The sequence below is a fragment of the Marinobacter sp. EhC06 genome (assembly GCF_001650915.1).
GTDB lineage: Bacteria > Pseudomonadota > Gammaproteobacteria > Pseudomonadales > Oleiphilaceae > Marinobacter.
Map to the genome: position 1 here is coordinate 343,857 of NZ_LXYO01000012.1, position 56,052 is coordinate 399,908.

General features: G+C 57.6%; 59 protein-coding genes (2 of these 59 running past the window's edge). 18 read left to right on the plus strand and 41 right to left on the minus strand.

The window, feature by feature from the left end; genetic code table 11:
* On the minus strand, positions 1-148 hold the 5' end (the start) of the coding sequence (locus tag A8B84_RS07960) for a LysR family transcriptional regulator (protein ID WP_064227248.1). 743 nt of this gene lie to the left of the window's left edge; only the first 148 of its 891 coding nucleotides appear in the window; its start codon is at positions 146-148; its stop codon lies beyond the left edge, outside the window.
* Positions 149-252: 104 nt separating this feature from the next.
* Here A8B84_RS07960 and A8B84_RS07965 point away from each other — a divergent pair, with 104 nt between their 5' ends.
* Positions 253-693 carry a DoxX family protein gene (locus A8B84_RS07965; protein WP_064227247.1) on the plus strand — a complete coding sequence of 147 codons (441 nt, stop codon included), beginning with the start codon at positions 253-255 and terminating at the stop codon, positions 691-693.
* A 25-nt stretch (positions 694-718) separates the two neighbouring features.
* Positions 719-1,492 carry a DODA-type extradiol aromatic ring-opening family dioxygenase gene (locus A8B84_RS07970; protein WP_064227246.1) on the plus strand — a complete coding sequence of 258 codons (774 nt, stop codon included), beginning with the start codon at positions 719-721 and terminating at the stop codon, positions 1,490-1,492.
* 12 nt (positions 1,493-1,504) lie between these two features.
* On the opposite strand, the gene A8B84_RS07975 is transcribed toward A8B84_RS07970, so the two are convergent.
* Positions 1,505-4,609 carry an efflux RND transporter permease subunit gene (locus A8B84_RS07975; protein WP_064227245.1) on the minus strand — a complete coding sequence of 1,035 codons (3,105 nt, stop codon included), beginning with the start codon at positions 4,607-4,609 and terminating at the stop codon, positions 1,505-1,507.
* Positions 4,606-5,766: an efflux RND transporter periplasmic adaptor subunit gene (locus tag A8B84_RS07980; RefSeq protein ID WP_064227506.1), complete on the minus strand. Its 1,161-nt coding sequence runs from the start codon at positions 5,764-5,766 to the stop codon at positions 4,606-4,608. Before A8B84_RS07980 ends, A8B84_RS07975 begins: the two co-directional genes overlap by 4 nt.
* A gap of 263 nt (positions 5,767-6,029) precedes the next feature.
* Between A8B84_RS07980 and A8B84_RS07985 the strand changes: the two genes are divergently transcribed.
* Positions 6,030-6,671: a hypothetical protein gene (locus A8B84_RS07985; RefSeq protein WP_064232333.1), complete on the plus strand. Its 642-nt coding sequence runs from the start codon at positions 6,030-6,032 to the stop codon at positions 6,669-6,671.
* A gap of 8 nt (positions 6,672-6,679) precedes the next feature.
* Complete coding sequence (locus A8B84_RS07990; protein ID WP_064227243.1) at positions 6,680-7,207, plus strand: hypothetical protein; 528 nt, start codon at positions 6,680-6,682, stop codon at positions 7,205-7,207.
* An 81-nt stretch (positions 7,208-7,288) separates the two neighbouring features.
* On the opposite strand, the gene A8B84_RS07995 is transcribed toward A8B84_RS07990, so the two are convergent.
* The 21 genes from A8B84_RS07995 to A8B84_RS08095 form a co-directional block, all read right to left on the minus strand.
* Complete coding sequence (locus tag A8B84_RS07995) at positions 7,289-8,284, minus strand: branched-chain amino acid ABC transporter permease (RefSeq protein ID WP_064227242.1); 996 nt, start codon at positions 8,282-8,284, stop codon at positions 7,289-7,291.
* Between the two features lie 2 nt (positions 8,285-8,286).
* The gene (locus tag A8B84_RS08000) at positions 8,287-9,174 is read right to left on the minus strand and encodes a branched-chain amino acid ABC transporter permease (RefSeq protein ID WP_064227241.1); all 888 of its coding nucleotides are present in this window, start codon (positions 9,172-9,174) and stop codon (positions 8,287-8,289) included.
* Between the two features lie 106 nt (positions 9,175-9,280).
* Positions 9,281-10,492, minus strand: a complete 1,212-nt coding sequence (locus A8B84_RS08005) for an ABC transporter substrate-binding protein (RefSeq protein ID WP_064227240.1) — start codon at positions 10,490-10,492, stop codon at positions 9,281-9,283.
* Between the two features lie 72 nt (positions 10,493-10,564).
* Positions 10,565-11,287 (minus strand): ABC transporter ATP-binding protein, encoded by a 723-nt coding sequence (locus tag A8B84_RS08010; protein ID WP_064227239.1) that lies wholly within the window; start codon positions 11,285-11,287, stop codon positions 10,565-10,567.
* Positions 11,284-12,087: an ABC transporter ATP-binding protein gene (locus tag A8B84_RS08015; RefSeq protein WP_064227238.1), complete on the minus strand. Its 804-nt coding sequence runs from the start codon at positions 12,085-12,087 to the stop codon at positions 11,284-11,286. The genes A8B84_RS08010 and A8B84_RS08015 overlap by 4 nt, the downstream gene beginning before the upstream one ends.
* 78 nt (positions 12,088-12,165) lie before the next feature.
* Complete coding sequence (locus A8B84_RS08020) at positions 12,166-12,969, minus strand: alpha/beta fold hydrolase (RefSeq protein ID WP_064227237.1); 804 nt, start codon at positions 12,967-12,969, stop codon at positions 12,166-12,168.
* A 4-nt stretch (positions 12,970-12,973) separates the two neighbouring features.
* Positions 12,974-13,390 carry a PaaI family thioesterase gene (locus A8B84_RS08025; protein WP_008175922.1) on the minus strand — a complete coding sequence of 139 codons (417 nt, stop codon included), beginning with the start codon at positions 13,388-13,390 and terminating at the stop codon, positions 12,974-12,976.
* Positions 13,387-15,036, minus strand: a complete 1,650-nt coding sequence (locus tag A8B84_RS08030) for an AMP-binding protein (RefSeq protein ID WP_064227236.1) — start codon at positions 15,034-15,036, stop codon at positions 13,387-13,389. Before A8B84_RS08030 ends, A8B84_RS08025 begins: the two co-directional genes overlap by 4 nt.
* Before the next feature lie 173 nt (positions 15,037-15,209).
* On the minus strand, positions 15,210-16,271 hold the full coding sequence (locus A8B84_RS08035) for a proline racemase family protein (protein WP_064227235.1): 1,062 nt from the start codon (positions 16,269-16,271) through the stop codon (positions 15,210-15,212).
* Positions 16,268-17,413, minus strand: coding sequence for a zinc-binding dehydrogenase (locus A8B84_RS08040; RefSeq protein WP_064227234.1), 1,146 nt, complete (start codon positions 17,411-17,413; stop codon positions 16,268-16,270). Before A8B84_RS08040 ends, A8B84_RS08035 begins: the two co-directional genes overlap by 4 nt.
* 113 nt (positions 17,414-17,526) lie before the next feature.
* Entirely contained in the window at positions 17,527-18,630 is a 1,104-nt protein-coding gene (locus tag A8B84_RS08045) for an AI-2E family transporter (RefSeq protein ID WP_064227233.1), read from the minus strand.
* 156 nt (positions 18,631-18,786) lie between these two features.
* Complete coding sequence (locus tag A8B84_RS08050) at positions 18,787-19,107, minus strand: TM2 domain-containing protein (protein ID WP_082905118.1); 321 nt, start codon at positions 19,105-19,107, stop codon at positions 18,787-18,789.
* A 107-nt stretch (positions 19,108-19,214) separates the two neighbouring features.
* The gene (locus tag A8B84_RS08055; protein ID WP_064227232.1) at positions 19,215-20,171 is read right to left on the minus strand and encodes a formylglycine-generating enzyme family protein; all 957 of its coding nucleotides are present in this window, start codon (positions 20,169-20,171) and stop codon (positions 19,215-19,217) included.
* Positions 20,172-20,184: 13 nt separating this feature from the next.
* Positions 20,185-22,302, minus strand: coding sequence for a LysM peptidoglycan-binding domain-containing protein (locus A8B84_RS08060; RefSeq protein ID WP_064227231.1), 2,118 nt, complete (start codon positions 22,300-22,302; stop codon positions 20,185-20,187).
* The gene (locus A8B84_RS08065; protein ID WP_064227230.1) at positions 22,302-23,096 is read right to left on the minus strand and encodes a DUF4123 domain-containing protein; all 795 of its coding nucleotides are present in this window, start codon (positions 23,094-23,096) and stop codon (positions 22,302-22,304) included. The genes A8B84_RS08060 and A8B84_RS08065 overlap by 1 nt, the downstream gene beginning before the upstream one ends.
* A complete protein-coding gene (locus A8B84_RS08070) occupies positions 23,093-25,213 on the minus strand; it encodes a type VI secretion system Vgr family protein (RefSeq protein WP_064227229.1) in 2,121 nt (706 codons plus the stop codon). The genes A8B84_RS08065 and A8B84_RS08070 overlap by 4 nt, the downstream gene beginning before the upstream one ends.
* A 192-nt stretch (positions 25,214-25,405) precedes the next feature.
* A complete protein-coding gene (mmsB, locus tag A8B84_RS08075) occupies positions 25,406-26,293 on the minus strand; it encodes a 3-hydroxyisobutyrate dehydrogenase (RefSeq protein ID WP_064227228.1) in 888 nt (295 codons plus the stop codon).
* 125 nt (positions 26,294-26,418) lie between these two features.
* The gene (locus A8B84_RS08080) at positions 26,419-27,489 is read right to left on the minus strand and encodes an enoyl-CoA hydratase/isomerase family protein (protein WP_064227227.1); all 1,071 of its coding nucleotides are present in this window, start codon (positions 27,487-27,489) and stop codon (positions 26,419-26,421) included.
* Between the two features lie 35 nt (positions 27,490-27,524).
* On the minus strand, positions 27,525-28,304 hold the full coding sequence (locus A8B84_RS08085) for an enoyl-CoA hydratase (RefSeq protein WP_064227226.1): 780 nt from the start codon (positions 28,302-28,304) through the stop codon (positions 27,525-27,527).
* Between the two features lie 10 nt (positions 28,305-28,314).
* Positions 28,315-29,481 carry an acyl-CoA dehydrogenase family protein gene (locus A8B84_RS08090; protein ID WP_064227225.1) on the minus strand — a complete coding sequence of 389 codons (1,167 nt, stop codon included), beginning with the start codon at positions 29,479-29,481 and terminating at the stop codon, positions 28,315-28,317.
* 93 nt (positions 29,482-29,574) lie between these two features.
* A complete protein-coding gene (locus tag A8B84_RS08095) occupies positions 29,575-31,068 on the minus strand; it encodes a CoA-acylating methylmalonate-semialdehyde dehydrogenase (RefSeq protein ID WP_064227224.1) in 1,494 nt (497 codons plus the stop codon).
* 161 nt (positions 31,069-31,229) lie between these two features.
* Between A8B84_RS08095 and A8B84_RS08100 the strand changes: the two genes are divergently transcribed.
* The 3 genes from A8B84_RS08100 (at position 31,230) to A8B84_RS08110 (ending at position 33,585) form a co-directional block, all read left to right on the plus strand.
* A complete protein-coding gene (locus A8B84_RS08100; protein ID WP_064227223.1) occupies positions 31,230-32,105 on the plus strand; it encodes an AraC family transcriptional regulator in 876 nt (291 codons plus the stop codon).
* 103 nt (positions 32,106-32,208) lie between these two features.
* Positions 32,209-32,637 carry an SRPBCC family protein gene (locus A8B84_RS08105; RefSeq protein ID WP_064227222.1) on the plus strand — a complete coding sequence of 143 codons (429 nt, stop codon included), beginning with the start codon at positions 32,209-32,211 and terminating at the stop codon, positions 32,635-32,637.
* Between the two features lie 147 nt (positions 32,638-32,784).
* Positions 32,785-33,585 (plus strand): MBL fold metallo-hydrolase, encoded by an 801-nt coding sequence (locus tag A8B84_RS08110; protein WP_064227221.1) that lies wholly within the window; start codon positions 32,785-32,787, stop codon positions 33,583-33,585.
* A 93-nt stretch (positions 33,586-33,678) separates the two neighbouring features.
* Here the strand turns inward: A8B84_RS08110 and A8B84_RS08115 are convergent, their stop codons facing one another.
* Complete coding sequence (locus tag A8B84_RS08115) at positions 33,679-34,128, minus strand: hypothetical protein (RefSeq protein WP_064227504.1); 450 nt, start codon at positions 34,126-34,128, stop codon at positions 33,679-33,681.
* A gap of 176 nt (positions 34,129-34,304) precedes the next feature.
* The gene (locus A8B84_RS08120; RefSeq protein WP_227512642.1) at positions 34,305-34,922 is read right to left on the minus strand and encodes a tetratricopeptide repeat protein; all 618 of its coding nucleotides are present in this window, start codon (positions 34,920-34,922) and stop codon (positions 34,305-34,307) included.
* Positions 34,923-35,126: 204 nt separating this feature from the next.
* On the opposite strand from A8B84_RS08120, the gene A8B84_RS08125 reads away from it, so the two are divergent.
* Positions 35,127-35,852, plus strand: coding sequence for a YebC/PmpR family DNA-binding transcriptional regulator (locus A8B84_RS08125; RefSeq protein ID WP_008175958.1), 726 nt, complete (start codon positions 35,127-35,129; stop codon positions 35,850-35,852).
* 37 nt (positions 35,853-35,889) lie between these two features.
* The gene (locus tag A8B84_RS08130) at positions 35,890-36,636 is read left to right on the plus strand and encodes a glutamine amidotransferase (RefSeq protein ID WP_064227219.1); all 747 of its coding nucleotides are present in this window, start codon (positions 35,890-35,892) and stop codon (positions 36,634-36,636) included.
* A gap of 21 nt (positions 36,637-36,657) precedes the next feature.
* On the opposite strand, the gene A8B84_RS08135 is transcribed toward A8B84_RS08130, so the two are convergent.
* From A8B84_RS08135 to A8B84_RS08145, 3 genes are read right to left on the minus strand one after another with little or no spacing between them, the layout of a single operon-like run.
* Positions 36,658-37,008, minus strand: a complete 351-nt coding sequence (locus A8B84_RS08135) for an FHA domain-containing protein (protein ID WP_064227218.1) — start codon at positions 37,006-37,008, stop codon at positions 36,658-36,660.
* A 10-nt stretch (positions 37,009-37,018) separates the two neighbouring features.
* Positions 37,019-37,774, minus strand: coding sequence for a protein phosphatase 2C domain-containing protein (locus A8B84_RS08140; protein WP_064227217.1), 756 nt, complete (start codon positions 37,772-37,774; stop codon positions 37,019-37,021).
* Positions 37,774-39,423, minus strand: a complete 1,650-nt coding sequence (locus tag A8B84_RS08145; protein ID WP_064227216.1) for a serine/threonine-protein kinase — start codon at positions 39,421-39,423, stop codon at positions 37,774-37,776. Before A8B84_RS08145 ends, A8B84_RS08140 begins: the two co-directional genes overlap by 1 nt.
* A 159-nt stretch (positions 39,424-39,582) precedes the next feature.
* Between A8B84_RS08145 and A8B84_RS08150 the strand changes: the two genes are divergently transcribed.
* The 4 genes from A8B84_RS08150 to A8B84_RS08165 all read left to right on the plus strand — a co-directional run bounded on the left by A8B84_RS08150 (position 39,583) and on the right by A8B84_RS08165 (position 43,634).
* A complete protein-coding gene (locus tag A8B84_RS08150; protein WP_064227215.1) occupies positions 39,583-41,031 on the plus strand; it encodes a phospholipase D family protein in 1,449 nt (482 codons plus the stop codon).
* An 18-nt stretch (positions 41,032-41,049) separates the two neighbouring features.
* Positions 41,050-42,114 (plus strand): carboxysome shell carbonic anhydrase domain-containg protein, encoded by a 1,065-nt coding sequence (locus tag A8B84_RS08155; RefSeq protein WP_064227214.1) that lies wholly within the window; start codon positions 41,050-41,052, stop codon positions 42,112-42,114.
* Between the two features lie 107 nt (positions 42,115-42,221).
* A complete protein-coding gene (locus A8B84_RS08160; RefSeq protein WP_064227213.1) occupies positions 42,222-42,623 on the plus strand; it encodes a PA2779 family protein in 402 nt (133 codons plus the stop codon).
* Positions 42,624-42,632: 9 nt separating this feature from the next.
* A complete protein-coding gene (locus tag A8B84_RS08165) occupies positions 42,633-43,634 on the plus strand; it encodes a PA2778 family cysteine peptidase (RefSeq protein WP_227512641.1) in 1,002 nt (333 codons plus the stop codon).
* On the opposite strand, the gene A8B84_RS08170 is transcribed toward A8B84_RS08165, so the two are convergent.
* The 3 genes from A8B84_RS08170 to A8B84_RS08180 form a co-directional block, all read right to left on the minus strand.
* A complete protein-coding gene (locus A8B84_RS08170; RefSeq protein ID WP_264753891.1) occupies positions 43,631-44,170 on the minus strand; it encodes a class I SAM-dependent methyltransferase in 540 nt (179 codons plus the stop codon). The genes A8B84_RS08165 and A8B84_RS08170 overlap by 4 nt on opposite strands.
* 103 nt (positions 44,171-44,273) lie before the next feature.
* A complete protein-coding gene (locus A8B84_RS08175; RefSeq protein WP_064227211.1) occupies positions 44,274-45,260 on the minus strand; it encodes a CobW family GTP-binding protein in 987 nt (328 codons plus the stop codon).
* A 48-nt stretch (positions 45,261-45,308) separates the two neighbouring features.
* Complete coding sequence (locus A8B84_RS08180) at positions 45,309-45,704, minus strand: hypothetical protein (protein WP_064227210.1); 396 nt, start codon at positions 45,702-45,704, stop codon at positions 45,309-45,311.
* Positions 45,705-45,838: 134 nt separating this feature from the next.
* Here A8B84_RS08180 and rluF point away from each other — a divergent pair, with 134 nt between their 5' ends.
* Positions 45,839-46,777, plus strand: a complete 939-nt coding sequence (gene rluF, locus A8B84_RS08185; RefSeq protein WP_064227209.1) for a 23S rRNA pseudouridine(2604) synthase RluF — start codon at positions 45,839-45,841, stop codon at positions 46,775-46,777.
* A 27-nt stretch (positions 46,778-46,804) separates the two neighbouring features.
* Here the strand turns inward: rluF and A8B84_RS08190 are convergent, their stop codons facing one another.
* The 7 genes from A8B84_RS08190 to A8B84_RS08220 all read right to left on the minus strand — a co-directional run bounded on the left by A8B84_RS08190 (position 46,805) and on the right by A8B84_RS08220 (position 52,219).
* The gene (locus A8B84_RS08190; RefSeq protein ID WP_064227208.1) at positions 46,805-47,149 is read right to left on the minus strand and encodes a YdbL family protein; all 345 of its coding nucleotides are present in this window, start codon (positions 47,147-47,149) and stop codon (positions 46,805-46,807) included.
* A 29-nt stretch (positions 47,150-47,178) separates the two neighbouring features.
* Positions 47,179-47,403: a YnbE family lipoprotein gene (locus A8B84_RS08195; protein ID WP_192875816.1), complete on the minus strand. Its 225-nt coding sequence runs from the start codon at positions 47,401-47,403 to the stop codon at positions 47,179-47,181.
* Complete coding sequence (locus A8B84_RS08200) at positions 47,400-48,920, minus strand: YdbH domain-containing protein (RefSeq protein ID WP_227512639.1); 1,521 nt, start codon at positions 48,918-48,920, stop codon at positions 47,400-47,402. The genes A8B84_RS08195 and A8B84_RS08200 overlap by 4 nt, the downstream gene beginning before the upstream one ends.
* Positions 48,921-48,943: 23 nt before the next feature.
* Complete coding sequence (locus A8B84_RS08205) at positions 48,944-50,512, minus strand: bifunctional GNAT family N-acetyltransferase/carbon-nitrogen hydrolase family protein (RefSeq protein ID WP_064227206.1); 1,569 nt, start codon at positions 50,510-50,512, stop codon at positions 48,944-48,946.
* 84 nt (positions 50,513-50,596) lie between these two features.
* Entirely contained in the window at positions 50,597-51,127 is a 531-nt protein-coding gene (thpR, locus tag A8B84_RS08210) for an RNA 2',3'-cyclic phosphodiesterase (RefSeq protein WP_064227205.1), read from the minus strand.
* Positions 51,128-51,133: 6 nt separating this feature from the next.
* Positions 51,134-51,826: an SDR family oxidoreductase gene (locus tag A8B84_RS08215; RefSeq protein ID WP_064227204.1), complete on the minus strand. Its 693-nt coding sequence runs from the start codon at positions 51,824-51,826 to the stop codon at positions 51,134-51,136.
* Between the two features lie 66 nt (positions 51,827-51,892).
* Positions 51,893-52,219, minus strand: a complete 327-nt coding sequence (locus tag A8B84_RS08220) for a DUF2007 domain-containing protein (RefSeq protein WP_230707683.1) — start codon at positions 52,217-52,219, stop codon at positions 51,893-51,895.
* A 106-nt stretch (positions 52,220-52,325) separates the two neighbouring features.
* Here A8B84_RS08220 and A8B84_RS08225 point away from each other — a divergent pair, with 106 nt between their 5' ends.
* On the plus strand, positions 52,326-53,402 hold the full coding sequence (locus tag A8B84_RS08225) for an alpha/beta hydrolase (protein WP_064227202.1): 1,077 nt from the start codon (positions 52,326-52,328) through the stop codon (positions 53,400-53,402).
* Here A8B84_RS08225 and arfB read toward each other — a convergent pair.
* The gene (gene arfB, locus A8B84_RS08230) at positions 53,399-53,812 is read right to left on the minus strand and encodes an alternative ribosome rescue aminoacyl-tRNA hydrolase ArfB (RefSeq protein WP_064227201.1); all 414 of its coding nucleotides are present in this window, start codon (positions 53,810-53,812) and stop codon (positions 53,399-53,401) included. The two genes, A8B84_RS08225 and arfB, sit on opposite strands and share 4 nt — an antisense overlap.
* A gap of 72 nt (positions 53,813-53,884) precedes the next feature.
* Here arfB and A8B84_RS08235 point away from each other — a divergent pair, with 72 nt between their 5' ends.
* The 3 genes from A8B84_RS08235 to A8B84_RS08245 all read left to right on the plus strand — a co-directional run bounded on the left by A8B84_RS08235 (position 53,885) and on the right by A8B84_RS08245 (position 55,658).
* Positions 53,885-54,553, plus strand: a complete 669-nt coding sequence (locus tag A8B84_RS08235; RefSeq protein WP_064227200.1) for an SOS response-associated peptidase — start codon at positions 53,885-53,887, stop codon at positions 54,551-54,553.
* Positions 54,554-54,657: 104 nt separating this feature from the next.
* Positions 54,658-55,227, plus strand: coding sequence for a DJ-1/PfpI family protein (locus A8B84_RS08240; RefSeq protein WP_064227501.1), 570 nt, complete (start codon positions 54,658-54,660; stop codon positions 55,225-55,227).
* A 50-nt stretch (positions 55,228-55,277) separates the two neighbouring features.
* Positions 55,278-55,658, plus strand: coding sequence for a ribbon-helix-helix domain-containing protein (locus A8B84_RS08245; protein WP_064227500.1), 381 nt, complete (start codon positions 55,278-55,280; stop codon positions 55,656-55,658).
* A gap of 14 nt (positions 55,659-55,672) precedes the next feature.
* Here the strand turns inward: A8B84_RS08245 and A8B84_RS08250 are convergent, their stop codons facing one another.
* Positions 55,673-56,052, minus strand: partial view of an Acg family FMN-binding oxidoreductase gene (locus tag A8B84_RS08250; protein ID WP_064227199.1) — the 3' portion only. The gene runs 640 nt beyond the window's last position; the window shows 380 of its 1,020 coding nt (coding positions 641-1,020); its start codon lies off the right edge, out of view; its stop codon occupies positions 55,673-55,675.

Here is a 56,052-nt window from a genome sequence, read left to right on the forward strand (position 1 = left end):
GCAGCAGCCGAACCCCGAGACGGGTTTCCAGCTCGCTGACGTAGCGCGAGACAGCGGCCTTGGACATTCCCAGATTCTCTGATGCAGCGACGAAGCTGCCGGCCTCAACCACGTTGCAGAACGTCTGCATCTCCAACAATCGATCCATTGTTTCTTTTTCCGGAACAGTTAATTCAATAAAGCTACGTTTATCCCGTTTATTGATATTTGTAAAGTACTCCCATGTTCACAACACACCCGAGGAGATTCATCATGAACAACGCATTCCTGAACAAACTGATTGCCACTGACGCTGGCTGGGGCACTCTGGCCCTTCGGATTCCGGTCGGTATCATTTTCGCCGCTCATGGCGCACAGAAACTGTTTGGCTGGTTTGGCGGCTACGGCCTGGAAGGTACAGGACAATGGATGGATTCCATCGGACTGAGCCCCGGCTACCTGATGGCCCTGTTGGCCGGCGGTGCGGAATTCTTTGGCGGCCTGGCTCTGATCATCGGCCTGCTGGTTCGGCCCGCCAGCGCGGTACTGGCATTCGCCATGCTGATCGCCATTTTCAGCGTTCATATCGGCAACGGCCTGTTCATGAGTAACAATGGTTACGAGTTTGGCCTGGCTTTGCTGGCCGTATCCGTAACCCTGGTGTTCAGCGGCGCAGGCCGAGCGTCCATTGACCGCGCGATTGCAACCCGATAACCACCGCAACCCGGAGGAGCAAATCATGAGTCTGTTTGTTTCCCACGGCGCTCCGACATTCGCACTGGAGCCGGGCCTCGCTGGCCCGGCCCTGACAGAGCTGGGCAAACGCCTCGCCAGGCCCGAGGCGGTTCTGGTGGTTTCACCACACTGGATGACGGAGGGAATCCGGGTAGGTTTCTCGGAAACACCTGAGACAATTCACGATTTTCGGGGCTTTCCAGCTGAACTCTATGACCTCGACTATCCGGCGGCCGGCCACCCGGAACTGGCCCGAACCGCTCTGGCGTTTCTGGAGGCAGGGGGCTGGAAGGCCAGTGCTGACAAGGCCCGCGGGCTGGATCACGGGGCCTGGGTCCCAATGATGCACCTTTTCCCCGATTACTCGGTTCCGGTGTTCCAGGTTTCGATGCCAACGGATCTTGATCCCGAGTCTGCCTGGCAGCTGGGCCAGACCCTGCAGCCACTTGAGCATGAGGGTGTGCTCATCGTCGGATCAGGCAGCCTCACCCACAACCTGTACGAAGTTCGCTGGGGAGACGAGAACGCATCCGGGTATGCGCGGGAATTCACCGACTGGGTTCGTGCACAAGTAAGCGCTGGCGACCACGAGCAGCTGATCGCAACGCTGGAGAAAGCCCCACACGCCCAACGGGCGCACCCGACCACCGAGCATTTCCTGCCTCTGCTGGTGGCGGCCGGTGCGGCCGGGGAACAGCAACCCGGCGTGCTGATTGATGGCGGGATCGAACACGGTGTCCTGGCCATGGATGCTTTCGTTTTTCGGCATCCGGCCTGAACTGTCAGCGAACTATGCCGCCGGTTGGCGTCGGTCCCGGACAGACTGAATCCATTTGTAAAACACGGGGACCAGCAATGTGCCCAGAACGGTGGCGGCAACCATGCCACTGAGAACCGTAATACCGAGGCTTACCCGGCTTGCCGCTCCGGCGCCGCTGGCAAAGACCAGCGGTAGTACGCCAAGCACGAACGACAGGGCAGTCATCAATACCGCCCGGAAGCGCAGTACCGCCGCTTTCTGGGCCGCCTCGGCGGTCGACATGCCGGACTGGCGCAGCTGCATGGCGAACTCCACAATCAGAATGGCGGTTTTGGTGGAGAGCCCGATCAGCAATACCAGGCCCACCTGGGCGTAGATGTTGTTCGCCAGCCCCACCAGCCAGAGCCCGGCCATGGCGCCGGCAAGGGCCAATGGCACGGCGCCAAGCACCGCTACCGGGAGGGTCCAGCTCTCGTATTGAGCCACCAGGAACAGGTACACGAACACCAGGGCCAGCAGGAAGATAACCGCTGCCAGATTACCCGCCTGTATTTCCTGCAGGCTCTGCCCGGCCCAGCTGAATTCATACCCTTGCGGCAGACTTCCTGACAGCTCTTCCATGGTCGCGATGGCGTCGCCGCTGGCAAAGCCTGCTGCCGCCTCCCCGGAGATGGTTACCGAGCGCTTCAGGTTAAAATGCTGGATGCTTGAGGGCCCGAGCACAGGCTTGAGCGAGGCCAGCGTGGTCAGCGGCACCATATCGCCATCCCGGTTGCGGACAAAGTAATGGGACAGGTCCTCAGGGCGCTGCCGGAATTCACCTTCGGCCTGTAGAAGCACCCGGTAGTTCTTGCCGAACCGGGTGAAGTCATTCACGTAGAGCGAGCCGAGCTGGGTCTGCAGGGTAGAGAAGATATCGGAGAGCTCGATACCCAGGGCCTTGGCCTTGTTCCTCTCAACCTCCAGCAGATATTGCGGAATGTTCGCGCGATAGGTGCTGTATACCCGGGATAGCGCTTCGCGCTGGTTGGCCTCGTAGATGAGGCCATTCATCACCTGCGCCAGTTCCGAAACGTCCCTGCCCTGATTGTCCTGCAGACGGAAATCAAAGCCGGATGAGGTGCCCAGACCCGGTATCGGGGGCGGGTTGAAGACCATCACCTGGGCCTCGGGGATTGTCCAGAGCCTGGAATACAGCCTTGGAATCACCGCGCCGAGGCCAAGACTGGCCTCTTCCCGCGCTTCCCAGTCCTTTAGCATAACAATCCCGAGACCATTGTTAGTGGCAGCGCCACCCAGTAATGAGAAGCCGGACACCGTAATGAAATCGGTCACTGCCGGATCTTCCAGAACCATGTTGGTGACTTTGCCAAGCACGGCTTCGGTGCGCTCCAGGGAAGCAGCATCGGGCAACTGCACATCCACGAACAGGAAGCCCTGATCCTCCGGCGGCACGAATGCCGAGGGCACTGATTTGAACAGGCCGGCACCGGCAACCAGGATCACCGCCAGGGTAACGCCAACGAGAGCCCCTTTGCGAAGAAGTTGCACCACAAGCTTTGAGTAGCCACTGGTGGTCCGCGTAATCATTACCTCGAAGGGCCGGAGCCAGCCAATGGCCTTGTCCCCGCTCCTGCCAAGCAGCGCAACGCACAGAGCCGGGCTCAGAGTGAGCGCGTTGATTGATGAGATGATCACCGCCACTGAAATAGTGACTGAGAACTGCTGGTAGAGCTTGCCGGTAATCCCGGGCATGAACGCCACAGGCACGAACACGGCCAACAACACCAGAGTGGTGGCAATCACGGGGCCTGTGACCTCGGCCATCGCCTTGGTGACCGCCTCACGTATGGGCAGTTTCTCCTCGGCAAGGATGCGTTCCACGTTCTCGATAACCACAATGGCGTCATCCACCACAATGCCAATGGCCAGAACCAGCCCGAACAGGGTGATGGTGTTTATGGAATAGCCAAGCACCGACATAACCGCAAAGGTGCCGATCAGAGAGACCGGGATGGCAATACTGGGAATCAGCGTGGCCCGCCAGTTCTGCAGGAACAGGAACACCACCAGGATCACCAGGCCGACGGCCTGGAACAGGGTAACGATGACTTCGCTGATGGAGCGGCTGATAAACTCTGTGGTGTCGTAAAGTACGGTGTGATTCACACCCTCCGGAAAACTGACGGACGCCTCATCAACCAGTGCTTTTACCCGTTCTGCGACCTCCAGTGCATTGGCATCGGGCAGCTGGTAGATCACCAGGAATGCCGTGTCCTGATTGTTCAGTTTCGCGGTGGAGGTATAGGAACGGGAACCCAGCTCGATACGCCCGACGTCCCTGAGGCGCACAAAGCCGCCATCGGGCCGGGAGCGGAGAATGGTCTGGGCAAACTCTTCGGGGTCTGACAGGCGTTCCCGGGTCTGGATACTGTAAACGAACTGTTGGCCCGCAGGCACGGGCGGCTGGCCGAGTTTGCCGGCCGCGACAATCTGGTTCTGCTCACGGAGCGCGGCCGCAACCTCGGCAACGATCACATCCAGTGAGGCCATCCGGCGGGGATCCAGCCAGACTCGCATGCTGTAATCCTTCGCGCCCATCACTTCCGCCGAACCCACGCCCGGCACCCGGCCAAGGGCTTCGACAAGGTTATTGGAGGCGTAGTTGCTGAGGAAGACACCGTCCAGGTCCGGTCGCTCGGAGGTCAGGTTGATACCCATCAGCATGTTGCCAGCCTGCTTGCTTACCACCACGCCCTGTCGCCGGACTTCATCGGGCAAAAACGGTTCCGCCAGGGCAACGCGGTTCTGGACGTTGACCTGGGCGATGTCTGTATCGGTGCCGCTCTCAAAAGTGAGCGTGATCTTGGCCGTGCCATCACTGGAGGCGGTGGACTCGATGTAGATCATGCCCTCCACCCCGTTCAGCTGTTGCTCTACCGGGCGGATAACCGCTTCCTCAACTACCTGGGCGCTGGCCCCCGGAAGCGATGCGGTCACCTGGATCTGGGGCGGGGCCATGTCCGGATACATGTTGACCGGCAGAATGCGTAACGCCAGTAGCCCGGCCAGGGTAATCAGTATGGAAATGACAAACGCGAACTTCGGTCGATGGATAAAAACCCGGCTGATCATTGGCTCGCCTCACCCGTCTGGATGAGCGCACCGGTTTGCGGGTCAATCTGTTTCTGAACAGCACTGACGGTAACTCCGGGCCGAACTTTCTGGAGGCCCTCCACAATCACCTGGTCACCGGCTTCGAGCCCTGAATTGACCACCAGCAGAGCTCCTTCCCGCGCGCCGGTCTGGATGAAGTGCTGGGCCACCTGATTCTGGTCATCAACCACCAGAACAAACTTTCCTTCAATGGTCTCCTGGACCGCTACCTGAGGGACAAGCACCTGGGCCTCACCTGACTGCCCCTCAACCCGGAGTGTCACGTACAGGCCTGGCACGAGGACCGCATCGGGATTGGGGAAGACTGCTCGCATGGCAACGGTGCCTGTGCTGGCATCGGTCTGCACATCGGCGAAATCGAGCACACCATCCTGCTCATAGCGCTCGCCATCCGGCAGTGTCAAAGAGAGCCCTAAAGACTTCGAAAACGCCTCGGCGGATTCAGCACCCCTCCGGCGAAAGCTGACAAAATCAGCTTCGTTGACCTGGAATTCAACGTAGACAGGGTCCGTCACCAGCACCGACGTGATGGGCCCGGTTGCAGGACTGACCACGGCTCCCACATCGTAATTCAGGCGCCCTATCCAGCCATCAAACGGGGCTCGTATTTCCGCATATTCCAGATTGGTATCGGCCTTCTGAACCGCCGCCTGGGCGGCCTTTAACCGACTTTCAGCCGCACTGAAACGGTCTTTGAGTTTGTCCAGGTCCGCGGCGGAGAGGAACCCTTTTTCTGACACTTCCTCTCCGCGCCTTAGGTTTCGGGTTGCGGACTCCAACTCGGCGCGGGCGGCGGCCAGTTCAGCATCCGCCTGCTGAAGATCAGCGCTCGCGCGAGTATCCTCAAGCCGGATCAGGAGTTCGCCCTGGCTGACTTTCGCTCCCTCGGTGAAAAGGATCTCCCGGATTTCTGCTTCAATGCGCGGCGTAATATCGGCTTTGGCAGAAGCCGCCGTTCTGGCAACAAAATCCCGGGAAGGCCGTATCTCGCTGGCATCAAGCACCACCACAGAGACGGCGACGGGGTTGGTTTGTTTTTGTTCCTGAGGCTCAGAACAGCCTGTCAGCGTGATTGCGCCCCACACCAGAAGAAGGAGAACAGCCCCTTTTTTCAAACCTGCTTTCCATCTTGCAAAAACCGGCATTATTTCATCTCCTTGAATGGATACTTCCCAGTGGGAATAGCGAACGCCCGCACTAAGATTAGACAATGCCTTTATGGCAGGCCATTGAACATCCAATTTTTCTCAGCCGGGATAAGCCGGTCCAGTCTTATCCGGTTTCGATCAACAATTAGATGACCTCAAAACTTTGCTATATTTGCTTTGAATAGCGTCGGAACTGGAAAAAAACAGTTCCATCCCTGGACTCGCCACGAATGGACTTGCCGATGAGACCGCCGATTTACCCTCGCTCTTTGCTCGCAATCATTTTCATTGCTCTTTTTCTTGCTGGATGCGCCTCAGGCCCGGAGGTGAAAAGTATCAGCAAGGCCCCGAATGTTTCTGATGCCCCCAGAAACCTTCTGGTCCTTGCCATCAGCCCGAAAGAAAACAACAGATCGCTCATGGAAGCAGCATTGGTCTCGCGGCTGCGCGCCGCAGGCTATGAGGCTGAAGCATATGGTCCGGCTCCATCCTTGCCCTGGAAGGATTCAGACGCACTTCGCGAGAAAGTCAAAGAGCGACTGCAGACGCAGACGGCCGACGGTGTTCTAACCGTCTCACTGGTGCGAAAAAACCGGCAGGTTGAGCATATTCCGAACCAGGTGGTGTTTAATCCTGTCGTCACCAATATTGGTGCGCTGGGGTCCGTCACCTACATGGAAACCATGACAATTCCGGACCGTTACGAGGAATCCACCGAATACATCCTGAGAACAACATTATTCGATACGGACTCTGGCAAGGCCATCTGGCAAATGTTTTCCAGCACCATTGATCCGACATCTCTTGAGCAGGCAACCGAGGAGTTTTCTCGGGTTGCTGTGCGAGAGCTTCAAAAATCCTTCAAGGAATGAGCCAACACATGACCATCCACAAGACCGCAAAGTTCTCTGCCGTAATGTTGGGGTTGTCCCTGGCAGGATGTGCTTTTCAGGATACGCTGTCGCTTGGAGTTGACGATCCCTGCGCCTCACTGAAAGGCATCGTTGCTGACTACCCCTCAGGATTCGAGCAATACCGGGGCAGCCCAAACGGTTTCAGATCGGTTACTGTCTACAATGCGAAGGAGCAGTTGATAAAGGGACACTGCGAAATCTGGAGTTGGGCAAATAACGACAGCGCCTACGTCTGCTCCGGCAACACCCCCAATGACGAGGTTGCCACCACGAGGTACGACGCGGCCGTCAACTGGATGGGGCAGTGCCTGGGTGAGAGCTGGGCAAGCGAGGAAGGCGAAAGAACGCGAGATGGAGAAAATGCCGGAATGGTAACCCGGTTTCGCTCGTCCGAAGCTGGCAAACCGAATGTGTCGGTTCACAGGGTAGCATTCCGCGGAGATTCCGCGGTTTATGTCTATGTGGGGACACCCAGTCGGTTGGCCGAGTTCTAGCCGAAGAAACGCAACCAGCTGAACAATGAAAAGGGCCACCGCGACAGATGGCCCTTTTTGTTTTCCGGACTGACGAGGGGGTCAACCCAGGTTCTTTTTCACGAACTTCTGGACCTCTCCCACGATACCGCTGCGGAATGCCAGTACCGTCAGGACGAAAATTCCCCCGAGGATTGGGTCCACCCAGTCACGCAGGGCACCCTGGGACAACTGGTACTCGATATTCACCACAAAGGTGGCACCAACCACCGGGCCCAGCAGGGTTCCCATACCGCCAACCAGAGTCATCAGGATAACCTCGCCCGACATGTGCCAATGGGCATCGTTCAGGGAAGCCAACTGGAACACCACGGATTTCATGGAACCAGCGAGACCGGCCAGGGCCGCCGAGATGACGAACGCGAGCACCTTGTAACGGTCCACGTTGTAACCCAGTGAAACGGCACGGGGTTCGTTCTGCTTGATAGCCTTCAGAACCTGGCCAAACGGGCTGCTGACGATGCGCTGTACCAGCAGGTAGCAGGCGATGAACACCACCAGAACGAAGTAGTACATGTTCAGGTTGTCTTCGAGATTGATAAAGCCCAACAGCTCGCCACGTGGAATGCCGTGCATACCGTCTTCACCGCCCGTGAACTCAGACTGGACGAAGAAGAAGAACACAAGCTGCGCAAGCGCGAGGGTTACCATCGCGAAATAGATACCCTGGCGACGAATCGACAGCAGGGCAAAGCCCGTGCCCAGCGCCGTGGCCGCAAGCGTTCCCGCGATGATACCCATCTCTGTGGTGAGCCCGCTGTAATTACTGAGCAGATAACCGGTGGTGTAACCACCTGTGGCCAGGAAGGCCGCGTGCCCGAATGACAACAGTCCGGTAAAACCGAACAATAGGTTGAACGCCACCGCAAACAGCGCGAAGCACAGGATCTTCATCAGGAAGACCGGATAGATCATGAATGGCGCGGCAAGCAGGATGAGCAGCAGCACGCCGTTCAGCATCATCTTTTTGCGATCCTGGGCGGCCTGTTCCTCAACGATAGCCTTGTGAATGTCGGCGGAATTGACTGGCTGATTCATGTTTATGCCTCCTTACCGAACAAGCCACTGGGCCGGAACATAAGAACCAGAACCATGACCAGGAAGATGACCGCCGAGGATGCCGGCGGGTAGAAGGTTTTGGTAAGCCCTTCAATAACGCCCATCAGAATACCGGTGATAATGGCACCGCCGATGGAGCCCATACCGCCGATGACCACCACGGCGAATACCGTAATCAGTGTGGCTGACCCCATGACAGGAGTCACCGAATAAATGGGCGCGGCCAGAACACCGGCGAAGGCTGCCAGCGCAACACCAAACCCGTAGGTGAGGCTGATCAGAAGCGGCACGTTAATGCCAAAACCCTGCATCAACTGAGAGTCTTCCGTGCCGGCCCGCAGATAGGCGCCCAGCTTGGTTTTCTCAATCACGAACCAGGTTCCAAAGCAGACCACCAGGGCCGCTACGATGACCCACGCCCGATAATATGGCATGAACATGAAGCCGAGGTTCACGCCGCCCTTGAACACGTCAGGCATGGTGTAGCGAAGGCCGGAAACCCCGAACCAGTTTACCAGTACACCCGAGATGATCAGCGCGACACCAAACGTCAGCAGCAGGCTGTAAATGTGATCCTGCCCCGCGATGCGACGCAGCAGAAAATATTCAATGGCGACACCGAAGGCACCAACCAGAAGTGGCGCTAACAATAAGGCGACCCAGTAGTTCACGCCCAGATAGTCGAACATCAGGACGGTGGTCATGGCGCCGAGCATATACATGGCGCCATGGGCGAAATTGATGATCTTCAGCAGACCGAAGATGACCGCGAGCCCAAGGCTCAAAAGGGCGTAAAAGGCGCCGTTGATTATTCCGATCAGGAGCTGGCCGGATAGCACAGCTAAAGGGACGCCGAAAATCATGGACATTGGGCTAACTCCAGAAGCAGCACAGGGATTGTTTTTTGGCTTTGTTCTTTTCCGTTCTCATGGGTTCGCCCTGCCCTGTTGCAGGACGAACCCAAAACGGTCGCTTTTAGTTATTGACCAGTTTGCACTTGCTCTCGGAGAGCGGACGGTAAGACTCTTCGGCCGGGATGGTCCGCAGGATCTTGTACAGATCCCACTCGTTCTTGGACTCGGCCGGGGTCTTCACTTCCGCCAGGTACATATCATGCACCATGCGGCCATCAACACGGATCTTGCCGTTCTTGGCAAACATGTCATTGATGGGGGTATCCATCATCTGCTTGCGCACAGTCTGGGCATCGTCAGAACCGGTCGCCTCAACAGCTTTCAGGTACTGCATGGTGCTTGAATAGATACCTGCGTGAACCATGGTCGGACGAACGCCGGTTTCTTCCATGAAGCGATCAGACCACTCGCGGGTATCATCATTCATGTCCCAGTACCAACCGGTGGTGAGCTGAATGCCCTGGGCAGTCTGCGCACCGAGCGCGTGAACGTCAGTCAGGAACAGCAGCAAAGCCGCCAGAGTCTGGCCAGACTGGGTTACACCGAACTCACTGGCGGTGGTGATGGCGTTGGTGGTATCAGCGCCTGCGTTTGCCAGACCGATAACATCAGCACCAGATGCCTGAGCCTGGAGGATGAACGATGAGAAGTCCTGGGTCGGGAACGGATGGCGCACAGCACCAACAATTTCACCACCGTTGGCTTCAACAACGCGTGTTACATCGCCTTCCAGTGCATGACCGAAGGCGTAGTCGGCAGTCAGCATGTACCAGGTTTTGCCACCCTCTTTAACGACCGCACTGGCAGTACCGTTGGCCAGCGGGTAGGTGTCGTAAACATAGTGGATGTGGTTGGGGGTACAGTGTTCGTTGGTAATGCTGGAAGCAGCTGAACCGGAGATGATCCCCAGGCGATCGTTCTCTTCCAGGATTTTGCTCACGGCAATGGAAACAGAGGAAGCGACCATACCAGCTACGAGGTCTACGTCCTCGTTCTCAACCCAGCGACGAACGGTGCTGGAGGAAGTATCCGGGCTGTTACGGTCATCGGCGCTGACCACTTCGATCTTGGCACCGTTTACCTGCCCGCCAAAATCAGCGATGGCCATTTCCAGAGCCTTCAGGCCATTTGGTCCTGCCAGGTCACGGTAAGTGCCGGACATGTCCGCCAGATAACCGATCTTGACCGTGTCGTTGGAAATGGCCGCCTGGGCTCCGCCTGCCATCATGGCTGATGCAACGGCTGATGTCAGAAGCTTTTTCATCATTGTCATTGTTGTATCTCCGCTACTGTCTTGCGTTGGTTCGGGTTGTTGTTACTTTTCTTGCTCTCGTCCTATCCGGGATCAGACCCCCAAATAGCTATCCAGCACCGACTGCTTTGCACTCAGTTCGTTGGCGCTGACTTCTTCCACAATCTGACCGTGCTCAACAACGTAATGACGGTCGGCTAACGGTGCTGCGAAGTGGAAATTCTGTTCGACCAGGACAATGGTCAGGCCCTTGTTTTTCAGGGCAATGAGGACCTCTCCCAGCTTTTCTACAATAACCGGCGCCAGGCCCTCGGTGATCTCGTCAAGCAACAGCATATTGGCGCCGGTGCGCAGAATCCGCGCCATGGCCAGCATCTGCTGCTCACCACCGGACAGCTTGGTGCCCTGGCTGAAGCGTCGTTCATAGAGGTTGGGGAACATGTTGTAGATTTCTTCCAGACTCATGCCGCCGCTTCGCACGACCGGTGGCAGTGTCAGGTTTTCCTGAACACTGAGTGAGGAAAAAATGCCCCGATGTTCGGGGCAATACCCGACACCCAACCTGGCAATATGATGAGGCGCACAGGACATTGTCTCCTCACCATTGATCATAATGGAGCCGGTTCGACGGCCAACCATATTCATGATGGCTTTAAGCGTTGTGCTTCGGCCCGCGCCATTGCGGCCCAACAAAGTCACCAGCTCTCCCCGGTTCACGACCATGTCGATGCCGTGGAGGATGTGAGATTCGCCGTAAAAGGCATGCAATCCGGACAGACGGAGCTGTTCGTACTCGCGATCGGATTTCGTGGTCATTGCGCTGCCTCCGCCTGATCACTGTCGGCGGTGGTGCCGCGCTCTCCGCTACCATCACTCCCCATATAAACCTCGCGAACCCGTGGATCGCTGGAAACCGTTGCGTAGTCGCCTTCGGTCAGAACGGCACCCTGGGCCAGCACGGTGATGCGATCACACAGCTTGCTGACCACACTGAGGTTGTGCTCAACCATCAGGACAGTTCGCCCCTCCGCAGCCTTGCGTACCAGTTCCACAACGCGATCAACGTCTTCCGAACCCATGCCCTGGGTCGGCTCGTCGAGCAACAGCAGTTGGGGCTCCATGGCAAGCGTGGTCGCCAGTTCCAGCGCCCGTTTGCGGCCATAAGCCAGCTCTACTGTGGTGGTGTTGGCGAATTCAGCCAGGCCCACCGCATCCAGAAGCTCCATGCAACGCTGGTTGAGTTTGTGCAGCGAATTACCGGATTTCCAGAAACTGAAGGAGGTGCCCTCGAAGGTCTGTAAGGCAACCCGGATGTTCTCCAGCGCGGTCATGTGTGGGAATACGGCTGAGATCTGAAAAGAACGAACAATGCCTTGGCGGGCAATAGCGGCGGACTTCATGGTGGTGATGTCCTGACCCTTGAACAGGATCTGGCCCCGGGTCGGGATCAGGAATTTGGTGAGCAGATTGAAGACCGTAGTCTTGCCGGCACCATTGGGACCGATCAGGGCGTGAATGTGGCCTTTCTGAACCTTGAGGTTCACGTCGTCGACCGCAACAAAGCCCTTGAATTCTTTGACAAGGTTACGGGTCTCCAGAACGTACTGTTCACTCATGAGCCAATCTACCTTTGTTATTGTTGTGCGTTTTATCTGACTACCAGATTAGATTGACGTATACGTAAACGTCAACACTTAATTGCAGTTTTTAAGTACACTCTCGCTACGCAAAAAGTCGTATAGAAGGTCTACTACCTGGTCCTGCTTTTCCAGGTGCGGCGAGTGCCCAGCGCCTTCAAGAGAAACCCCGCGGGCATTTTCCCCGATACCTGCAACAATATCGGTTACCTGCTCAGGCACGCCGTATTCATCGTTCTCCCCCTGAATGATGATAGCCGGACATTCGATGGCCGCCAGCCAGTGACTGAAATCCATGGCTGCATGGAAACCTTCGTCTCGCCAGACTGTCTGCCAGGCGTTGAACAGGTCGTCAGTCCGGTTACCGTGATAGCGGGCCAAACGATCCCGTATATCCGTCTCCCGGTAGCGAACGGCCATCTCTTCTATGCCAGCGAGAGTGAGGTGATCCGCATAGATGTGTGCGGCCATGGTTATCAGAGCCTTCACACGGCCATTCAATGCGCCGGCAGCCACGAGGGCAATGGAACCGCCGTCGCTGTGCCCTATCAGCACAACTTCCTCGATTTCGAGCTTGTCCAGCAACCGGGGCAACCAACGATGGCCGGCAACCTCAAGATAATCGTAAGGGCGAGGGAGTTCTTCGTCGGAAGAATGGCCATAGCCCTGCCGATTGTAGATCAGCGCATCACAGCCAGTGGCTTTCGCCAGTTTTTCCGGGAACTTCCGCCACAGAGCGATGCTGCCAAGGGATTCATGGAGAAAAACCAGCACCGGCCCTTTCCGTTCCGCGTGCTGGATCCGCCTCACTTCCAGCTCAACACCGTCGCCTACCGGCACCATCATGTCACGAATCTGCATGGAGTTACCGGTTTGGAGGAATTGAGTAGGTCATGGTGGAGTGGGCCACCGGCTCTTCCGCGCCTTCAGAGTACACAAACACCTCACCCACACCCATGGTGCGGCCCACTTTGAGCATGGTGGCCCGGGCCCAGATGGGCTGGTGGGCCACCGGCTTGCGCAGAAAATTAATGTTCAGATTGGTGGTCACTGCCAGCGGCACCAGACCGATCTTGCTCAACAGCGCGGCATACAGGGTAACGTCTGCCAACCCCATCATGGCTGGCCCGGATACGGTTCCCCCGGGCCTGAGATGCGCCTCATCCACTTCCAGCTTCATTTCCGCCCAGCCATCCCCGAGCTTCTGCAGGGTGCCGTAGGCTTCCCCCTGCGGAAACTGTTCATCAAGGAAGGCCTGCAGCTCTTCAAACGTAATGATCATGCGCCGATTTCTTCCTTGGCCTGATTACGCAGAACGAACCGCTGGATTTTTCCACTGGGTGTCTTGGGCAGCTCATCAACAAACTCGATTTCCCGCGGGAAGGCGTGGGTAGAGAGCCTGCGACGCACCAGTTCCTGAAGTTCGTCTTTCAGGGCCTGCTCGTCGCCAAGAGCATAATCGCCCTTGATCACCACATAAGCCTTGATGATGGAACCGCGCTTTTCATCCGGCTTGCCGACAACACCTGATTCCGCCACAGCGGCGTGCTCGAGCAGCGTGCTCTCGACGTCTGCCGGGCCCACCCGGTAGCCGGCGGTGGTGATGATGTCATCATCCCGGCCACTGAAGGAGAAGTTGCCATTGCCGTGGTTGATAACCATGTCGCCGGTGAGATAGTAGCCGTTCACGAAGGGGTCCTTTTCACCCCAGGTGTAACCGTCAAAGTGGAAAAGCGGGGAGGCTTTTACGTCGACAGCCAGCTGACCGACCTCACCCTCGCCCACTTCTTCGTTTTTCTCGTTCAGCGCGACAACCTTGTGGCCCGGGGAGGCATAGCCCATGGAACCCTCGCGAACCGGATGCGCAAGGCCGTGGAAGTTGCAACAAGTCATGCCGGTCTCGGTCTGGCCGTAATGATCTTTAACCGGGCAGTAGTGACGGTTGCGAATCCAGTTCACCACTTCCGGGTTCAAAGGCTCGCCGGCGCTGCTGGCAACCCGAAGGCCCAGGTTCTCGCCTTCCGGCAGCACGTGATCGTTTGCCTTGAGCAAACGGTAAGCCGTAGGCGCTGCTGCCAGGTTGGTGATCTTGTATTTCCGGATCATGTCGTAGGTGGATTCCGGAGTAAATCCGCCCGGATTGAAGTGTGTTGCGTGGCCCATCAGCAGAGGCCCAACCACGGCATAGTAAAGCCCGTAAGCCCAGCCGGGATCGGCCACGTTCCAGAACCTGTCGCCGTCCTGCAGATCGATGGCGTACTTCATGTAGACATAGAACGCCAGCAGCGCCTTGGCGGGGACAGCAACGCCCTTGGATTTACCCACGGTTCCGGAGGTGAACATCTGGAGGAACGGATCGTCGCCCTTGATCATGACAGGCTCAAACTCACTGGACTGAGCCGCCAGGGTTTCCTGGAAATCGGGGATGTCTGCACCAATCTCGCTGGCGTTGACACCCACGACCGGCGGGCAGACTTTGACGTCGTTCAGCTTCGGATAGTTCTCCGGATTGGTCACCACCAGCTTGGTGCTGGCCCGCTCAAAACGGTATTCGATCGCACCGGAACCAAACGCCGTGAACAGCGGCTGGTACACAGCACCGGCGCGGAGGGTTCCGGCGATAACGATCAGCAGCTCCGGTGTGCGCGGCAGGAGTGCAGCCACCCGGTCGCCCTTGCCGATGCCCTGGGATTTCAGATAATTGGCGAACCGTGCGGAGGCATCTTTCAATTCAGCGAAAGTCAGACTGCCATCACCGCCATCCTCGGTTTCATAGAAAAGGGCAGCCCGACTGGGGTCATCCGCCCATTTGTCGCAGATTTCGTGGCACACGTTGAGCCCGCTATCCAGACGTCCATCCAGGATGTCCGCTTCCAGAGCAGCAGGATCGAAGTTGTTGTAAACGTCGGTATATTCCGGAAGGCTCATTCTCAACTCCTGTTGTTTTTATCATTGAAAGCACGGGTCAAGGTTTAGCACAGGCTTCACTTTACGTAAAGGTAAACTTTAGACCAAAAAGGAAGAAATCCGGCTGGTTTTATGAGATGGGAAACCAGGCGCAGCGGGCCCGCCGCGCCCGGGGCAGCGATCCGAAAAGGGCCTCAGGATTGAGGGGTAATTTTTCCGGTATGGCGGCTGGACAGAATGTGGTGGAGGGATCCGCACTCAACCATGGGATCATCGCAGTTGACCACAATATCGGAGCGGGCGATGACATAGCCCTTGCCGGTGATGCTGTTCTTGATCACCTGGTACTCGCCCTCCTCCTCGACGGAGGTAAATTCCCCGATAAATCCCGTCTCTCTCAGGGAAACGGTTTCGAGCTTGTCGCCCGGCTTTATGCTGCCTTCATAATTCATCAGCGCCAGGCGGGCGGAGGTGCCGGTGCCCGTTGTGCTCCGGCAGATCACACCGGGATGCACATAGGTTGCGGACCGTGACCGGTAATAGCCCTCTGCCACATGCTCCACCGGCCCCATGAAGTGGAGGAACGGCAACGGCCCCACATCGCCAAGGGTGTAATGGGAGAAGCCCCGCTCGGCCTGGATGGCCTCAACGATGGCGTGGGCGGTTTCCGACAGCTTGCGCTCCTCGTCCAGGGTCAGATCAAAGCCCAGACTGGACGCGTCCACCAACGCATAAAAGCCGCCACTGTAGGCAACACTGTAGGTAATCTCACCCAGCGAGGGCACGTCGATGGTGGCCTTGTAGGTGTGGATATAGCTGGGCAACCCCTCGCAGGTGATGGATTCCACCACGCCGTCGTGCACCGTCGCCTCGATCTGAACCAGGCCAGCGGGAGACTCCAGGAGAAAGTTCTGTTTGCCCTCCTGTTTCGGCACGATGCCCGATTCCAGCACTGCAGTGGCCGTACAGATGGTATTGGAGCCTGAGTATATGGGGTAACCCATGACTTCCATGATGATGTAACCGGCTGCGGCCCGGGGATCCGTTGGCGGCACCAGCAAATCCACGGACATTTCCGGCACGCCGTATGGTTCTTCCAACAAAAGCCGGCGCAGGCCATCGGCGTCATCCCGCAGGTACTCCATCTGTGCCCGAACGGTATCGCCGGGCAACAGATCAATGCCACCGGTCACGATCCGGCTGACATCACCGCCGGCGTGAGTATCCATCAACTGAATAGTCAGTTCCGGTTTCATCGGGCGCTCTCCAGTGACCAGGGTTGGCCGTGTTCTTCCCATTGTGAGTCGGGAACGATCACGATCTTGCCGAGATAATTGCTACCCCGGTTCACAAAATACGTTTCTGCCCGGTGCAGATCGGAGAGTTTGAAGGCTCCGTGCAGAACCGGTTTCAGCTGCCCTCCCCGGATCCACGCCATCAGTTGTTCCGCCTCTTCCCGGGTGCCATGGGATACCCCGAAAATCTGCACTTGGTACAGGTAGATCCGGGTCCACAGAATCTCGCTGATATTGCCGCCGCTGGCGCCGGCAATACTGAGTCGCGGGTAGGTGCTGCGGGCGTTCATATCAAAGATCATGATGTCGATGAACACATCGGTCATCTCACCGCCGACCAGGTCCATTACCGCATCGATGGGTTTGCCACCGGTTTCCGCTTTCACACGATCCACAAAACTGTCCATATCAGACCGATCCAGCACGGCCTCGGCACCCAACTCAAGGAGAGCCGACGCCTTGTCCTGTTTGCTGAGAGCGTAGGGAATGGCCCCCATGATCCGGCAAAGCTGTATCAGGGCCGTGCCGACACCGCCACTGGCGCCGGTAACCAGCACCCGCTCGCCGGCGCTGATGTTGGCCGAAGTAAGCATGTGCATGGCAGTCTGATAGGAACACATCCCCATGGACGCGACTTCGGCATCGGCCAACTCGGCGTTGGGTATGTGGTGGAACTGGTCGGACGGGAGCGCTACATATTCCGCATAGCCGCCATCGGCACCGTGCCCGAAGTAATCGGGTGTGAGGTTGATGTCCCGCCGGTCATTGGCGTAAATGTTGAAATCCAGCAGTCCCCGCTCGCCGATACGAGACTCGTCCACACCGTCACCAACAGCCACAACACGCCCGGCGATGTCTGCCCCCTGAATCCGCGGAAAAACCAGCGTGGGCTTTCCGCCCATCTGGAAGGATGTCATTTCGCCTTTTTTGGTGGGGTACAGCCCTTCCCGCGCTTTGCGGTCGGTGTTGTTCTTCGCCGTAGCCGTCACCTGGACAAGCACCTCTCCCGGTCCGGGAGCAGGAACAGACACGTCCTGATACTCCAGTTTGTCGACATCACCGTGACCGGTCAGAACCATGGCTTTCATGGTGTTCGGGATCATGGGCTGACGATCCTCCCTGTTTGCTGAATTTCGGGTATTCAGAGAGGATAGGTGAGTTTCCGGAGCGTGTCAGGGCATGTTACGGGTATCCATTATTCAAAGGCACTTCAGCTCTACCGCGCAATTACCTTATACACCGGGCGTAGCTTGGGAATCTGCTTGAGCACCACCTGAATGACCGTCATCAGGGGTACCGCCAGAAGCACGCCAACCGGGCCCCAGAGCCAGCCCCAGAAGAAAATCGAGACAAAGATAATCACCGGATTGATCGCCATCCGAAAGCCGTGAATCCAGGGTTCGATGAAAAAACCGACCAGCGTGGTCAAACCGAGGAATCCCAGCGGCGCAATGGCCATCATCCAGAACTCATCAAGGCTGATGGCGGAGACAATCGTAAGCATGGAGATAGAGAGAATAACCCCCAGATAGGGGATAAACCGGGCTAGCCCGGCGACCAGCCCCCACACAGCCGGATCCGGCAGCCCGACCGCCCAGCAGATCAGGCCGGTTGTGGTGCCCACCGCCAGGTTACTCAGGCTGAGAACACCCAGGTATTGGGCAATCTGATGCTGGGAATCGTGGGTAATCCGAAGTACCGTTTTCCGCTGATCAATGGGCAACTGACGGACAAAATTCTTGATCAGACGATCACCGCTGACCAGCAGAAAATAGGTCAATGCCAGTGCCAGCGCCAAGCCGGCGATCGCATTTCGGGCCTTGGCCATTAATTGGCTGCGCCAGGACTCCGTTTGCAGAACAACCGCCGTTGGCTGCTGTTGTTCCGACTCTGAAAGCTCCTCCACGGACTTTTCAACCTGCTCCGCGGACTCTGTGACTTTCGCGATCTGGCGGCTGATTTCACTCTCGCCAACGAGCAAGCGCGAAATGCCCTGAGGCACCTCTTCCGCCCACTTCAACGCCGGGGTTGCCACCGCCAGAGTTATGCCGACGATTCCCGCCAGCACCAACAGCACGAAAACCAGAGAACTGATCATCCGGGGAATCCGCCACTTTAGGTATGCCTTCTTGACCAGAGGCGAAAGCAGCAGGCTCGTCATTACCGCGAGAATGATGGGCAGAACAATCTGGTGAGCCACGTACAGGGTGTAAAGGATCCCCAGGCCGAACAACCCGTAGATCGGCGTGGCGAGATCCGATGAAATCAGCGGGCGCTTTTTCTCGCCCGCCGGTTCGTTATTAGTGGATTGGCCGTCCATGATGAACCCTGCATGCCGTGGAAATAAGCTGGCCCGGAAGAATCCAGGCCAGCGTTCAAAACGGTCAGTCTACCTTCACCGGTGAGCGGGCGCATCCGGGAGAGGGTTACGGGAGGTTCACTAGAAACAGCAGCCAAAGTTTCGAAAACCAAATGTTTAGCCCGTAAACCAATCCCTTTGCAGACGACCATCCTTCAATCTGTACATTGAAAGGCCGTAACGCAGATCACGTCCTTGAGCATCCTTCACAAAGCCAGTATCTCTGCCAAGTGAGTGAAGAAATGCATCTATCAACATGGCAGCACAGTCAAAGAACCACCAGATACCTAGTCCCCCGAATGTCAAAGCTTTTCCAACGCCCGATTTCCACTTACCAAGGTAAAACCGATCTGCGCCGAAAAGCCCTAGAAAACCTGCAAGAAAAAGTGCCAACAAGCGGTTCTTTTGCTTGGATACTTTCAGCGCCATGTCACTCATAATTTTCCTCCTTGAATCGTAATGAAAGGCAGAGACGATTAGTTGGCTGCCGATCAACTTGCCCAAGATGGGCACTTCGCTTTTATCAAGGGCTTCCTGCCCTTTCGTTAGTTTATCGGCTCAGGATGATTGACGACGCAGCGGAAGCCTATGCTCCCTGAGTCAACAGATCCTCCGCTTCTCGCAAACACAGTATCACCGCCGCCAAAGCTACCCCCCATACCAGCCCAGTCTCGAACAGTCTTCTCAGGATTTGCAGGATCTACCGGCTTCTGAGGACCTCCTGGATTATCAAAGCCGGCCTCCACGTAATAGTCAGATTTAAACCAATCCTGAGTCCATTCAGCGACGTTACCCGTCATATCGTGAATACCAATTGAATTTGGCGGATAGGACCCCACAGGACGACGCTCCATCACACTGAAATCATGGCTAAGCATGTTGCCCGATGGAGGTGTGCTCGGATCAATGTATTGCACGGGTCTCTGCAAATAAGTATCCGGAGCTTTTTCTCCCGTGTTGGTCGCATAAGGCACTTTCTTTCCCCGGCTTCTCGCTGCATATTCCCACTGAGCTTCCGTAGGCAGTGCAAAAGGTAAACCGGTTTGATCGCCTAACCAGGCGCAGTAGCCTTCTGCTTCATGGTAGTTTGGGGTCCTGGCGGGTTTAAGATGGAAATAAGGAGACAGGGGATCTTCACTTGGTTCGGCGATAAATTTCTCGTCATACCCCGACCCCTCATACAAGGAAATGTGTCCAACTTTCTCGTAATAGACGTGCATTTCTCCCCAAGTTGTCTCGTATTTGGAGATTGAGTAGCTATCGACGCTGACCTCGACCGCAGGCCGGGCGTGATCCGTTAAAACTACATAAGGCGAACCATTCGAGTGTCCCACGTCACCCAACTCAAAAATACCTCCCTCAACAAATACCAGGTTTTCAATCGCTTTTTGCTTGATCCGCGAAACCGCATCGGCCGAGCCATTACCAAATCTCTCACATGCAGGTAATGAGGTTGCAAGCACCACCAACAAACCCAGCTGCAAACGGTTTTTCAGAACCATATGTAATTTTTCCTTAGCCGATCCTACAAATACGGCAGACGTTGAAAGGATCCATTTTCACGGGCCTTCCCGCAATTGCCCTTTGGCCTTGAAGCCCAAGTATGAACATGCGCTGATCCGCTTTGTTTTTCCCAATGAACGCAAAAAGTCGCTCAACATTCGAGTCAAAATCCTCTTGCCTCGCAAAACCTTCAGGGTTCATTCGCATAACGGTTTCCTCGAAATCGCGCCAACCCTGAAAGGTTTCCATTATCTGCTTAACAGCTGTAATTTTGATGTCATCGTCACCCCACAAATTAGGGGTCACCCACCAGTCATAAAGAATATTGTCCAATACCACCCCTTTTACTTCAGGAGGGGAATGCCTAAACACAGAGTCCTCGGCCAACGCCAAATCGACGACCACGTTGTAAGCTAATTCATGACCCCGCTCCTCACGAGCACGGTTTACGAAAAACGACTCGACAAATCGAACGATCTCTGTCGCCATGGAGTTGGCAAATTCTTCCGCAGCCGCAACGGCAGACAGTCCCCTACCAAGGGCATACAAACTAATTCGCTGGTACCACTCAAAGGCGGAACTATTCGAATCAAAGAGCTCTAAATATCTGAAGTCCACATCCATCAGTGCGTTGTAAACGAAATGGAGCATCCGAATGACTTTCTGAGTCTCGATCTCCAAGAGAAAGCTTCCGGATGGCCCCACGCCTAGCACAAGCCCGGCGTGTGCGTTTACATAAAATTTGCCAGTCTCCGGGCTGAATAACAGCCTGAGTTCGGCCTCTGCCCCAGCCCCCAACGCTGCCTCGACCTTCTTACCTACACGACAAAGCCTTTCCCACTCACGCTTATCGGTCAGTACGTCCTTCCAGCGCAATTCTCCCGACACCTCACAGCCGCCACGAATGCCTGCAAATACGCCTGCCTCGCCCCCCGCTTTTTGCCCGCTCTTCCTCGACGCAATTCCCTTGAGAGTGGGAAGGCCATCTTTTGTTGACACGTGGACATTGCCAGCAATAAGAGCTGAAGCGCCGGCGAAACCCGAGAGCGAGGCATTAATTGCAGCCTGAAAATGCCCCAACGAAGCAACTCTTCGCTCGCCATCCCAGCCTCCAACCCGATAAGGAATCCTGATTTCCGAGCGGTTATTCACCGGAAACGCCTGCTCAACACCAACCTTGCCCTGCGCCAGCGCATACTGCGCTTCCGCTTTCGCCTGGAAATGCACTTTTCCCTTGCGCGGATCAAATTCACCCGAAGCTGCCGCGCCGGCAGCAAAGCGCATGAACTGTGCCTCTGCGGAGGCATCAAACCCGGTTTCGTCGACCGCTTCCCGCCTGGCTTCCGCGTCTCCCCAGATGGACCAGGATGCCTCATCGTAAAACTTGTTCAACGTCGTCATAAGCGCGCCATTCTTATCCGGCTCCCAGAGGGTTGCGTTGAACTTGACGTTGAGTTCGCTACGGATAGCGTCTCGAAGCTTCGCTGGATCAACGCCGTTCTCGGTCAGCCACCCCTTGCTGCGCTCGCTGTCTCGCGATGCCATCGGATACCGGCGAGGGTGGTTCGCGATCTTGTCAGAGCGCACGAAAGTGACGTGTTTATTGCCAGCCAACCGCTTTATCTCAGTAATCGGTGGGATGGACTGCATGTCGGTGGTCAGGACTGAGCGAGCCTCAAGTTCGTTTATCAGCCGCTCTTTCTCCTCCTGCACTTCAGACAACAGTTGCCCTTCGCCTTCAGTCGCGCCAAGTTCAGAATCGGTCTCGCCTTCATCGAGTCCGTCAAGCTTGCGGTAGAATTCGGTTATCGGACCACAAACAAATTCCTCTTCTTCGACCCACTCCGCCAATTCCGCCTCAGTCAAAAGAATCAGCTCGTCCGCTCCGGTTACGTGAACAACTTCCACGATTTCTTCGGAACAGGATGGCTCCTGGGCAACAGAACCCACGTCACAGCTGGAGAATTGCTCCTCGTTAGCCGCCGGAATCTTGAGCGGTTGTCCCGGGAAGATTCGATCCGGGTTCTCAATTTCAGGATTCAGCCGCATCAGGCTGCTGAGGGTCGTTTGATGCCGTTGTGCAATCGCACTGAGGGTGTCGCCGGAGCGAACGGTGTATTCAGAATTCATCAGGCAACTCCGTATGCCAAATGGTTATCAGCTGCTTCCAGACGTGCGCCAGTCGAGACCTCAGAGTCAGACAGAATGGTGCGGATTTCGGCAAGCTTGATCCGCTCCCCGTGAACCACAGCCAGCTCTGCGTAACGGCTAACCTCCTTTTCGGTTCGAAAACCCAGCGCGGATGCCTCATTGATCCATTGCTCCAACCGTGCTCGATCCTTGAAGTCGAGAAAGCGGCCCAACTTCTCGACGAATTCATGCCTGGCGCTCTCTGACAGCGCCGTCACATGAATATCAGTAAGCAGAAACCAGCCTTCCTCAACGGCTTTCCTGGCGAGTTGCGAGCCATCTGAATCGAACCTGGAAAGCTCTCCGTCCGGCTGGAAGACCAGCCACTCTCTGACTGGCCCGCTAAAGCGAGCGCGTTCTTGCTCATTTAATGCAGACATCAGCCGCGTGAGCTGCTTGGGTGCGTAATAGCGCAAATAGGAGAATCCCCCATCCGGCATCTGCACACTGAGCAAACTGCGCAAATGACCCGCCACAAGCGGAAGGCTTTCATCCGAGACAACGATAATCGCTTTATCCTGCCAAACAGATGGGGCTCGCCAGAGCCGTGTGGCCTCGGAAGGTTTGACCAGACACGGGGTTACTTCCAAAGCGGCTTCATGTGGTGTGCCCAAGAACAGATATTCCAGCTCGGGCTGATCGTCATGCTCGTAGATGAAGCGCGGTGCATCAAACAACGCACCGTCGAAAAGAATGTAGGCCTTCGCCCTGGTTGTTTCATCCAGCCCTATCATGCAGTCACGCCCTCGCATGAACAGGATGAGAGGGCGCAGGTGCCATCCGACTTGCGCCCGCATTGCTTGACCAGTGCAACATCGTTCCTGGCCGCTGTTTTCAGCGCCTGCACCGAGCTTGGCGTGGGACCCGCTAAAGCCCGGGTTTCGGTTGCCGCAAGCTGTGCCGGTTCATTCGTATCGGAAATTTCACTCAGGCTGGCCGGCAGCGCAGGCCCCTGAGCTGACACCCCACTCCCACTCCCCGGCCCGCCGCCGGAATTCATACGCACCGAAGCCCCGGATACAGTCACCCCGCTGGGATCAAGTTTCAGAAAGCTGCCACCCGCCTTGAGCGTTAGCTCGGCTCCCGCCTCAATCACGACTTTCATGCCCGCCTTGTGGTGAATCTCGGTGCCGGCTTCAACGAGCTGGTTTTTGCCTTGTTTGCTGTGAAAACTGCCACCCACGGATAGACTGTAATCACTTCCGACCGACTCACGCTGTTCGCCATCGACTGTGCGATGCTCGTTGCCTTTCACATGACTGAAATCATGGTTTTCCACAGTGCGGTGACTGTCGTTCCGAATCACCTCCGTGCGGTTGTTCTCGGTGAGCAGATCCAGGTCTTTCTGGGCATGGACGTAGATCTGTTCCTGGTCCGCCTCATCTTCAAACCGCAGTTCGTTACTGCCCTCGCCCTTGTGGGTTTTGGTTTTTAATGTGGTGCGGGTTTTGTGCTCGGGCAGCCCATAGGGTGGCGTGTTGGTCACGTGATGGGTTCGGCCGGTGATGATCGGCTGGTCCGGGTCGCCGTCCAGGAACGAGACAATCACTTCGTGGCCAATTCGCGGCAAGGCCATGAAACCATACTGGCCGCCGGCCCAGCCCTGGCTGACTCGGAGCCAGGCGCTGCTGTGCTCATCATTCTTTGAATAACGATCCCAGGGAAACCGCACTTTCACCCGACCATATTCGTCGCAGTGAATCTCCTCGCCTTCCGGGCCGGTGACAATCGCGATTTGTGGGCCGTCCATCAGGGGGCGGTGCGGCGTCTGCGGGCACCAGGTCAGATCTGCAGGTATGGCCTTGAACTGGTTGTGGTACGTGGTGGGTTCGCTGCCGCCTTCCTCTTCCAGAGCCTGGGGCTGCGTTCCGGTGTGGGTGATAGACGTTAGCAGCCACTCCCGATTGAGATTGTCACTATCATGCTCGGTCAGTTCCACTTTCGCGCCGGGGCTGAAATCCGGGCGGTTGCTCTCGCCGGAGGCGGTGCTGGCGTCATTGCGAAGGGATTGCAGTCTGGCTTCGGTAAAAGGCTGGCCACTGGCGTCGGCCTTGAAGCGGCCGGGGTAGTCGAAGTGCTGGTAGTCTTCCCGGTGCTTCAGATCACCAGAAGCATGCTCATGCACCAGGCCATAGGCGGGATTCCGGAAGGTGTAATCCTTCATTGCCACTGAGGCCACCCGCACCCGCTCTTCATACCGGAACCGATACACCGCCGGGCGCTGGGTGCTGCCGCCTGCTTTGGCGTTGTATGCTGCCGGCTCCAGTTTCGGAGCATCGCCATGATGGTCGGCGATTATAAGCGCCGGCTGGGTGTCCCCGTCCACGCTCCCGTGTTCATAGCGATAATGCCAGCCCTCTTCAGCAGCGAGGCGCTCGAGAAAGGCCAAGTCGCTTTCTCGATGCTGAACACAATACTCCCTTTGCTCCGGGGTGCGCTTCAGATCGAAAACCGAATCGATAATGCCGCGTTCCTCAAGCAGAGTCCGCACGATCGTGTCGGTGCTCTGGGTCTGGAACATCCGGCTGTTGTGCATCATCCCAAGGCGCCAGAGCGGTGGCTGGATACTCAATTCATAGCGGGTACGCCGGTGACCGGCATCTCCCCGAACGAATTCGTTGACCACCCCGGTAAACCGCCGAAGAGGCATGCTGTTCTGCCAGATAACGAGATCAACCGGTTGCTCCAGAATCTCTGCAGCCCGAACGGATGGGTCGGTACTGGCCAGCTCAAGACAACCCTGAAACACCTCGGAAAGGCGCTCGGTCAGTGCGAAGCCAACCACGGAAAATAAATCTGAGGGGAATCCGCCAACACGGGCGGTGAACTGCAATCCGCTTGCCTGGGGCATATCTTCAATCCCTGAAGGTATGGTTATGTCCTGTTCCCGGCAGCCTTTGGCCAACCACATCCCTGGTTGGGCTACCGAATAACAACTGGCGGGAAAAGTACCAGCACTGACCCGGAAAATCCAGCGGCTGATCGCAAAAACGGGAAGATGGCTAGGGTCAGATGAAATACTTCATCTGACCCCGATAGCGCTTCACTCGGGCTTGTAGAGCCGCTGGATACTGGAGAAGTCCAGATTTCCATTGCCCTGCCCCGCGTGGAGCTGGAACAGGTTGCGGGCCAGAGAGCCCATGGGAATGGAAGCCTGGTTCTTGACGGCGTTGTCGAACGCCAGCCCCAGATCCTTGGTCATCAGATTGACCAGGAAGCCGCCCTCGTAGTTACGGGACGCGGGTACGCCTTCCATCACACCTGGCCAGGGGTTGTAGACATTCAGCGCCCAGTTGCCACCGGAACTCTGCTTCATGATTTCCGAGAGCACCGCCGGATCCAGACCGTTTTTCACGCCCAATGCCAGCGCTTCGCTGGTGCCGGACATAAGGATGGCCAGCAGCATGTTGTTGCAGATCTTGGCCACCTGGCCGGAGCCATGATCACCGGCGTGGAAGATGTTCTTGCCCATGGCATCGAGAATCGGCTTGGCCTTGTTAAAGGCCTCTTCCGAGCCACCGCAAATGAAGGTCAGCGTACCGGCCTTGGCACCGCCCACGCCGCCGGACACTGGCGCATCGAGGAACGGGATGTCCTTGGCTCGTGCCACTTCGGCCACGCCCCGTGCTGTTTCCGGCGCGATGGTGGAGGAGTCGATAACCAGGGTACCGGCAGGCAGTTTCGCCAGCAGGCCATCATCCCCCAGGTAAACCGCTTCCACGTGTTGCCCGGCAGGCAGCATGGTGATGACACACTCAGCGCCATTGGCGGCTTCATGGGCCGTGTCTGCCGTTTTTGCGCCTTCGGACACCAGGGCAGCAACAGCGTCTTTGGACAGGTCGAATACGGTGACCTCGTGGCCCGCTTTCACCAGGTTACTGGCCATTGGGCCGCCCATGTTACCGAGGCCGATGAAGGTGATTTTTGCCATGTTCATTCTCCTTGTTCTTATATTTCGCTATTTGTCGGATTACGCTTTGCTGATCCGACCTACGATTTGGTTGCGCTCCGGGTAGGTCGGATTAGCGAAGCGTAATCCGACAACCAGGCCAGATATCATTTAAAGAAATCGTCGATCCATGCGCTGTCCATTTCGGCAAGGGACGCATAGCGCCAGCGGGGCTGCTGGTCCTTGTCGATCAGAAGCGCGCGGATGCCTTCGGCAAACTCGCCCTTGGTCAGGCACTTGGTGGAGAGCACCAGTTCCTTGTCGAGAACTTCCTTGAGGCTGTCATGTTTGCAGCCATGCAGGTGCCGCCAGACCAAAGCCAGGGATGTGGGTGACGCACCAGCCAGGGAGCGGGTCGCCTTCGCCACCCATCCGTCGCCACCGGACAGCTCTTTCAGCTGGTTAACCGTTGCTTCCAGGGAGTCGGCATCAGTAACCCGGTTGATCTCATCGAAATGAGTGCGCACCGGTGATTCCGGCATGGCGTCAGCGCTCTCACGCTCGTATTGGCGAAGCACGCTACCGACCACCGCATGGGGATCCTCGCCCTGCCAGTCGCGCTTGCAAAGCTCGGCAACAACCTCGGCCTTCAGATCATGCCGGATGAAGCGATCCGCAAGGCCGGTGAAGATTGCATCGGCACCGTTTAGGCGGGCGCCGGTCAGGCCCAGAAACAGACCGGTGCGGCCGGGCGTCCGGTTGAGGAACCAGCCGGCAGCTACGTCAGGGTAGAGACCGATGGTGATCTCGGGCATGGCAAGTTTCGAGGCTTCAGTCACCACCCGGTGGGAGGCGCCCTCCATAATGCCCATGCCGCCACCCATCACGATGCCGTGACCCCAGCACACGATCGGTTTCGGGAAGGTATGGATCAGGTAATCCAGTTCATATTCCTCATTAAAGAATGCCTCACCCTCACTGGCGCCCTGAGGCTCGGTCATGCTGCGATACAGGGCAACGATGTCGCCGCCGGCGCAGAACGCCTTGTCGCCCTCGGATTCCAGCCAGACGGCCTGGATAGCAGGGTCTTCCGCCCAGCGCTTCAGTTGCGGCGTCAGCAACCTGATCATCTCCAGAGACAACGAATTCAGCGTTTTGGGCGTATTCAGCCTGGCCACGGCGATCAGCGCGCCATCGCCGGTTTTCCACTCTTCAAAGATAATGGGTTGATCACTCATAACAGGTCCTTGAGCCAGCGTGTTTCGGGCCGGCTTCAGCGGTTTTTCCAATCCGGCTTACGCTTGTCGAGAAACGCGTTCACGCCTTCTTTCTGGTCTTCGGTGGAGAACAGCTCAACAAACAGTTCCCGCTCCATGCGCCAGCCGTCGTCGTGGCTGCGTCCATCACGGGCGCTCATCACCAGGGTCTTGCAACGGGCAGTGGAAGACGGGCTCTGCTGGCAGGCCATTTCCGCCAGTTCGAGCGCCTTATCAAGGCTCTGTCCGGTTGGCACCACCTCTTCAACCAGGCCGATTCGCAATGCCGTATCGGCTTTCACCCGCTCTCCGCAAAGAATCATCCGCTTGGCCCAGCCCTCGCCTACCAGCCAGGGCAGGTTCTGGGTACCACCGGCGCAGGGCAGCAGGCCAACACCGGCCTCAGGAAGCGCCATTTGAGCATGCTCTTCGGCAATGCGGATGTCGCAGGCCATGGCGCACTCCAGGCCGCCCCCCATCGCATAGCCGTTAACCGCGGCGATCGACACGCCCCGGAAGCGACCCAGCGTGGAGAAAGCCTCGCCAAACAGTTGAGCCATCTCATTGGCCCGGGCCTTATCGCCATCGGCGAAGGTTTTCAGGTCAGCACCAGCGGAATAGAACTTCTCACCCCGCCCGGTCATCACCAGAGCAAAGATATTCCGGTCTTCGTTCAGCTCCTTGACGATATTCGTCAGGTCAATCAGTGAATCCTTGGTCCAGGTGTTGGCCGGCGGATTGTTGATGGTCAATACCGCGATGTGTCCGCGTTTTTCGAGCTGGATAAGATCGCTCATGGGGATCTCCTTATTGAATCGCTTCAGCCACGCCGTCATCGAGCAGGCGACGGGCAACAATAAGACGCATGATTTCGTTGGTGCCTTCCAGGATCTGGTGCACCCGCAGGTCGCGCAGGTAGCGCTCAAGCGGGTATTCGCGAATGTAGCCATAACCGCCGTGAAGCTGCAGTGCCTCGTTGACCACCTCAAAACAAGCATCGGTGGCGAACCGCTTGGCCATGGCGCAATGCAATGTCGCTTCCGGGTCGGCATTGTCGAGTTTGAAGGCACCCAGACGAACCATCTGCCGCGCTGCGACCAGGTTGGTGGCCATATCGGCCAGCTTGAACTGCAAAGCCTGGAACGCCGCCAGCGGTTTGCCAAACTGTTCGCGCTCGTGCATGTAATTACGGGCCCGCAGCAGAGCCGCCTGCGCTCCGCCGAGGGAACAGGTGGCGATATTCAGCCGCCCGCCATCAAGGCCTTTCATGGCGATGGCAAACCCATCGCCCTCTTCACCGACACGGTTGCTGGCCGGAATGCGCACATTCTCGAGGCTGATCATCCGGGTCGGCTGACTGTGCCAGCCCATTTTTTCTTCGTTCTTGCCGTAAGAAACGCCATCGGCATCTGCCGGAATCACAAAGGTGGAAATACCCTTGTAACCGGAATCCGGCGCTCCGGTCCGCGCCATCAGAACCAGAATGTCGGTCGCTCCAGCGCCAGAGATAAATACCTTACTGCCATTGATCACATAGCTGTCACCATCGCGCTCGGCCCTGGTACGAAGGCTGGCCGCGTCTGAGCCGGCACCCGGCTCGGTCAGGCAGTAGGAGGCGAGCCACTCGCCGCTGGCAAGTTTTGGCACGATTTCCTGTTTGAGATCGTCCGAGGCAAAGCTGGCCACCATCCAGGTAGCCATGTTGTGGATGGTGATAAACGCAGCGGTGGAAGGACACGCAGCGGCGAGTTCTTCCACGATGACCGAGGTGTCGAGCCGGGACAGACCCATGCCGCCAAGTGCTTCGGGAGTGTACATACCCATGAAGCCCATCTCGCCGGCTTCCTTCATCATATCGACCGGAAAGATATGCTCGTCATCCCACTTAGCCGCGTGAGGCGCCATGGATTTTTCCGCAAACGCCCGCGCCGCATCGCGAAACGCCAGCTGATCTTCGGAGAGGTTAAAGTCCATCGTTACGCTCCAGATAGATAGGGCTTGGCATTGGGCGGGGAAAACAAGGGGCCGGAAACGGGTTCCGGCCCAAATACCCCACCTTCAACGCAATTAACGCAACTGGATAGAGAAGTTCGCTTCGGTGCTGGTTGCTTCACTGGAGAACCAGCGGGAGGTAACCGTTTTGGTCTCAGTGTAGAAGCGAACCGCCTGCTTGCCGTAGGCATGCTGATCACCGTAGAAGGAGCCCTTCCAGCCGGTGAACGAGAAGAACGGCAGAGGCACAGGAATGGGAATGTTCACACCCACCTGGCCTACGTCGATCTCGTGCTGGAAGCGACGCGCTGCACCACCGGAACTGGTGAAGATGGAGACACCGTTGCCGTATGGGCTCTTGTTGACCAGTTCGATGGCATCGCCGAGCGTGTCGGTTTCCACGCAGGACAGCACCGGACCAAAGATCTCTTCGTTATAGATGTCCATTTCGGTGGTCACACCTGAGAACAGCGTCGGGCCAACCCAGTTGCCGTCCGGCAAACCGTCTACCGTGCAACCACGGCCGTCCAGCAGCAGCTTGGCGCCCTGGGCTTCGCCAGTCGCAATAAGAGATTCAATACGGTCTTTCGCCTTGGCGGAGATGATCGGGCCGTAGCTGGCACCGGAATCGTTCCACGCACCAGGGCGTACTTTCGCCATGGCTTCTTTCAGCTCGGGAATCCACTGCTGGGCTTCGCCTACAAAAACGGCGACAGAAATAGCCATGCAGCGCTGACCAGCCGCACCCACGGAGGCGCCGACCAGGGCATTGATCACCTGTTGCTTGTCAGCATCCGGCAGGATAACCATGTGGTTCTTGGCGCCAGCGAAGCTCTGTACACGCTTCATGTTGCGAGTGCCGGTTTCGTAGATGTAACGGCCTACCGGTACAGAACCTACAAAAGAAACGGCCTTGATGGCGGGGTCGGTCAGCAGCACATCAACCTGCTCCTTGCCGCCGTGAACCACCTGTAGGACGCCCTTCGGCGCACCAGCTTCCTCGAACAGCTCCGCAAGGCGCATAGGCGTCAGCGGATCCTGCTCGGACGGCTTCAGGATAAAGGTGTTACCGCAGGCAATGGCCATGGGGAACATCCACAGCGGAATCATGGCCGGGAAGTTGAACGGGGTGATACCCGCGCACACGCCCAGCGGCTGGATCCAGGAATGGGTGTCCACTTCACGGGCCACGTTTTCAACGGTCTCGCCCATCATCATGGAGGCAACGTTGGCAGCGTGCTCGACCACTTCAATGCCACGCCAGACATCACCTTTGGCGTCGTCAAAGGTCTTGCCGGTTTCCTGGGCCAGGATTTCGGCGATCTCATCGTGATGCTCTTTCAGCAGAGCCTGGTAACGAAGCATGACCCGGGCGCGCTCTGAAACAGGCACTTCCTTCCAGGTCTTGAACATTTCGCCGGCGCTTTCGATGGCCTTGCGCATTTCCGCATTGGTGGTGCACGGCGCCTTGGCAATCACTTCGTTGGTGGCGGGGTTGGTGACGTCGATCCATTCACTGGTTTGGCTATCGACAAACTCACCTGCGAGATACAGCGGTACATTTTTCATGTTGATGTCCCTGTTTGTTGTTGTGCGGGAAGCCGGCCGGAACCATAGGGCTGCGGCCACGTTTAACCAAAGGCTAGCACGGGATCGACCAAGGGGTGATTGACTAAATTTCGCCCGTGATGGACTATCTTTCGATAAAGCTCAACCAAACAAGATCAGAAATGACCCAAACCTCACAGTGGCCGGTGCCCAAAGACAGCATTCGCTATGTGGTGCCTGAGCCGATCATCAGACTACTCGCGAGCCATCCACTCACCCGGGACCTGTACCCCCTGGCGTTCGGCCACTACCGCCGCGCCGTGGGGCACCATATGCACCGGGAGCACCATCACGACAATCTTTTGATCTACTGCACGGAGGGGCGAGCCTTCCTGAACGTTGGCGGCGAGCCCTATACGGTGGAGGCTGGCGACCTGCTGCTTCTGCCGGCCGGTGCCAACCACCGCTATACCGCCGATCCGGACAACCCCTGGACCATCCACTGGGTGCACTACACAGGGCCGCTGGCGGAGGATTTCAGAAAATATATGGGGTTTGATGGCCCGACCCGCATTCGCCACCTGGGCCGGCAACCCCGGCTGCTGGTTGACTTCAACGGTCTGCTATCAGTGCGACAGACCGGCTTCCGGGCCCGCGGCCTGATTCACGCGGCCAACAGGCTTCGGCAACTGTTGGCGGCGGTTCCGATCAACGCAGACGAGACCGGGCACGAACGGCAGGCAGAACTGGAAACCATCCACAACTATATGAGGGAACATCTGGATGAGCGTATCAGCCTGGAGCAACTCGCTGATCTTGCCGGCCTGTCTCCCGCTCATTTTGCCACCCGCTATCGGGAACAGACAGGCACCTCCCCGATCCAGCACTTCCTGCACCTCAAGGTAGAGCGGGCCTGCCAGATGCTGGATACCAGCAGCCTGAGCTTTGCGGACATCAGCCGACGGCTGGGCTACGACGACGCCTACTATTTTTCCCGGCTTTTCAAAAAGGTAATGGGCCAATCACCCCGGGACTACCGGCATACCGCACGGCACTGACCCGTCGCCGGAGGCCAGATTACGACCTGCCGCTTTCTACGACTTTTGTTGTAGGAGCCAAGGGGTTAGGCTGGGGGCATCAACTGACAAAAAGAGTGAGCCCATGGCCATGTACACCATTGAAATCGATGAAACCTTTGATGTCCCGCGACGACGGGTCTTTGCCCTGTTCGCCGACCACTACCGTTTCGGAAAACTGCTGGGAGCCCCGGTCAAACGAATCAAGGACAGCGATCAGGCTGATCCCAACGGCATCGGCTCTGTTCGCAAGATCGGCATCGGGCCGGTCGGCCTGGAAGAAACGGTGACCAGCTTCGAGCCGGATTCATTGATCGAATACACCATCACCAGCATGAGCCCTATCCGCAACCATCTGGGGAGAATCCGTTTCGAGGACACACCGGAAGGCCATACCCGGGTGAACTACACCATCAGCTTTGAAGACATCGTACCGTTCACCGGGAAGGTCGTCAGCAGCGCCCTTGAACAGGGCATTCGCCGCGGAATCAAACGGGTACCTCAGCTGGCCTGAAAGTCGGTAACAACAAATCGTTACTTGAGGAATATCAGAGAATTGACCTGAGGCAAGAGTTAGCTTTTGTCAATTTTGTAATCTCCGCGCAGCTTGCAATATCCGGCCATTCCGGCCGGATCAAACTGTATTCTGCGGGAGACCGAAATGGCAGCCGAGCCTATTGTCCTGTTCGATAACGGACACCACAAATGCCTGATGTTCGATTCCCTGGTAACCGGCGAGGGCGTCCAGTCCAACCAGTTCCTGATTGTCGACGGCAAACACGAGGCACTGATCGACCCGGGCGGAGACCTCACTTATACCCCGCTGTCTGTGGCGGCATCACGCTACATGAACATCCGGGACATGGACTACGTGTTCGCCTCTCACCAGGACCCTGACATTATCGGCGCCATCGACCGCTGGATCGTTCATACCCGTGCCAAAATCGTCACCTCAAAACTCTGGGCCCGTTTCCTTCCGCACCTTGTTTCCAGCTATGTGACCAACCAGCTCAGCGGCAGCGTGTACGATCGCATCATCAGCATTCCGGATGCCGGTGCCAACGTGAAGTTTGGCGAGTCCTATCTGCAGTGCATCCCGGCCCACTTCATGCATTCAGTGGGCAACCTGCAGTTCTATGACCCCGTCTCCAAAATTCTGTTCTCCGGTGACCTTGGAGCCTCCATGGGTGGCGAAGACGATCACCTGCCCGTTAAGGATTTCGACAAGCACATACCCAGCATGATTGGCTTCCACCGCCGATATATCGCATCAAAGAAGGTGTGTCAGCTGTGGGCGAACATGGTTCGCGACATGGACGTAGCCATGATCGTCCCTCAGCATGGAAAGCGCTTTGAGGGCCCCGTTATGGTGGATCGTTTCCTGAACTGGGTGAGCGAGATGGATTGCGGGATTGATCTGGTTACACAGGACAGCTACCGACGGCCGGTAGACTACGTTTAACACCAACAGGAAGCAGCAGCCTCACGGCTGCCGCTTCTGTGTTTCAAATCCTATCCTGCAGAGGGCAGGACCGGTGGATAGGAGGAGCCAGTTCTATTTGCTACCTCCCTGGCCGCCACCGTGGCTTCCACCACCCATGCCTCCACTGCCCATGCCTCCACTGCCCATGCCTTCGGACCCCATCTTATCCTCGTCCATCATACCCTTATCATCGGGACGACCCGCTGCGGTGGGGGGCAGATTTTCAACATCAATACCTTGGGCGCGGGCTCGTTCCACCATTCTCTCATGATGTTGCTCACGGTAGGCTTGGCGCTCTGCCATGGAATCCATGGAACGCATCTGGTCCTGAAATTGCTTTCGCTCCTGATCGGTCATCATGTCGTAACCGGTAATTGGATAACCGTCACGGTCCTTTTGCCGCGTTTGGTCCTGCAATTGCGTCTGGTCACGATCCTGGTCCTGGTCAGCAGCAAAGGTAGTTGAGAGCGGTAACGTCAGCGCCAGTGCAAGCGCTGCAGAATAGATCACGATCTGTTTCATTGAAGTAGCCTCCATCATCAGCCCGACCATCCCCGGCTTCAGGAACTGCCCTATAGAAAACAGTCGACACCTTTACAGGCATCCCTGATCTATGATTCCAGCATACTCCCTTGTTGACTGAGAAAAACCTGTCAGAGATCAATTTCCATGCTCCCCGACAACAATGTGACGAGTCTTTAATCCTGCGGACACGTTTCACTGATGCGGGGTCGTGCGGACGGCTCCTTCTCTTTTAATTCTGAAAGAAACTGCTGCGCTGCAGGCTGACCGCCTTCCACAGCCGCCAGTCTGATCCAGCAAAATCCGTCAGGCCGGTTACCCTGATCATACAGTCGCCTGCCAATTTCCCACTGGGCATCTTCACTGCCGGCCGTTGCAGCCCGCAGCAACCATTCCCAAGCTTTGGCGGTATCCCTTTGAACACCACGCCCGGAATCATAGGCCCGTGCAACTTCCACCATACTGATAACATCCCCATCCTCGGCAGAGCGCCGATACCAGTAGAAGGCCCGATCATCGCTCTGCTCAACTCCCTGCCCCTGGGCATACATGTTGGCCACATTCAGCATGCCCTGGCGGCTACCCTCCTCTGCCAGCTCCAGATACTTCTCGAAGGCCGATTCATATTGCCCCATCTTGTAGACGACATAAGCGTTGAGAACCCGGATCATGTCCCGTGCCACCTGGTCCTGATCGCCGTTCTCGTTATCCCCGGCACTCGCGAACGAGCATGAAAAGATCAGGCACAGAACCAGCATCCGAACCATTGTCTGCGTTGCGCTTTGTCTTTGCATTCTGCTCCCCGACGCCCGTCAGTTGTTCTCTCACGCTAGCAGTGGCTTGCCGATAGGTCTGTGCATCAAAAGTGCTGTCCTGCTAGCACCTTGGTATTGGCGAATCGTGAAAACCATCCCGGAACAGGGACCAAATAAGCCTGTCCCAAACCGGCAATGTTGAGTAAAATCCGGCCTTTTCCAGAGAACCAAGAGGCAGCGCAGATGGGCAGAGCCTACCAGAACCGCAAAGAATCCATGGCCAAGACGGCTGCGGCGAAAACCAAGGTCTACAGCAAGTACGGCCGCGAGATTTACATGAGCGCCAAGTCCGGAGGCCCCGATCCCCAGGCCAACCTGTCCCTGCGCGGACTGATCGAGCGGGCCAAGAAAGATCAGGTACCCTCTCACGTCATCGAAAAAGCCATCGACAAGGCCAAGGGTGGCGCTGGCGAGGACTATGCCGCGGCTCGCTACGAAGGCTACGGACCAGGTAACTGCATGGTGATCGTGGACTGCCTGACCGATAACCCGAACCGTACGTTCGGCGATGTGCGCCTGGCATTCACCAAGACCAAGTGCAAGATCGGCACGCCCGGAGCCGTGTCTCACATGTTCGACCACAGCGCTATTTTTGCGTTCAAGGGCGAGGATGAAGAAGCCGTACTCGAGGCGCTGATGGAAGCGGATGTCGATGTAACCGACATCGAGAACGAAGATGGCCTGATTACCGTGTTCACACCGAACACCGAATACGCCAAGGCTCGCCAGGCACTTGTGGACGCAATCGAAGACATCGATTTTGAAGTGGATGAAATCCAGTTCCTGCCCAAAACCACCACAATGGTGGAAGGCGACGACATCCCCATGTTCGAGAAATTCCTCGACATGCTGAACGAACTGGACGACGTGCAGAACGTGTTCCACAACGCCGAACTGCCAGAGCAGTAAACAACCCGGGCCGCCGGCCGCGCAGGAAGATAGCACCATGCAACAGAACGCTCCCACAAACCGCAAGGCGCGCGTGGTGGTCCTTAAAACAGGCACCACCTACCCGGACATTCGGGCAAGGTTTGGCGATTTTGACGAGTGGTTCCTGCGCGGGTTGTCAGACGAGCTGGATATTACCGTTGCCGATGCCGAGGCCGGTGAACTGCCCGGGAATCCGGAAGACTGGGACGGCATCTTGGTGACTGGCTCTCCTGCCATGGTGAGCGATAAGGCCGAATGGAGCGAGAACGCGGGGCGCTGGCTCGCCAAAGCAGTCAGAAGCGAAATTCCTGTGCTCGGCGTCTGCTATGGCCACCAGTTACTGGCGCACGCACTGGGCGGGGAAGCGGGTTACCATCCGAATGGCCGGGAAACCGGCACCCACGAGGTTGAGCTCCTTCCCGAGGCCGCCTCGGATGCCCTTTTCCGGGAGCTACCGGAAAAATTCCCGGCCCAGCTGACACACCGGCAATCAGTGTTACGCCTGCCTGAAGGTGCGGTGTTGCTGGGACGCAACCAGTTCGAGCCCCATCAGGCTTTCAGAATTGGCCCCTGCGCCTGGGGCGTGCAGTTCCATCCGGAATTCACGGACACCATCATGAGCGCCTACCTGAAAGTACAGGCCCCCGATCTGCTCCGCGAAGGGCTCGATGCGGAGGCCCTGATCGCCGCCGTGAGGCCAGCGCCGGATGCGTCTTCACTGCTCCCCCGTTTCAGCCGGTTTGTCCAGGATCGGATCCGGTAAAACGGGGGCCGTCCGTTCCTGTCAGTCGAGGATGTAGGCGGTTTTTTCCAGTGCCTGCTCTTCTTCATCAATGAAGCGGAACTCGTTCCAGCCAATGCGCACCATGTCGTTGCTGTTAAGACGCTGGCGGTCAGCAACCCGCAATTCGTTCACAAAAGTGCCATTGGTGCTGTTGCTGTCGGTAATGTAGTAATCCACCGTACCTTCCAGATAGGCATTGGGCACCGCTTCTATCAGGGCGTGCTGGCCGCTCACAGAAATTTCATCAATCTGGATATCGTTGTCCGGGCGCCGACCGATGCGTGTTTCCGGTCGGCCGAGTTCAAAGGTGTTAACAACAACGTTATCCACCAGTTGCGAAAGCGAAGCCATGTCAGTTTCCTCAATACTCCAACGTCAGTAATACCACAGACACATTGTCACCGGCCTCGTTTGCCAGGCCGGCATCAATCAGTGCCTGAACCGTGCGCTCCATGCCGTCACTTTCCTTATGGATTTCAAGCCACCGGTATTCCGGAACCAAATCAGTTAACCCATCGGAACACAGCAGCAGCACATCTCCTTCATCGAGCGTTTCACGCCGATAACTGGGGGCCGCCTGCTCCACCACTCCCACGGCCCTGGTCAGGACATTCCGGAACGGTACATTGGGCACGTCGGCCCTGGTAATGCTGCCGTCTTCCAGCATATTCTGGACCACGGTATCGTCCCGCGTGAGACACAGCGCCTGGCTGCCACGCAGGCTGTAGCACCGGGAATCGCCAATGTGAGCAATATGCGCCTGGTTGCCACTCACCCAGGCCACCACCAGTGTGGTGCCCATCTTTTCAAGTCTTGGATCCCCGGAACGGTGGCTTACTATCCGCTCATTGGCCAACGCAAAAGCCCGCTCCAGGCGTTTCTGGATGGCATCATTTGTAGTGCCGGTCGACGCTGCGGCAATCTCCGGCTCCAGGGACTCGATAACGGCGTCAACCGCAAGACGACTGGCAACCTCGCCCCCCTGATGACCGCCCATGCCATCGGCAATCACCAGTAGCACCTGATCACCGGCATCATTGATCCGCCAGTCGACAACGTCCTGATTCGACTCCCGGACGGCTCCCCGGTGACTCTGGCCGGCAACGTGATATCGCATCAGGACACCTCCTGGCCAGCTTCGCGAACGGCCAGACGACGCACGGCCTCGGCCATGGTGGCTGCGCTGGCAAATCGCTTGTCCGGCTCGCGCTGGATGGCTTTGTTGATCAGACGGACCACACCATTGGGCAGTTCTGCGTTGAACTCACGGACGCTGCGCGGGCGCTTGTTGAGAATCTGGTAGGTCAGGTTGGCCAGGGTATCGCCCTGATAGGGTGTTTCGCCGCTCACCAGCTTATAAAGCGTAACGCCCAGGCTGTAGATATCGGAGGCACCGGTTACCTTCTGACCCTTCAACTGCTCCGGCGACATGTACAATGGGCTGCCCATTACCGCGCCGGTGCGGGTTCGCGAGTCATCTGAGATCTTGGCAATGCCGAAATCGGTGATCTTTATATCGCCATTGTCGGGATTGAAGATGATATTCCCGGGCTTGATGTCGCGGTGGACGATTTTCTGGCTGTGAGCGTAGGCCAGGGCGTCCGCCACGCGGGCAACGATATCCAGCACTTTGGGCAGGGGCAGTAACCGGCCGGCTCTGCCGAACTCACTGAGTGGACGCCCCTTGGCATAGTCCATGGCAATGTAGGCGAGGTCTGCCTCCTCGCCAACGTCATACACGGTGACGATAGCCGGGTGGCTCAGGCGGCCAGCGGCTTCTGCCTCCCGGAAGAATCGCTCCTTGAGATCCTGAAGCTGGCCATCATCGAACGCCTGGTAGCTCAGTGTCTTGATGGCAACGGTACGGGCAATCTTCGGGTCCTTGCCCAGATAGACCACGCCCATGGCACCTCGGCCAATCTCCCTCTCGATCTCGTATCGTCCGAGAGTCGGGCGGCTCACTGAGGGTTCCGGCATCAACAGGGTGCGGGTATTGTCAAAACTCCCTCCCTGCATCAACGAGTTATCCGGTGCGAGCTTCTCCAGTGCCGACAGCCTTGCGGCGGTATCCCGAAAACCTTTCTTTCGCTCCTGAATACTGCGGTAGGTGCTGACCGCCTTGTCGTACTGGCGCTTGCGCTCCTGCTGGATGGCGACGTCGTAGCGCAGCTCGATCTCGCTCTCACAGTCGGGGCAGCGATCCAGCGCCTCGAGGGCCTCGTCTGTATGGCCTTGCTGCAGAAACACCTTGGCCAGCTTTAGCCGCGCATCGCGCACATTGTCGGTCAGGGCACGGATGTGTTTGCGGGGCTGCAGCCAGAACAGCATCACCACGTAACCGACCACCAGCAACGTGAGCACCACGCCAAACGGCACCCAGGCATTGCGGTAGAACATCAAAGCCGCCTGGATCACCACGAGCGAGCCACCAAGCAAAAGAGTGACAGGCAGAGAAACGGCTGCGCCCATCGCCGGAATTGCAAGCACCAGATACAGTGCCGCAATTGCCAGCCCGGCGGTCACTGCCATGTCGGACCAGAGTGGTTCCGAAAGCCCCCGATCAACCATGGCCGGCCCGAATGCCTCCTGCGGGACAATCGTGGCCGGGGTAGCGCCCTCTGGCACGCCGAGAATGCTGAATAGCGCACGGTCAGCCCAGCCAACGAGGGCAAGCTGGTCCCCCATGAGGGCAAACACAACAGCCAGAACGAGAATAACGGCCCGCAGACTGAACAGGCGCGGTATGAAAGAGAGTATGGCGTTCACAGGCAACTTTGTTATAAATGGTTGATCTGACTAGTTTAGAAAGCGTGGCGGAACTTCGATACAACGGCCGGGGTGTTTTTTGTAAGTGTTTGTTTACCTGAGAGAGAGGTCACGTATAGTTATGCCGTCGTTTACCTCAGGGATGATGGAAATACACACATGACACTGAAGTTACTGATTCTCCTGCTGTTGCTAACCCTGGCCGGCATCGGCCTTTACCATACTCAAAAGCCAATGCCGCCAGGCATCAGCTATCGGGGGACCGCGGTGCCGTTGGAGGAACCCGTCCTGCTGACAGACGTCACCCGTCACTATCAGGACGGCCGGGAAGAGCGAGACCATGAAATCTTCGACGAGGTATTCCGGCTCATCGGACAGGCCAACGAGTTCATTCTGATCGACATGTTTCTTTTCAACAGCACCAAACCGGAGGATGTAGCCCACCGCCCTCTGGCTCAACAGCTCACAGAAGCCCTGCTGGCGAGGAAAGCCGAGAAACCTGAGCTATCCATTACGGTTATCTCCGACCCCCTGAACACCATGTATGGCGGCACGACCTCGCCCTGGTTTGAAGCCCTGCGCGATGGGGGCATTCCGGTTGTGGAGACGGCACTCCGCCCGCTACGGGACAGTAATCCCACCTGGTCTTCAATCTGGCGGCTGTGTTGTCAGTGGTTCGGCAACAATCAGGACGGAGGCTGGCTGGACAACGCCCTGGGCACCAAGCCCGTTACCATTCGAAGCTATCTTGCCCTGCTGAACTTCAAGGCCAACCACCGCAAGCTTGTAATCGCGGATGAGAGAGGTTCCTTGAGAGCCATTGTCACTTCGGCCAATCCTCACGACGGCAGCAGCCGGCACGGCAATCTGGGGTTGAGTTTCAAGGGGCCTGCAGTGATTGATCTGCTGAAAAGCGAGCGCGCCGTTCTGGCCATGTCCGAAGCGGACACCACGCCCATTGATGAGCCAATCAGCATGGCTCCCGACGTCACTGGAGAACCGCAGAACTCCGAAATCCCCCTGGTGGCAGTGCTGACCGAATCGGAAATCCGGGATCAAGCTCTGTCCATGATTCAAGAGGCCTCGGCCGGTGATCATCTGGACATGGCCATGTTTTATCTCTCACATCGCGATATTGTCGAAGCCTTGATAGGCGCGGCCAAACGGGGTGTTGAGCTGCGGGTTCTGCTTGATGCCAACAACGAAGCCTTCGGCCATCAGAAGAGTGGCATTCCGAACCGCCAGGTCGCTATGGAACTGGTCCGTGCAGGCATTTCCGTCCGTTGGTGTAATACCCTGGGCGAGCAATGTCACAGTAAGCTGTTGATGCTGGTGAAAGGAAACGGGGCGACGGAACTGCTGTTGGGTTCGGCGAATTTTACCCGACGCAATCTTGATGACCTGAATCTCGAAACCGATGTCTGGGTATCCGTGCCGGAGCAGTCGCCGGTTGCCAACGGGGCCCGGAAATTCTTTAACGAGCAATGGCAAAAAGGCCCTGGCGACGATCCGGTGATGAGCCTGCCCTACGAGCGTTGGGCCGACGAATCCAGGCTTCGCTACTGGCGCTACCGGATTATGGAGGCCACCGGCCTGTCGACCTTCTAAACATAACAGGACAAAGCCATGACAACACCCGTCCATGCCCGCCCTATTTCGGAGCGAATCGACTGGCTGATGGAGCTCAGCCGGGCCCACTCAGCCAGCTTCTGCAGCCCGGAAAACCATCTGGCACGGCAGCGCTATCTGGCAGAGCACAATACTCAAATCATTGCCATGAAGTGCATGGACGGCCGCATTCACCTGCCCTACGTAACCCAGACACCCCTTGGCGTCATTCATCCGTTCCGGAACCTTGGCGGGATCTTTGAACTGGGCTGGCCCTACCTTGGCGACATGCTGGCCGATACGGTCCAGCAGGCGGTAAACCAGGGCCGGCGGGTACTGATCATCATCACCTACCACTACTCAAAAGGCTCCCGGGAGAGGGGCTGTGCCGGCTTCGACTGTGACCGTGAAGCGGCCATGAATCATGCCTTCCAGATCAGGAGTCAAGTTGAGAAACTTTTTGGCACCGGCCACCGAACGGTCTATCCGCTGGTGTGTGGCTTCGAGAGTGATGAGGATGCATTGGTTCTCCACGGAAGCCCAGAGCAAACACTGGACCTGTCCACCGTCCCAGTATCCAGGCTGGGGGACATGACCGCCGAAATCGCAGCCCTTTGTCCGGATATGCCGGAGCCGGTGCAACGCGACCTGCTGCCCCTGGTTGAGGGCAACATCCGGCACATCAATGAGATTCGACAGTTTGATAGGGAACTGAACATAGAGCACCGGGAGTGGGTAATCTGCCTCGGCAGGGGCTTTGATTTCCTGCACGCGCCGAACGTCGCACTGATCATTGGCCCTTACAGCCCGGATCTGTCACACCCCATCCGCCAGGCCGCGGGGATTATCAAGAAGAATATGGACAGCGGCCGGATTCCGGACGACGGTTTCCTGCTGCTGTGCTCTGCGCCCTACCAGGAACCGGGCACCCAGAAGGCCAGGGCGGAATTGAAATCTGCGTTTCTGGCAAACTTCGGCGCCACCGTTATCCGGGAGGCCTTTCCTGAACTAGCGACCAGAATGGTCACACGCTCGGCTATACTTCACTGGCCCGAGCGAAAGCTTGAAGTGCGTGGTTCCTGAACATTTTGTATGTTGAGGGAACGCAACAGGTTGTTCTATCGTCGGGGTAATGCAACGTGACTGAACACATCAGCTACACCGGAAGTAGCCAACAACAGGAGTGAACCATGTCAGGCATTCGCAAGCACCTGAGGTACGTTTCTTTTTTCATGGCCATGATGATGGCACTTGGTTCTGTATGGTCAGCCAGCGCAACCGCCGGCATGGTTGGAACCGGCGAGATGATCGGGCAACAACAGGTTCAGCTGGATCGACAGGAGCTGATCGGCATGCTCGACAGGCAGGATGTCCAGGCCAAGCTGGCAGACCTGGGAGTCAGCCAGGATCAGGTCAAGGAGCGCATCCAGAACCTCACGCCCGCGGAACTGGCCGATTTTGAACGTCAGCTCGCCGAAGCCCCTGCAGGGCAGGATGTGGTCGGCATCATCGTGTTGTTCCTGCTGGTATTCATTATCACCGATATGCTTTGTGCCACGAACATCTTCCCGTTCGTGAACTGCATCCGCTAGCGGCGGGCAGTGACAGTCCTGTTTTCCACCCCAATAGCCATGCCCGGCAGGCTGACCGTGTTGTTACTGGTCAGCCTGCTGGCTGGCTGCGCAAGCACCCCTGAATGGCCCGTTCGGGAAACTGACCAACCCTCCACTCCCGATCGGGTCATTCTGGACGACGTGCCTTTTTATCCCCAGGAACGATACCAATGCGGACCGGCCTCTCTGGCCATGATGCTCAACAGCCAGGGGTTTCAGACCGACCCTGAAATCCTGAAAGAGCTCGTTTACATTCCCGGCCGTGAGGGATCGCTGCAGGTCGAAATGGTGGCCGCCGCCCGGGCCCACGGCATGCTGGTTTACCCTCTGGAGAAAGAACTTGAAAGCCTGCTGAGCGAGGTTGCCTCGGGCAACCCGGTGCTGGTGATGCAGAACCTGAGGTTTGGCTGGTGGCCCCAGTGGCACTTTGCGGTTGTCATCGGCTATGACTCCGGGGAACGAGACCTGATACTCCATACCGATACCCGTAAGCGTGAGGCCATTGACGTGGAGGTGTTCAGCAATACCTGGGGTCGGGCAGACAACTGGGCCGTTACCATTCTTCCCCCGGACCGGGTACCTGCCACCGCAAAACCACTCCGCTTTCTCCAGTCGGCTCATGACCTTGAGACAACCGGCCGAACCACCGCCGCGGGCATTGCCTATGAGACGGCCCAGACCACCTGGCCAGACCAACCGGCCGCCACCATGGCCAGAGGCAACCTTGCCTGGCAGCTGGACCGCCAAAGCGAAGCAAAGGAGCATTTCCTGCGCACGGTAAAACGTTTTCCAGAATTCGCCGAGGGCTGGAACAACCTTGCTTTCGCATTGCAGGCAAGCGGCTGTGCCAGCGCAGCAAAGCAGGCTGCAAGCTGTGCGGCCTCTCTGGCGCCGGATCGCTTTGGTCAGTCGGAATTGCTGGATCATGACGGCGCCACCTCCGCAGAACACTGCCCTGCACTACTCGAGTGCTCGCGGAAAGAGCCCTAGGCTTGCTTCCGGAACAGCGCAACATCCTTTCGCGGTATCTCCAGTTGCCAGCCGAACCGGTTGGCGAGCAGCTTGAAGGTGGATTCCCGGTAGAAGACCACATGGGTCGGGTCACGGCGATAATGCCAGTTGTCGAACCGGTCATCGTCGGTCTGGAAGCAGGTCATCACGCCGAGCCAGCCCCCGGGCCTGAGCATTCGATCAAGGTCCCTGAAAACCCCGGCGGGCGCGTAAAGATGCTCCACCACTTCGGTACAGGTTATGAAATCGTAGGTTTGATTGAGGGCCACTGCTGAGGGATAAAAGTAGGGATCGTAGAGACTGACTGCCATGCCTTCCGTCTCAAGCATCTGCGCCAGTGCCGGGCCGGGACCGCAGCCGAAATCCAGGCCGCTGGCGCCCGATGGCAGACGCTCAAGAAGAGGTTCCGTCAGTTTCGAGAGAAATGTCCGGTACCCCGGATCGGAGGGGTCATTGTTATGCAGTTGGTAAATTTCCTGTTCCTGCTCGGGCGATAGCCGGCAGGACGCATCCATCACCGTGGCCTCGCAGACATCACATCGAAGGTAACGCGGGCCCTTCACCACCCGGAAATCCGAGAGACTCCCCTGCTCGCACACCGGACAAAGACTCACTCTTTCACCTCGGATCAAGTCCCGCGGCCGCCCTCATGCGGGCATCGAGTTCCCGGGCGTCAATCTGATCGGTCGCTATGATCTCCGCCCGGCTATAAGCTTGCGGTTCGCCCTGAATAACGGTCAGCGCGCCATCAACCACATTAAGCGCCCGCCAGCCGTCGGCGGTGTTAACGACCGCCTTGAAGCGAACAAAATCCGAATCCATGGCCATCACCAGCAACGCGTTCTCATCCAGGATCAGTTCCGGATGGATGCGCCAGCCGACACTGAAGTGCCCCTGCCCCTGATTGGTGATCTGCTGCCAGGGCTCGTCATCAATGGCGGGTGCCGACGATGCGGTCTTTTGATGGTGGTGATGGTGGGCATCCGGATCGTTCACCGGAAGGGCATCTGACTGACCATCCAGCCATCCCGGAGCCAGTTGTCCGAACCGGGTATGGTGAATGGCCCGCTTGCCGGGATCCAGCTGTGCCGCCCAGTCGTCGAAATGGGTCAACTGTTCCGTGGTACAAAGATCGGTCTTGTTGGCGACGAGAATATCCGCCGCAGCCACCTGATCCCGGAACTGAACATTGCCGAGCACCTTCGGCTCTTCGAGCCTCCGGGGGTCCACCAGGCAGATCACCGGGCCCATGGTGAGCACATCCCGATAGTGCTCGCTGGTCAGGGTTTCCAGAATCTGCGAGGGGTGACCGAGACCTGTGGGTTCAATCAGCAGCCGATCCGGCTTTGCCTTGTGAATCAGCTGGTTGAGCCCGATCTGCATCGGCAGGCCGGCAACGCAGCACATGCAGCCGCCGGGTATTTCCTTGATGAAGGCGCCTTCCGTTTGCAGCATGGCGCCATCAATACCCACCTCGCCGAACTCGTTGACCAGAACCGCCCAGACCTCATTTTCCGGTTTGCTTTTCAGAAGATCCAGAATGGCGGTGGTTTTACCAACACCCAGAAAACCAAGAATAAGGCTGGTAGGAATAGGTTGCGTCATGGCGCCGGAGGCACTCCTCTGAGAATCAAAACGTTATACTATAACAATTTACCCGCCAGGACGATCCTGCTTCAGGAACATCCCGACGGCCTTATCCGATAGCAGGGCATGAGCAAGTGCCGGATAGGGCAGATAGTGAACAAACAGGGTGGCGAGGGTGACGGAATCCACGCCGGCGTCCAGGAACATCCAGGCCCCAAAAGCAACGAACAGGGCACCCAGAAAACCGCCATAGATCCACAGCGCCCGCGAACGCTCCTCCGGCATTGGCAAACGCTCAAGGGTTCGCGCGATTGAGAAGCTCATGTAGACGGCAATCAGTGCCGCTATGACCAGTGACGCCAGCAACCCGGTAAATCCGATCAGATACCGGAACAGGTAGTTGGTCAGGAAGAACAGGGCAATGCAGGTAACGGCAACAATGGTGATGCGTGTCTTTTCCATGGCGGCTCAGGGTTTGTTGGTTTTATGGACAGGCGCAAAGAATGGCAGAGACGCCCGGAAAGAACCACCCCTGCTGCGACCGGGGTTACAGGCTGATATGATGCCCGACATTCTCACTGGCAACCGGACACCCGATGACCTCTGGCAATTCCACCCGGCTCAACAAATACATCAGCGAAAGCGGCATGTGCTCCCGCAGGGAGGCTGATCGCTATATCGAGCAAGGCAACGTCTACATCAACGGCAAGCGCGCGACTGTCGGCGACCAGGTGCTTCCGGGAGACACGGTCAAAGTGAACGGTCAGGTGATCGAGCCACGGGCGGAAGAAGACCTCGTGTTCATTGCCCTCAACAAACCGGTAGGGATTGTCAGCACCACCGACAGCGCCGAGAAACACAACATCCAGCGTTTTGTCGGCCACAGCGAACGTATCTTCCCGATCGGACGCCTTGACAAGGACTCCCAGGGTCTCATTTTCATGACCAGCAACGGCGACCTGGTCAACAAGATCCTGAGGGCGGGCAACAACCACGAAAAGGAATACCTGGTTACGGTCGACAAACCGGTAACCGGGGAATTTATCGAGGGGATGGCCAATGGCGTTCCGATCCTCGGCACGGTCACCAAAAAGTGCAAGGTGTCCCGGGAGTCCCGGTTCGTCTTCCGGATCACCCTGGTTCAGGGCCTCAACCGCCAGATTCGCCGAATGTGCGAGTATTTTGGCTACGAGGTTACCAAGCTCGAACGTATCCGGATCATGAACGTGAGTCTGAAAGGGCTTGCGGTGGGCCAGTGGCGGGACCTGACCGAGAAAGAGCTGGCCGGGCTGTTCGATGCCATCCGGGATTCTTCTTCAGAAGCACCGCCCAGCGCTGGCAAGCCGGCAAAAAAGAAGCCCGGAGCGAAGGCCAAATCACAGCCCAATCGCAAGCCTGGCTCCCCATCCGCACCAGGCAAACCAGGCGGTAGTCGGCGGCCCGGCCCTAAAGGCAAGCCCGCGCCTGGCAAAAAGCCTGCCTCGCGCAAACGGCCCAAAGGCGGTAAGCCAAGACAGAAGAGCGTTAAACGGTAAGCGGGGCTTGCAACCGGCCGCTTCGGGCTACTTTTTCACCCACTTGCCGCCCATTTCCACATACTGGCCGGCCGGTGTTTTCTCGATGGCTTTCTTGCCCGCAACGGTCTCAACCTGGGTGACCGGAATGTTGTGTTTCTCGGCGATACGCTTGTACTCATCCCGACGTGCGCTGTTAATGGCTTCCACCACTTCCTTCGCCTGCCCTTCAGCACGCACCACGTCCAGATAGCCTGTCGGAGTTTCCCCGACCAGTCCCTGCTGCTTGACCGAGTCCAGTTTCTGTTTGGCCTCGTCCAGCCCCATGGCAAGCACTGAGGCACTGATACCAAACGCCATAACCAGCGCAAACATCTGCATCAATCGTTTCATCTTCAACCCCTTAAACTTTCCGGACCCAGTCAGAACAGACCCTGCTCACTGAACAGGTCGTCCACTTCCTTATCCACTTTCACGTAGATTTCGTGCTGGATTTTCACGTTCAGGTTGACCGTAATCGGTTCTTTCGGTGCCGCCATCTGCACCGTCGGTGTGCAGGCGGCCATTGCCAGCGGCAGCATCGCTATCATCAGTGTTCTTGCCAAAGGCGCCCTTTCAGGCCACCGAGGCCGCAACGGTTTTCTCATGGTGCTGTCTCCTCACCGGATTCCTGCAGCAACTCCCGGACACGTTTGGTAACGGCTTCATTAACCCTGCCACTCAACTGCAGACTGGTAAGCAGCGCGGGAATGTCTTCCTCAAGATTAATATTGAGTACCACCGGCTGCCCACCCCTGAGCTCCGGATTCTTGCCCTCAAGTCGAAGGCCAAGGGTTAACTTACCCTGTTCATCGTAGTCTATCGTGCTGTTAAGCACTGAGTAGTGAAAGTTTTGCAACGCCTGAACCACAACGTCCATGGCCTGGTTGCCACCGAGCATCGCCTGGAGCTTGTCCGCCGGCAGCTGTAAGCGTCCCCCCGGATCAATCGCCGAGACACTTCCCTGACTTACCTGAACGCCATCGCTGCTGATACCCAGAGGGATTCGCCCGCGAAGAAGCCCGCTCCCTGAGAGCCCCTCCGCCGGGTACACCGCCATCAGCCGGCCAAGGGAGATGCCCTCAACGTCCACAGGGATGCGGCCAGAGCCACCTTCCAGCCCGTACACGCCGGGTGGAATCCTGAGTGCACCTTCCAGGAACCGGGCTCTGGCCTGCTGAATCTCCAGGCTGCCCGCCAGCAGTTCAGTCACCGGCGCGTTGTAATTCCCGGAAAAACGAACCGAGCTGACCGGAATACCGGGATTGATCTCGCCAACGGTCATATCCCTGAAACTGGCCGTCATCTGTGAATTTTCCAGCGATCCCCGCACCTGGCCTGTGAGCCCGGACACCGAAGTGCGATTGAAAACACCACCAACATCCTGCAATTGAGCATTACCACTGGCTTCAAGCTCACCGCCCTCGCCGGTAGAGAAGTCCATCGACAAACGGGCACTGCCAGAATCGACTGTCAGAAGATCCGGCCACCCGGCCAGGGTTTCTGCCAGGGCCCGAACGCCCTGTTTACCGTCGATAACAGACTCGATAGCAACCGAAACGCCACCATCGGGATCAAGCTGGATGTCGAGATCGGCCGTGAGACCGGACGCAGAAACCAGCGTTCCCTGGACCCTGAGATCAGCCAGACGGCCAGCTGCCCTGCCCTCGAAATTCCAGGCCTGCGGCACCAGGATCGGATGCTCCACACGCGTGGCAGTAACGGCGATATCGCCATCAATCGCAATGCGCTCTGCCCAGGAGCCCGACGCGCCGTAGTCGAAGGTAACGATGGAATTGCTGAGGTCAGTCCGCAGCGTGTTGAGCTTCAAGGGCTGCTTCGCGCCGGTGTAAGCCAGATAATCCGTCACAATCAGGGAGGAAGGGGCAAATTCAATGGTCGCGGAATCACTGTTGGCGGTCACAGAGGGCCGGATATCAGCCTGGCTTCCGGTGACTTCCCAACCACCGGACCGTATATCCGGCAATGCCATACCCACCGAGCTCTGTTCAATGGCAAAGGACCAGCCTGCAACCGCCAGGGGCCAGGCCACCAGAGCCATACCACCGGCCCAAAGAAGCCCGCGGCCGATGCGTTCAGGCTTTACAGACCCTCTACTGGGCAAAACGACGCTCCTGTCGGCTCGGTTTACTCACCACGCCAGGTCACGCTGTACAGATCGTGCCGGCGGTCCTGAAGGTTTTTAACGGTACCACTGTTGCGGGCAGTGATCAGTACTTCCGGGCGCAGATCCGCAAAGGCAACCGTCTCCACGTTGGGCTCGGTGTCAGCGGCAATGCCATCCCGGGCGAAGGGAAAGTCGCACGGCGTCAGGATGCAGCTCTGGCCGTACTGGATTTCCATATTCGGGACATTCGGCAGGTTGCCGACGTTGCCGGACATCACCACGTAAACCTGATTCTCCACAGCTCTGGCCTGGCAACAATAGCGAACCCGCAAATAGCTCTGCCGCTCATCGGTACAGAAAGGCACAAAGATGATATGCACGCCCTGGTCCACCAGGTGGCGGGTCAATTCCGGGAACTCCGCGTCGTAGCAGATCAGCACACCAATGGTGCCGCAGTCGGTCTCGATGGCGCTGACCCGGTTGCCGCCCTGAACGTTCCACCAGAACGCCTCATTGGGCGTTGGATGGATCTTGGGCTGACTGAATACCTGGCCGTCCCTCAGAAACACATACGCCATGTTCCGGATGGTGCCGTCTTCCTCACGGACTGGCGTTGAGCCGGCGACAATATTGATGTTGTGGCGCAGAGCCAGATCCCGCATCAGTTCACGATAACGCTCTGCGTAATGGGTGACTGCGGCAAAGGTCTCGGCGGGGCTGCCCTTGCGGGCTTCGATGGAAAGCAGCTGCAGGGTGAACAGCTCGGGGAACACCACAAAGTCGCCCTTGTAGGTGGAAACAACATCGACAAAATAGCGGACAATCTCGCTGAATTCGTCGAACGATCCGACCGGGCGTTGCTGGTACTGAACCGTGCCTATGCGCACGGTATCGCGCATGCGTTGACCGTAGCGCTTCCGACGGCCGTTGTTCTCCGACTGAGGTACTTTCGGGTTACGCCAGACCAGATGAATACCATAGCCCATGGAATCGTGGTCGGCATCGAGATAATGCGGAATAATTCCGTGCACTTCGAAGCCCTGATGAAGCTGGAAGGAAAGCACCGGATCCTTCTGTTCCTTGCTTCGAATGGCCTCCACATATTCCTCGACGCTCGCGAACTTCTTCAACCGCTGGCGCAGGCTCGGCAAACGGCCGGCAAACACCACTCCCTGCAGGTTCAGGGCCTGGCATAACTGCTTGCGCTCATTATACAGCCGCTCCCCGATGCGATAACCGCGGCATTCCGGATCAACACACACCTCCATCCCGTAAAGCCAGTCACCCTCCGGATCATGGCGCGATGCGTAGCCGTTACCGGTGATGGAGGTCCAGTCGTGGGCGGACAAAGCGATCTCTTCAGCAATCCGGAAGGTGGCGCAGTAACCCACCACCGTTTCACCCAGCATGGCGACAAACTGGCCATCGGGAAAAGTGTTGATCTGCCCGGTCAATGGCCCCTTGGTATAGCCATACATGCCAGTGCCTTCGTAAACGCGGCGGCTGAGCTGGATGATACCGGGGATATCCGCCAGCGTGGCATTGCGAACGAACAGACGTTGATCAGGATCGGAAAACGGGGGACACATAGACACCTCAGGAAAGGCGTTGATTTGGTTCCATCTTTGGTGCGCTGACGGTGTTTCGTCAAGACAAATCCGCTAACCGGCGCCTTACAGGGGGAAGCGCTCAATCACGGAATACACGGAACCGGCGGGGCCAGGTTTGCTTTCGAAAAGGACAAATTCAGTAACCTGGAACTGGCCGAACCGAGAGTCACCATATTCAACCAACAAAGGTTCAACCGAACCCGCCTGGCGTTTGAAACGAGCCAGGGTGATATGCGGGCGAAAGACCCGACTTTCGGCACCAAAACCGAATTTCTCCATCCGCGCCCTGAGACTCTTGTTAAGAGCAGCGACTGGCGCCTCCGGCTGAACACCAGCCCACAGATTCTTAGGTCTCTGGGGCTGACCGAAACAACCTACGCCGGCAACGTCGAGCAGGAAGGGCTGTGATGTGATGCTGCGGGCTGAACCGGCCAGGGCTTCAAGATCTTCCTTGCTCACCGCCCCCAGAAACAGGAGGGTGATGTGCAATTGCTCGGCGCCCTGCCATTTTTCGCCCGGCACCACGGACCGGACCTTCAGCAACCGGTCCTTGATCTCAGGCGGAAGCTCCAGTCCGAAGAAAAGCCGGGGCATACCGGCTTACTCAACCTTGGGCGTGGGCCGGACAAGAATTTCATTTACATCCACATGTGCCGGCTGCGCCACGGCATACATGACCGCATTGGCAATGTCTTCCGGCTTCAGTGCGTGGCCAGGACGTTCATCAAAGAAGGGCGTGTCCACCATGCCCGGCTCGATCAGGGTAACGCGGATACCGGAGCCACGGAGCTCCTCACGAACACCATAGCCAATGGCGGTTACCGCCCACTTGGTCGCACTGTACATGGAACCGGGAATGGTGGCACGGCCTGCCGCAGAGCCGGTTAACAGCAAGTGGCCCTTGCTCTCTCTCAGCGCCGGCATGCAATGCTGGAGGGTAAGGCCCACACCGTAGATATTGGTGAGGATCATATCCTTCCAGACCTCGGGGTCAGCGCCGCTGAAGCCGCCCGGCTCGCCGCCGCGCCCGGCGTTGGCAAACACCGCATCAATGCGGCCAAAGGTTTTCAGGGCCTGGTCGACCATGTTTTTCTGGTCATCACCGCTCTGGACGTCGCATTGGACCGTCAATACCTTTTCTTCGCCACCCAGCTCCTGTTGCAGGCCTTTGAGCTTGTCTTCGGAACGCGCAGCCAGTACCAGTCGATACCCCTGTTTCGCCGCCGCTCGCGCTGTCTCCGCGCCAATACCCGATGACGCGCCGGTGATCAGCATTACAGGTTGATCTGCCATAGGATTTTTCTCCTGTTACTTGAGAAGTGTGGGTAGGGCTACGCCCGCTGACACCAGATCGATCAGTCAGTAGATCTGCAGCAGGATAAGAGCAACGATGGCCAGGGCCAGCAGAAACCAGCGGGCGTAGTGGTCAGGGCGGTCCTCCTCATCACTGGCAGCGCGGCTGACACTGCCGCCTGACGTCTCTTCATACTCGGACACCAGTTGCCGTGCCCGGTAGAGATCCTCGTCATCAACATGAACGTTGGTGAAACCCGCAGCACCGATCTCACCCAAGGCACCCTGGAGATAATGGCCACCGACATGGGCTTCAATACCGTTGGCTTCCAACAGACCAGCCACAATATGGGCCTCGGTAATGTCTCGCGCCCGATAGGCAATTTGCAACACGCGACTCCTTCTGTGACCGTTCCGGGCAGAACCGGGACAAATCTGCGAGTATTATCTGAAGCATAGTTCGCCCTGACTAGCGGGGCCAATAACATACGGAAGACCCATGCTCTGGATTATTCTTGCCATCATCGTGTTTATTGTTGCCGCAACACTGCTTCTGTTCCGGCTTGAGGATCTGTCTCATCTGGACCGGAATGATTACCCGGTTCAGGACGCAACACCCAGCGCAGCCAACCGGGAAGTGCTGGGGCGCATCCGCGAACTGGGGCAATCCTCGAAAGGCCTCCGGGGCAAGGCGCGGCTGATGGCACTGCGCAAACACATGGACGGGCTCAGTGAAGGCATTGAACTGGCCTCGGAGCTGCGCCATTGCGAGTCACCCCGTGGCGAATGGGTTCTCGCCCCGGGATGTAATACCCGCCGCCGCATCCTGTACATTCATGGCGGCGCCTGGGCGGCTGGCAGCCCCAGAAGTCATCGGGCCATTACCGACCGGCTATCGCAGATAACCCGTGCCGCGGTGTTTGCGGTGGACTACCGGCTGATGCCGGAGAACCGGTTCATGGACGGTGTCCGGGATTGTCGCGAGGCTTATAAATGGCTACTGAAACACGGGCCCGACGGTGCCGAGCCGGTAGATTTCATGGTGGTTGCCGGGGATTCTGCGGGCGGCAGCCATACCCTTGGGCTGATTGCGTGGATTCGGGATAATGGTCTGCGCCAAGCGGATGCGGCGATTGCCTTCTCGCCATCAACCGATCTGACTCTGACTGCCCCGAGCAATCGCAACAACATTGGTACCGATCCCCTACTTGGACCAACCTTCGGCGGGTTATCGAAAATCCCCTTGCCGGTGATCTGGTGGGCGACCCTGGCGGCTTTTCGGGTCTCGCCTACCAATCCTGTTGCCTCGCCACTGCGGGGCGATCTGCAGAACCTGCCACCCACTCTGATCCAGGCCAGTGATACCGAGATGCTGCTGGACAACGCCCGGCGTTACGCAGCACGGGCCGAAGCCGCAGGCTCTCCGGTGACCCTGCACACCTGGCACGGCATGGTGCACGTATGGCAGATATTCGTGCCCTTGCTTCCGGAGGCGGAAGAGGCCTTCGACGACATCAAGGCGTTCCTGGAGCAACTGGAGTCTCAAGGCGACGCACAGACTTCGGCTTCGGCTTAAACCTGAACCTTTCCTCGCAACGCCTTGGTTTTGCCTTTTTTGGTTTTCTTATCCACCCGCTTGCGCTGGGAGGAGCGGGTCGGCTTGGTGGGCCGGCGTGCCTTGCGGGGCTTTACCGCCTCCTGGATCAGCTCTTTCAACCGCTCCAGGGCGTCTTCCTTGTTCAGTTCCAGGGTGCGAAAGGATTGCGCCTTGATGATCAGCACGCCCTCCTTGCTGATGCGCTGGTCATTGAGCGACATCAGCCGTTCCTTGTAAAAAGGCGGCAACGAGGAGTTCGGGATATCGAAGCGCAGGTGCACGGCGGAGGCGACTTTATTCACGTTCTGGCCACCGGCACCCTGGGCGCGGATCTGGGTGAGTTCGATTTCCCAGTCGGCAAGTTCAACAGCGTTGGATAGTTTCAGCATCTGCTAAGGTTAACAGAATACAGAACCGCGGGCTTTCGGCACCGGGATTCGATCAAGGAACAACCAACGACCATGTGCGGACGATTCACCTTTTATACGCCGCCGGACACCCTGATCCTCGAGTTTTTTCCTGAGGGTATGGAGGTGGATGGGCACTTTGACCCCAGCTACAACATCCCTCCCGGCACAGGCATTCCCATGATCCGGAAAACCATGACCGGCACCCTGATCATGGCCCACTCCCACTGGGGCTTCCGGCCGGCCTGGGCGGATCAGAAAGCGCCGGCTCCGATCAATGCCCGTGCAGAAACAGCAGCCACATCAAAATACTTCCGGGACGCCTTTGCCCACCACCGTTGCCTCATACCTGCCAACGGCTGGTACGAATGGCAGCAGACGGAACACGGCAAGGAACCCCACTACATAACACCAATGGATTCCGGGAAGTATCCGGCGATTTTCTTCGCCGGCCTCTGGACTCCCAGGGAGGGTGACGAAACCACGGCTTGCGCCATCATCACTGAACCCGCCAGCGAACACCTGAAGCATATCCATGAACGTCAGCCCGTGGTGCTTGATCCGGCCTGCCTGAGGGACTGGCTGAATCCGGAAATTTCAGACCGGTCGCAGGTGCGGTCGGTGACCCATCGACTGGATCCGGAACAGCTGAAAGCCGTTCCCGTTTCGCCGGAGGTGAATAATCCCAGGCATAACTCGCCGGACCTGATCCGGGAGACCTGAGGTCTGTAGTAATCCTCTAATACCCGCTTCTTCACCGACGCTGATACTGTTTCTGGACTTGGCACGACAAACACAAGGAGACAGCCATGAGCCCAACAACAGCCATGAGCGGGAAGAAGATTCTGATGATTACCGGTGACTTCACCGAAGACTACGAAACCATGGTGCCGTTCCAGGCACTGCAGGCCGTTGGCCACACGGTTCACGCCGTATGCCCCGACAAAAAAGCCGGCGACACTGTTGCCACGGCCATTCATGATTTCGAGGGTGACCAGACCTACACCGAAAAGCCAGGGCACCGATTCGCCCTGAATGCGGATTTTGATGGACTGGACCCGGCTAACTACGACGCGCTGGTAGTCCCGGGCGGTCGAGCACCTGAATACCTGCGCCTCAACAAGGACGTGCAGAACCTGGTTCGCCACTTTTTTGAGACCAACAAGCCCGTGGCGGCGATCTGCCATGGTGCCCAGCTGTTGGCCGCAGCCGGAGTTCTGGAGGGGCGCAAATGCTCTGCCTACCCGGCCTGCCAACCGGAAGTGGAACTGGCCGGCGGTACGTTCGCCGCTATCGAGGTTGATCAGGCGGTCACCGATGCTAATCTGGTAACAGCGCCTGCGTGGCCTGCTCATCCGGCCTGGCTGGCACAATTCTTCAAATTGCTGGATCAGTAATGGAGCAGGGGCCAGCCCACCGGCCCCTTATCCCTTCCCGGGAGGCCCACATGTGCAAGCTCTTCATCAACGCCGACCCGGAGCTTTGGGTTAGCCGGACTCATTCCCTGCGCATTGATGGGATGGTGACCAGTGTGCGCATGGAAAACGCCTTCTGGCAGGTACTGGCCGAGCTGGCCGAACGGGATGGCATGAACCTGCCGCAAATGATCACCCGGCTTTATCACGAGTCCATTGATGCCGGCCACGACCTCGGTAACTTCACGTCCTTCCTTCGGGTCTGTGCGCTCCGCTATCTTGAGCTGCAACTGAGCGGCGATGTTCCCAGGGATACCCGGGTGCCGATTGCCTCTCTTGATGCTGACCGCATTCTCGCTGGCACACCCGGTGAGCCAGCGACACCGGAAGTGGTCACCAAAGCCAGACACTGACGAGGAAGAACCGATTACCGCCGGCTTGCCTGTTTCGCCTTGATATCCCGTGCGTCCGAGTTTTCTACAACTTCCTGCAGATTACGTCTGGGAGCCGCCGGCAAATCCGTGGCCGGGAACCCCAACCTGAGCAGGATCTGGGGAAAGCCAGAGTGGCCGAGCAGGTGTTGAAGCTTCGGCCGCAGCACCGCAACCTGAATGGGCTGGTTCAGATAGGACGCCTGCAACCCCTGCCCGAGAGACCGAAGCAAGACCCGCTCCAGCGCCTGCCCTGCCTTCAGCCAGTCTTCTACGCCATCTCCGGCGGTTCCCAGTGCAGCAATCACCGGCGATTCATCGGCCAGTTGCCGGTCTTTGGCACCCACGCCATTCCCCATGTCAAACGTGCGCACCA

Bases quoted from the DNA above. Each gene is read 5' to 3' on its own strand.
- A8B84_RS08155 (WP_064227214.1), top strand. From the start codon at position 41,050: ATGACAACACCCGTCCATGCCCGCCCTATTTCGGAGCGAATCGACTGG.
- A8B84_RS08045 (WP_064227233.1), bottom strand. From the start codon at position 18,630: ATGGACGGCCAATCCACTAATAACGAACCGGCGGGCGAGAAAAAGCGC.
- A8B84_RS07990 (WP_064227243.1), top strand. From the start codon at position 6,680: ATGACCATCCACAAGACCGCAAAGTTCTCTGCCGTAATGTTGGGGTTG.
- A8B84_RS07975 (WP_064227245.1), bottom strand. From the start codon at position 4,609: ATGATCAGCCGGGTTTTTATCCATCGACCGAAGTTCGCGTTTGTCATT.
- A8B84_RS08030 (WP_064227236.1), bottom strand. From the start codon at position 15,036: ATGAGCCTTCCGGAATATACCGACGTTTACAACAACTTCGATCCTGCT.
- A8B84_RS08090 (WP_064227225.1), bottom strand. From the start codon at position 29,481: ATGGACTTTAACCTCTCCGAAGATCAGCTGGCGTTTCGCGATGCGGCG.
- A8B84_RS08235 (WP_064227200.1), top strand. From the start codon at position 53,885: ATGTGCGGACGATTCACCTTTTATACGCCGCCGGACACCCTGATCCTC.
- A8B84_RS08040 (WP_064227234.1), bottom strand. From the start codon at position 17,413: ATGATCCCGAACACCATGAAAGCCATGGTTCTGACCGGTCACGGTGAT.
- A8B84_RS08175 (WP_064227211.1), bottom strand. From the start codon at position 45,260: ATGACGCAACCTATTCCTACCAGCCTTATTCTTGGTTTTCTGGGTGTT.
- A8B84_RS07965 (WP_064227247.1), top strand. From the start codon at position 253: ATGAACAACGCATTCCTGAACAAACTGATTGCCACTGACGCTGGCTGG.
- A8B84_RS08215 (WP_064227204.1), bottom strand. From the start codon at position 51,826: ATGGCAGATCAACCTGTAATGCTGATCACCGGCGCGTCATCGGGTATT.
- A8B84_RS08245 (WP_064227500.1), top strand. From the start codon at position 55,278: ATGTGCAAGCTCTTCATCAACGCCGACCCGGAGCTTTGGGTTAGCCGG.
- A8B84_RS08195 (WP_192875816.1), bottom strand. From the start codon at position 47,403: ATGAGAAAACCGTTGCGGCCTCGGTGGCCTGAAAGGGCGCCTTTGGCA.
- A8B84_RS08135 (WP_064227218.1), bottom strand. From the start codon at position 37,008: ATGGCTTCGCTTTCGCAACTGGTGGATAACGTTGTTGTTAACACCTTT.
- A8B84_RS08205 (WP_064227206.1), bottom strand. From the start codon at position 50,512: ATGTGTCCCCCGTTTTCCGATCCTGATCAACGTCTGTTCGTTCGCAAT.
- A8B84_RS08095 (WP_064227224.1), bottom strand. From the start codon at position 31,068: ATGAAAAATGTACCGCTGTATCTCGCAGGTGAGTTTGTCGATAGCCAA.
- A8B84_RS08085 (WP_064227226.1), bottom strand. From the start codon at position 28,304: ATGAGCGATCTTATCCAGCTCGAAAAACGCGGACACATCGCGGTATTG.
- A8B84_RS08130 (WP_064227219.1), top strand. From the start codon at position 35,890: ATGCAACAGAACGCTCCCACAAACCGCAAGGCGCGCGTGGTGGTCCTT.
- A8B84_RS08120 (WP_227512642.1), bottom strand. From the start codon at position 34,922: ATGCAAAGACAAAGCGCAACGCAGACAATGGTTCGGATGCTGGTTCTG.
- A8B84_RS08160 (WP_064227213.1), top strand. From the start codon at position 42,222: ATGTCAGGCATTCGCAAGCACCTGAGGTACGTTTCTTTTTTCATGGCC.
- A8B84_RS08020 (WP_064227237.1), bottom strand. From the start codon at position 12,969: ATGCAGATTCGTGACATGATGGTGCCGGTAGGCGACGGTGTTGAGCTG.
- A8B84_RS08150 (WP_064227215.1), top strand. From the start codon at position 39,583: ATGACACTGAAGTTACTGATTCTCCTGCTGTTGCTAACCCTGGCCGGC.
- A8B84_RS08060 (WP_064227231.1), bottom strand. From the start codon at position 22,302: ATGAATTCTGAATACACCGTTCGCTCCGGCGACACCCTCAGTGCGATT.
- A8B84_RS08010 (WP_064227239.1), bottom strand. From the start codon at position 11,287: ATGACCACGAAATCCGATCGCGAGTACGAACAGCTCCGTCTGTCCGGA.
- A8B84_RS07995 (WP_064227242.1), bottom strand. From the start codon at position 8,284: ATGAATCAGCCAGTCAATTCCGCCGACATTCACAAGGCTATCGTTGAG.
- A8B84_RS08000 (WP_064227241.1), bottom strand. From the start codon at position 9,174: ATGTCCATGATTTTCGGCGTCCCTTTAGCTGTGCTATCCGGCCAGCTC.
- A8B84_RS08005 (WP_064227240.1), bottom strand. From the start codon at position 10,492: ATGACAATGATGAAAAAGCTTCTGACATCAGCCGTTGCATCAGCCATG.
- A8B84_RS08140 (WP_064227217.1), bottom strand. From the start codon at position 37,774: ATGCGATATCACGTTGCCGGCCAGAGTCACCGGGGAGCCGTCCGGGAG.
- A8B84_RS08225 (WP_064227202.1), top strand. From the start codon at position 52,326: ATGCTCTGGATTATTCTTGCCATCATCGTGTTTATTGTTGCCGCAACA.
- A8B84_RS08070 (WP_064227229.1), bottom strand. From the start codon at position 25,213: ATGCCCCAGGCAAGCGGATTGCAGTTCACCGCCCGTGTTGGCGGATTC.
- arfB (WP_064227201.1), bottom strand. From the start codon at position 53,812: ATGCTGAAACTATCCAACGCTGTTGAACTTGCCGACTGGGAAATCGAA.
- A8B84_RS08190 (WP_064227208.1), bottom strand. From the start codon at position 47,149: ATGAAACGATTGATGCAGATGTTTGCGCTGGTTATGGCGTTTGGTATC.
- A8B84_RS07985 (WP_064232333.1), top strand. From the start codon at position 6,030: ATGGACTTGCCGATGAGACCGCCGATTTACCCTCGCTCTTTGCTCGCA.
- A8B84_RS08180 (WP_064227210.1), bottom strand. From the start codon at position 45,704: ATGGAAAAGACACGCATCACCATTGTTGCCGTTACCTGCATTGCCCTG.
- A8B84_RS08025 (WP_008175922.1), bottom strand. From the start codon at position 13,390: ATGATCATTACGTTTGAAGAGCTGCAGGCCTTCCTTGATGAACAGTTT.
- A8B84_RS08065 (WP_064227230.1), bottom strand. From the start codon at position 23,096: ATGATAGGGCTGGATGAAACAACCAGGGCGAAGGCCTACATTCTTTTC.
- rluF (WP_064227209.1), top strand. From the start codon at position 45,839: ATGACCTCTGGCAATTCCACCCGGCTCAACAAATACATCAGCGAAAGC.
- A8B84_RS08105 (WP_064227222.1), top strand. From the start codon at position 32,209: ATGGCCATGTACACCATTGAAATCGATGAAACCTTTGATGTCCCGCGA.
- A8B84_RS08015 (WP_064227238.1), bottom strand. From the start codon at position 12,087: ATGAGTGAACAGTACGTTCTGGAGACCCGTAACCTTGTCAAAGAATTC.
- A8B84_RS08055 (WP_064227232.1), bottom strand. From the start codon at position 20,171: ATGGTTCTGAAAAACCGTTTGCAGCTGGGTTTGTTGGTGGTGCTTGCA.
- A8B84_RS08170 (WP_264753891.1), bottom strand. From the start codon at position 44,170: ATGGATGCGTCCTGCCGGCTATCGCCCGAGCAGGAACAGGAAATTTAC.
- A8B84_RS08240 (WP_064227501.1), top strand. From the start codon at position 54,658: ATGAGCGGGAAGAAGATTCTGATGATTACCGGTGACTTCACCGAAGAC.
- A8B84_RS08050 (WP_082905118.1), bottom strand. From the start codon at position 19,107: ATGAGTGACATGGCGCTGAAAGTATCCAAGCAAAAGAACCGCTTGTTG.
- A8B84_RS08110 (WP_064227221.1), top strand. From the start codon at position 32,785: ATGGCAGCCGAGCCTATTGTCCTGTTCGATAACGGACACCACAAATGC.
- A8B84_RS07970 (WP_064227246.1), top strand. From the start codon at position 719: ATGAGTCTGTTTGTTTCCCACGGCGCTCCGACATTCGCACTGGAGCCG.
- A8B84_RS08115 (WP_064227504.1), bottom strand. From the start codon at position 34,128: ATGAAACAGATCGTGATCTATTCTGCAGCGCTTGCACTGGCGCTGACG.
- A8B84_RS08080 (WP_064227227.1), bottom strand. From the start codon at position 27,489: ATGAGTGATCAACCCATTATCTTTGAAGAGTGGAAAACCGGCGATGGC.
- A8B84_RS08100 (WP_064227223.1), top strand. From the start codon at position 31,230: ATGACCCAAACCTCACAGTGGCCGGTGCCCAAAGACAGCATTCGCTAT.
- A8B84_RS08125 (WP_008175958.1), top strand. From the start codon at position 35,127: ATGGGCAGAGCCTACCAGAACCGCAAAGAATCCATGGCCAAGACGGCT.
- A8B84_RS08035 (WP_064227235.1), bottom strand. From the start codon at position 16,271: ATGAAACCGGAACTGACTATTCAGTTGATGGATACTCACGCCGGCGGT.
- thpR (WP_064227205.1), bottom strand. From the start codon at position 51,127: ATGCCCCGGCTTTTCTTCGGACTGGAGCTTCCGCCTGAGATCAAGGAC.
- mmsB (WP_064227228.1), bottom strand. From the start codon at position 26,293: ATGGCAAAAATCACCTTCATCGGCCTCGGTAACATGGGCGGCCCAATG.